This is a genomic window from Undibacterium sp. Ji42W, from assembly GCF_049340405.1.
In the GTDB taxonomy this organism is placed as follows: domain Bacteria; phylum Pseudomonadota; class Gammaproteobacteria; order Burkholderiales; family Burkholderiaceae_D; genus Undibacterium.
Genome location: NZ_JBMPOV010000004.1, coordinates 346,030 through 398,987, shown reverse-complemented (window position 1 = coordinate 398,987; position 52,958 = coordinate 346,030). Strand labels below are relative to the sequence as shown.

The window sequence follows — 52,958 nt, the reverse complement described above, 5'->3', positions numbered from 1 at the left end:
GAAAAATCAGGCACCCAAGGCGCAGCTGGGGCAAAACTGGCAGGATTCACGCCCGCCAGCTTCAAGCGGGCATACAAGCGGCCCACGACTGGTTCCCCGTTACGTTTCAAGTGATATACCCAGCCATTATTTACCAGCCACGTCACCTGGTCGTGCCGGCGCGGGCAGCCGGTGATACTTGCCAGCTCATCGCTGGTCAGTGTCTCAGTGTCCACTCTTGTTTCGAAAATTGAACTCATATTTCACTCAACGTGGCGCGAAGCCATTATCAGCAAGGGCGTCTGCAACCTTCAGCGCACCTTCCTGCATCAAATAGGCTTCATCGATATTGGCAGCAAGCTGTTTAAATTCAGAAAACTTGACTCGCTTAAGAAATTGGGCCAGCGCCAATGCTTGATCATCATTCATGTATGAAGTTATTTTCACGGTTTTCATGTGAATGGCCTTTACTTAAAATTTGTATAAATGATTTCTTTGAAAATTCCTGAGCGTCTAGCAAGCAGGACAAGTGCCGTTGCAGCGCAGAGCGCCACGACGCCGTTTCCAACGCACCTGAGGCGTGAGGCTCTGCTATCGTCCATGTGATAGGCCACCCCATTAACCAGGTCGCAAAAAGTGGATTCAAGTGCCGGCGCAAGTTCTGGTCTTTGTTCAAGAATTTCTCCCCATCTGGCGTCCGCTGGCCCTGGTGCGAATAATTCAAGGTAGCCCGGTACAGCGTCAGATGGCCTGCTTTCGCGCTGCCAGAGTTCTCGGAATCCTGCGCCGTTGGTGTCGGCCACGTGTGAGTAACGAAGTTGGGTAATTGCTGCCCACGGCGCGTCCCAGCATTCCTCTTGCTTTGGCTTTCCGGGCTGTTTGCTGTCCTGTGATCTCTTCCTGTAGGCGTCGGCCAAGATGACGCCACCTGAATCAATGCGGGGCTGTTTCTTGCTGCCTCTGCAGCGCACACACTGCGGTTCATTTCGCTCGCTTTGGGCGTCGGCCATTGACTCGTCTGCTGCCTGAGATTTGGCCCGAATTTCCCGTTGCTGTAGGATGAGCTGTTGCAATCCGGTGTTGCCCAATTTGCCGCCTGCGAGTTCAGGTCGATTGTGTAGCCCACATTCAACTTGCGCTGATAGTTCCCGCTTGTCACCAGGTCCGGATTCTTGCTGTCTCGCGCCTGTGGTGTTGACCAATTGTCGCCAGGCAAAACAGAACCATCTTGCCCGGCCATGGCTGGCGCCCACGTCTGACGCTGAAAGAGTGATCCATTCCGCATTCCACCCACGGTCGGCCAGTTCTCCCAGGACTCTGGCGGCCGCTCTTTCTTCAAGCTCTCCTTCTTCTTCGTCCATAACGGTGGCGGTGGCAGAAGCGATAGCTGCGACGTTCTCCAGAAAGAGGAACCACGCACCGCAAGCATCTGCAATTTTTGGGATTTTAAAAAATAGTCCGCTTCTGTCGCCGTCAAGACCTTCTCTTGCGCCAGCAATTGATAAGTCCTGGCACGGGAACCCGGCAAGGATGCCGTCCACTTTTCCAGTAAACTGGCTTGCATCGAAGGTGGTAATGTCGGACCAGACAGGTGCCTGGGCCAGTGATCCTTCTTGCATGCGCGCAACCAGGACGCTGGCCGCGTATGCTTCCCGCTCAACGTAGCAAACGGGGCGATGTTGCATGCCCATGTACGCAAGTCCTGCTCCGACTCCTTCGCCAAGCATTCCGACTCCTGCAAATAATTCAATGGTAGATAAAGCCATGTCATACGTTCCCCACGTTCTCGGCCACGATTGCGGCCACTGTTTCAGCATCAATACCCAGCTTTTCAGCCACTTCCCTGCAGCGGGCCGCGTTAGCCTTACCAGGCGCGTAAGTGACGGCATACGCCTGCAAAATACGATGTTTAGCGACGATCATTTGCCACCTCTACCGGGTTCACCGTGACGCCGCAGGCGCCAAAAAAATCATAGGCAGCGTCGAAAACTGCACCGGCCTCCTGGGCAATGGCGAAGTATTCAAACTTGCCCAGGTCCGTTTTTACTTTGACTTGAAAGCTCATTTGTTCAGTCCTTTCTTTGTTTATTTTTCACGCTGGAAAATCCAGCATCTAACGGTTGTTGCCGGGGTGGCGATTGGTGACTGTGTGTTTCGTACAAGACTGTAGATAGGCTTGTTAGCTTCAATAAACTTGCGGCGGGCGCTGGTCTTCAGTACCTTTTTAAGGTCGCGCAATGGCGGCACTTGCTGACGTTTCTCTGTTGCCACCTGCAGGAAGTGGTTCAGATTGACGGCTATCAGATTGGGGTCACGCGAATGATTTAAGATCGACATATCCCCGTTATCCAGATAATCAAACGCTTCCCAGAATTCCTGCACCAGCACATGGTCACTATTGATAACCTGTTGACGTTCCTCCGCCATGGTCACAATCTGCGCTTTTAAGGCGGCCTGCTGTGATTCAGACAGCTTCACAACCAGAGCTAGGGCATCAGCCAGCGCCAGCATTTGCGCGTGGGTTTCCACCAGGCGCGGCATCTTTATATTCTTGTTTTGGCGAAGTTCCTTGAGGTAGAGCGGTGTGTTTGTACCTACCAGCTCCATAACTGCTTTCTCGCGCTTAGTTGCGGCCAGAATGAAGCCCGACACATTTTCGACCGACATATACTTCAATTTGTCGGCCGCCTCACCAGATGCCGGTGATTGAGTAGAACGATCAAAATACAAGTGCACAATCCTCGAAAGGATGGCTTCAGAGGCATTCACCGGGAAATTTTGAGAAATAATGATTGCACCGCGAAACGGTGGCTCATAGGTTTCATTGCCGCCTGTCGCCATACCCCTGGCGCGTGTGCTACGGCCGTTGTAAGCCGTTTTCAGTTCATCCCAATCAAATGACTTCACATGGCTCTTGTCTTCACCCATGCGTTCTCGGTCGGATTCAATCAGCACCACCGGCATGCAAGATACTTGGCTGAAATTGCGCGCTCGGCCTGGCAGACTTGATTTAGCCGGGTCAAAACCTTCATAGCCATTCCGGCCAAACAGTTTCCACAAGAATTCAATCAGCGTCGATTTACCTGCGCCAGCCTCGCCTACAATCTCCAAAAATGGATATGACGATTGTTTAGCTCTGATTTGTTCAGCAAACAATGAGCCAAACCAATAAGTTAGCGCCACCAGCCCCTTGGCACCAAAAGCTGTCCAAATCAATTCCAGCCAGTCTGTGCGGTAGTCATTGCGGTCGCGGTTTATGGTCAGGTGTACAGACTTGTTCAAAGACTTGATCGACAGCTTGCCAATATCAAAAAAGTCTTCGCCGTTCACCTCATTCAATACGCCGTCTTTCATCGCCACATCACCCAGCACATAGCAGCCATGCTCAAGGCTGTAGCCTATGTAATCAATGGTGTCCACGCGCTTGATGTTGTAAAGCTGGTCCGCCAGAATGCGGTCAAGCTGCTGGCTGCTGCCGCTAAACATCGCGCCTGCAGCCATACCCAACAGACGCTTTTTAAACTCTGCTGAACTCGCTATCTGCGCGGCCGTGAACGTGTTCTTCACCGGCTTACCGTCATGCGGGAAAGACACCCGGAAGTAGTACCAGCTCTCGTTAGTGATCAGGTTTTCTTGAAAATACAGCGCCCTGGGCAAACAATTGGCAATTTGCCGCACCATGCTCGATGTCACCAGCGCCTGGTCGCGTAATGCATACTCAGACAGGCTTTTTGCCTCTTCGCTATTGTCCTGCTGCTCCCTGGCCTTGTTATACCGTTCCAGATCGAGGCGGAACCAAAATAGCCGGTTACCAAAATCAAAATAGAATTCTGTCTGGTCACCGTCATGCTTATAGATCAGCAAGGCTTTTTCTGTCGGCGTCCTGGCAAGCAGCAAATCACCGTGATAGCGGTATTCCTCAATATCATCGTCAGTCAGCAAGCCGCGCTGGTGCGCGTCGTTCCAGTCCAGCTTGCCTTTACCCTTTTGCGGGATCTGGGCGGCCTGGCACGTCCAGCCGGATGCCTGCGCCTTTTCAACATGCTTCTTGCTAAAGCTGCGCCCGGCGTTGTCACCATCCAAAGCCCACACCAGCTTGCAATCCTGATTGCCGCGAGATACTGCCAAATTGCGTAAGGCCTCGTCAGGGTAGTTATTGCAACTGCCCAGGGCAACGGCAGCAATGCCGTGATGCATCAGCGCCAAGGCATCAAAAACACCCTCTACGAGCCACAATTCATCTTTGCCTTCAGGCACCACATTGTCAGGCTTCCACCACAAGCCGTAATACTTAGAACCAAACTTAAAATGCGCCTTCTTTTTGCCAAAGCGGTGCGGTTGATCGATGATCCTTTCCCAATAGCCATTCGCAAACGGAAAACGTACCGTCGCGCTGCCTATCTTCAATTCCTGATCAAAGTAATACTCCTGCGTATACATCCCCTGAACCTTGGCCAACTCAAAGCCACGGCCGTGCTGCATATAGGCGTCGGCCGCAATATTCGGGTTTTGGTTCTGTGGCGTCGGCTTATAACGGTCAGACCAGTTATCAAACAGATCTGCATACAACTCTTTGACGTGGAAGGTTTCGCCGCAATTGTTCAGGCGGCCGCAACGCAATACCCAGGGATGCTCTGCATTCGTGTACAGCTCTTTTTTCTTGCATGCCGGGCATTCGCCGCCGCGTAGCATGCCGCTTGAACCTGGCTTGAATTTAAATTCAGCCAGACGCAGCGTAATTTCATGATGAAGTGATGAATCCATACGATCTATTCAAAGTCGCCGGCAGCGCGGCGTTTAAAGTCGGGCACGTTGGCCCTAAGTGGTTTAGAAGAGGGCACAGCAACAGGCTTGCCAAATAAATGCGCCGGGATCTGTCCGCACCAGCAGTGCGCAACCATTTCTAAGTAGTGACGAATAAATGGCGACATCTGCTCAAATGGCACCGAAACATGCAAAGCGGTGTGCACCTGGCGTAACTCGTCATCTGTAGGTTTGGGTATAGGCATGATTTTTTGTGACGCGTCACGAAAATTTGTGCTGTTCTTCAATCAGCAACTGGCGGCCTTCCTGCAGCAGCCGCACATTGCGGGAATATTCTTGCTCGGCTTCCACGTCTCCCAAACGCTCTGCGATGCCCTGCAGGCGTTCATTTTCTGTGATGCCCAGGCTGATAGCGCCCATCAGGACGACATACACTTGATTAGGCAATCTCATTACGCTGCCCCCTTAAAAAGTTGAATTTCTGTTCCCGCTGACGGTCGCGATATTCCTTGGCGCGCTGGGCGGCACTTTTGGCATTTGGCTTGCGTGGGCGGCCCCGGCCGGGATTGTTAAAGATGTCGCGGGTAAAATCATCACCAGGCTGTTGCATGCTCACCACTCCCCGGCAAGGCCGCCAAGATCGTGGATGACTTCCCCTATCAGGCTGCGGTTATACAAACGGCTCATGGTTGGGCCGCGACGGGATGACGCCAGCAGCTTGTGTATCTCTCGCGCCAATACAAAACGGGTTGCAAATGTCAAACGCATGGTGGCCTCCAAAATATTTAGGCAAAAAAAGTCCCTCACGCCTGATAACAGGCATGTTCATTCATCAAAAAAGGGTTAGGGCAGGGCGGCTAGATCAGCGTCACCCGACAGATAAATTCAGCGACAATTGATTCAAGGCAGACTGCCGGGCATGCCGTGAAATAGGTATCCTGACCTTATAGTCAGGCGTGGCAGACAGCGATAAAGTGCGTAACACCTCAAGGCCAGCCACAAACACATGGCCGCAATCCACGTTATTGCAGCGGTACGTGATTTCTTTAAACATGGGTGACATCGTGCGGCTTTTGATGGCTCGTACACCCTGGGCGCAATGAGGGCAAGGCAAACCAATTACTCTCATTCTGTCGTCCTTTCAAAATCTTCAAGTGAAACTAAATTCATTGCGCGGCCATTGCCAGTCATTCTCTGCATGCCCATGCGTAAAAAGCGTTTTGCCAAAAATTCAGCCGTTTCATCAAGGTCACGCAGCCCCCATTGAACACGCACTTTTTCAAGCATTTTTAATTCTGAGTCCGTGAAATCGGTATGGAGTGAAGGCATCTTCTTGTTTCGTCTACTTCAAAATGGCCTGATGGTGTCTGTCAAAGTAATTACTTTGCAGATAAGATTTCTGGTACTTGCTCACCCAGCAAAGCGATGGCTTCGCGCAAAACCAGATCACGCATAAATGCCGCAGGTTGATCGCCCTGATAAGCGGCCATGGCTTTGATTAACTCAAACTCATAGTCATCAAAGCGGATCATCATTTTATTGGTCTTGATGCGTCTTTTATCTGCGTACATGGCGGCCTCGCTTATTTGGATTCGGCAAGTTCACGCTCGTAGTCTGCCAGGCCGCGCAAATAGACCATGCGCGCAAAAGCAGAACGGGAACGTACTTCCTGGGCAGCGTATTTGTCTGTCTTCGCCATTTCTTCAGCAGACAGCCGCAAAGCAAGAGGGAGAGCCAAAGGAATTTTTGGCGCACGACTAGCAATAGAGGGCAGGCTCATAATGTATTATTAAGAGTAGTTACAGGGTGTAGCTAATATAGTGGGCAAATGACCACATGTCAAACAATTTATTGGGCATATGTCTAATTTTAATGAGAGATTGCGTGCAGAGCGCAAGAGACTTGGTCTAAACCAAGAAAAATTTGCATCGTTGGGCGGTGTCACGAAGGACACGCAGCTAAATTATGAAAACGGCTCAAGAAAGCCAGATTCTGAATATCTAGAATTACTCGCCAGGGCGGGAGTAGACGTCACTTATTTGCTAACGGATGTGAGGACCGAGAGCAATCTTACTGAAGATGAAAGTGAATTGATTGCGGGTTATCGTAATCTAGATATACGTGGCAAAGCAGGGGTGCTGGGCATGATCAGCGGCATGGCCACGCCTCAAACAATTGGCGGCACAACTAATCAAGGCAAAGTGGGGCAGCAAATCACTGGCGACATTACCGGAGCAAAGGCGGTCAATCTAATAGGAAAAAAAATAAAGAAGTAGAAACCGATAACAGCCAAACGATAGAAATAGAAGCGAGTATCGGCCAGGCCGTCTTAGGCCATATTAATGAAGCACCACGATTAACTACATACATGCATATAAACGTTGGCTCTGAAACTGAGCCAACAAAGTTACAAGTCCAAGCAGAAGGTGAGCGCACAGATGTCACAGTCACAGCACCGCTTGCAATTCACAATATTATCTGCAACAAGAAAGTAATAGCGGATTGCGAGCATTGCACGACGAAGGCACCAAGGCCGACGATATCAAAGCATGGCCGGATATATCTGTTTGCACTATGCACAATAATGCTTTTCGCTTTGATAGAAATTACTGTTATTCCCACATTAGCAGAGCCTAAAGAAGAAAATCATTTATTAGACAGTTGCTACATTGACGACAGCCAGCACTCAATCGGAAGTGTTGCCAAGATGAAAAATGGTCAGTACAAAGAATGTGTGCAAGTAATTGATGAGGCACCGCAGTGGCGAGCCATCAAACGTGAGCGATTGCGGTGAAATAGTAGTGTATAAGCGTTAGCTAAACTTAAAAACGCATGGTGATGGCTACATTCAATGCAGTCATCGCCATGTGATCTGTAAAAATGTAAAGATTAAATCTAAATCAAATGGGGAGTAATTGCCATTGCTCCCCGTGCTGAAAAAACTATTCCTACAGATACGTTTAGATTTTTCCGCAGGTTTGGTCCACCCTTAGAAGACATGCAAATAACAGGCGGCCATCCTTCTTTTTCAACAAAGCACTGCCTATAATGTACGTCAGTTATTTTCCCAACCACTCTAAGTGGTGCCATTGTGACTCTATCAGTCGGTTTAAAAAATGGGTTTTGCATTTCTATACTAGCAAATTCACGTGCGACACTCTCATTGAATACACGTGCAGCCTCACTAAACTGTTCATTTAAAAAAAGTAAACCGCCATAAGTTGATATAAATCTTGAATCACCTAATCCATAGGTAGTGCTAAGCGATAAAACTGCGATTGCTTCTTTCCAGTTCTTCGTCATATCCGTTCCAATGTCGAGTATTGCGAGTGCATATTCAAGAACAGAGCGATATTCGTCTGGATTGGCGAGCACATCGGCATGCAAAGTTTCCTTTGCTTTTTCTGGATGCCCTGCGATTCGGTATTGTTTGGCTAGTAGATAACGTGCAACTGTGCTTGTCGGTGATTCTTTCACTGCTCGTTCCAATGATTGCAAGCGTGCAGGCTGATCTCCCAGCCAGTTAGAGATTTCCGATGATACGATCCAAAGCCCATCTCGCACTCGAACGTTACGTAGTCCCTCGCTAATAACCTCTTCCGCTTTTTGAATGTATTTTGCCGCTTCCTCTTCATTTTCTGATTTTCTTGCCCAGGCCAAAAATAAATCTGCCAAGCCTTGGTAGGCATATTCATCTTTTGGACTGGATGATATTGACTTTCTATATGTTTGTTCTGCACGGGCTACATACTTTCTCCCAATCTCGTAGCCTTCTGCGTTGACAGCCATAGCCTTAAGTGTTTGTCCTTTAGTATGGTTTAATACCCTTGGGGTTGTTCCAGGCATTTGCATAGCTTGGTCAATTTGCGCAAGTGCGAGTTCAGGTCGATGTTCGCGTAAGAGCATCCTTGCATAGTGCTGTTTGACATAAGGGCTATGAGGATCCTTTTTACAGGCCATTTCAAAAAAATAAGTTTTTCCTTCTAAAGTTCTAATTGAATCAATCAGATGATCGTTTCTGATCATCTTTTCAAATGCCTTCGCATCTATCCCATAATTCAGATTTAACTTTGAAACAAGAGATTGCAATATTTCCTCTTTATCAGTTGGGCTTCCACACCTCTCCCAAACTATTCTTGCAATTGTCCTGTGTCTAGTTCTTGCTATATAAACGTTATTAACTTCATCCGCACATTCAAAAACTACGACACCATCTGTTGGATTCTTCGCTTCAAGATACATTTCCGCAACTGACGTGCCGAGAATAGCAGCAAGAATTACATCTCGAATTAGGGCATCATGTTGATATATACAAGCTACAATCAAATAAAGCCGTTTAGACATATCGCCTTCAATACCTCTATACTCATGCTCCAAAATCGCATCAAAGCCCAGTTCTTCGGTCGCTTCTCGCATGGCTACAAGAAGTTCCTTCCCATGGGTTTTTTTTACTGCAGCAAATTGCAAATCTCGGCTTAATGGTTCAAGTTTATTTAATGCATGATTTTTACTTAAAAAATCTAGAAGCTTATTTATCTCATCGTCACTTAAAGATTCGACGGGGAATTGTTGCCCTGAAATGCGACCTTTTGCTTGCGCCCATTCATTTCGCTGCTCACCCAATAAAAATAATGCAGGTTTCTTTTGTTCACGCAGAACAGCAATCGCTTTTGTCAGTCCATGCCGTCGATCTGCCGCATTGTCAATAAAGAAGAATGGGATGTTTGGGAACAATGAGGCCGCATATTCAATATCCCCTTCAAGAACAGGCTGCCCGATTTTATGAAAAAAAACTGGTCCGATATTTTCAGTAACAGACCTAACCGCTAAGCTCATCAATATAGTTGAAACACCGTAACCTGCTGGTCCGACCAAAATATGGGAGGCTGGACCTTTTGGTGTTGTTGTTGCATAGTCCAAAAGATAATCGAAAACTTCTTCTTCAATATCTCTCGAAAAATAATGTTTTCCTCCCATTGTCGCCCAGTTCGGAATATCACCTTGTAGAAATGCTTCAACGTTTGGCTGGTCGTCAAAAGGTGCTTGGTTTACATATTCCCAAGATTTCAATAAACGTATCATTGCAGCAGGATTGTTGTGGAAAGCCTCAACAAGGTTACTAGGAACTTGCTTAACAATCTGGCGCAATTGATCTTCTTGAACTGTCGCAGCATTCAATTCACTTCGGGCAAGCTCTGCAAACTCATTGAAGTAGCAATCAAGACATTCAATTCCACGCGACCTTAGGATTTCAATATCAATGGCATCAGTTTTTGGCGTAACTCTGTAGGATATAGGTAATTTTGAAGGTGCAAATTCAGTCGCAATTTCGTGTAATACAAGCTTCCAATTTGGATCGCGATGACTGTAGCCAATATATAAAAATGTAGAAGTTGCAAACTGCTGTTTCAATTGCTCGAACAACATCCGTCTGCGTTCCCTAAAAATCGTGTAGTCATCTTCAGTAATTACAATGTTTTGATGTTCCCCAAATAGCGCGCCATGAATATGATAGATAGGAACTTGAAATCTCAAGTCATATTCAACTAGATCTTGAGTAGAGGAAATAGAAATTGGCGCTTGTAGCGGCGACGAGTTGAGTTCGTATGCGCGTTCAATACCAAAATCATAGTTTGTTGTGTAGATTGCTCGCCATCTATTTGTAGTCAGCCAGCGGACATGTTCGTCCGGTACTATATTTGCTAATCGCTTCCTGAGAAAATCATCTAAATCTGATCGACCTCTTCTTAGTGCAACAACTTGTGATACTTTAGTAAGGTCTTCAGAATCGGTATCAATTTTAAAATGTATTGCTAATTCCTTTGCTAACGCGGCACCATCAGGAACCAAATTATTATCTGAACCAGTCATGTGGTAGCCAATCCCAGCACCAATGAATAAAACACAGTTGCCAGATTCAATTGCTGTTTTCAAACCTAATGGAATTGTTATAGTCACCGTTAATCCTTCATGCTTAATATGTTGAATGGACGTGCAGAAAAATTTTATTTACGGCGACTAGCTTTACACAAAAAAACTTTGAATTTAGTACAACTATTTAACGAGGAAAGTTAGGCACGACAAAGGATGTGTCAATTATCTCGCTAAGGCAGTTAAGACTAATTCTAATTTTATTTAATGCAATATTGGTAATGTTTGTTGAATAATTGTCTGAATAAAGACTCATGTTGTTTTCTGCGCATATGAATGATTCAACCTGGCAATCCTATGAGCCTCTTAGTCAAATTTCGATTTTATTTTTTCTTGTTTCCATTTCAAGACCAGTTGTAAATCCTTGCGTACTGAGATTGTGAGTAGTTTTGACAATAATCCAGTCAGTATCCCCGATAGGCGGTTTTAAGCTGGGGATGCGCACACCCATCATGGGGGTAATGTCAGGCCTGCCTAGGGCCAGGGTAAATTGCAGTGTTGCCTTGCCACGCTTTACCCGGTTCATCTCTGCTTGTGCTGCTTGCTCTGCTGCCTCTTGATTGGGGTAGGTGTGCCGCAGGCGTTTTGGGTTGTCGTCTTCGCCTATCAGTTCGCTTTTTTCCTTGGCGTCGTTGGGGTCGTGCCATTGGGCGCGCACGCCGCTGTAGGCGTCGCGGCTGGCGGTGTGGTAGCGGTGTTTGTCGCCGTCGCGGCGTTCCAGGGTGATGGTGGGCAGGCTTTCGCCTTTGCTGTTGGCTCCCTCATCGATTGGCAAGAAGAGCAGGGCGTCTTTTTTGACAGTGGCCACCGCATCAAAGCGTTTGCCCAGCCGGTTTAAAAAATTGATGTCTGACTCATTGGTCTGGTCTATGTGGTCTATGACTTTGCCTTGCAGGCTTTGGCTTACCTTGGGCGCTAAGCCGTTGTCTTTGGCAATCTGGCCGACGATATCGGCCACGGTTTTTTGATCAAAGCTGCGGTCTTTGCGGGTGCGTACGGGCTTTGCCATCTCGGCACTGCGGGCGCGCAGGACCAGCATATCTGGCGCACCTTCGTGTTCTACTTCATCCACCACAAAGCTGCCTTTGTCCACCATCCCTGTATTTTGCCAGCCTAGTTGCAAGGTGATCTTGACGCCTTTACGCGGTATCGCCACGCGGCCGTCGCTGTCGTCTATGGTGATGTTGAGTTCGTCCACGGCGTTTTCTCGGGCCTCGGTCAGTGTCAGGCTCACCAGGCGCGGGTAGATTTTGCTGGTAATGTCCTGGCCGTCCAGGGTGATGGCAAATGCTGGTTTGTTATGGCTCATTCTAAATCTACCTCTTCCCATTCAATGACATCTTCGCCCAGATCCGGGCCGCCTGTATGCGGGTCCACCTGGTCGCCTAAATCTACCCGTTTCAAGCTGATAGAAAAATCTATCCTTTGTGGCGTGCCGTCATCCATAAAGATGGTTTTGCCCTTGGTCAGATTGGTCAATAAAAATTGCCCATAGATACGCCCGGTGCCTTCCACTAGTACATAGGCGTCACCAGCGTCCCCCATTTCTTCCAGATCATCCAAAGACGCCGGGTCACCGGCAAAGGCCGGGGCCATCCAGCCGCTTAGGGTGATGGTGTTGTCACCTGGGCCAAGGTACTGGTGCGCGTCACGTTCGCCCACTCGGCTGGTTTTCGGGTGCTTCCATTCGATTTGTTGCTGGAATTCCTGATACGCGGCCGTGGACAGGCTGAATACAAACTGGCCTAAACTCATCATCATTTTGCTGTGTCCTTTCTATGATTCGTCATAGTCATGCATGGCAGACCGGCGCTGCTGGCTCTGCTGGCGCTCGCGCCTGTCCAGCTCGGCCGCCACGGCTTTGGCTATCGCTTGTGGGTCCATGCCTGCAGCCGGGTTAATCACGATCTGGATATTGCTGGCGGCTGGTGCCGGGCCATTGCCTGCACTGGCCGCGTTGCTGCCTTGGTTCTGCACCGGCGGGCGTCGGTCAAACTTGATAGGCTCGGCCAGGTGCGGCGGCTGTGGCTGTTGTTCTGCAAACTGCACCAGGGCTGTGGCTTGTGGGTTGAACAGGGGTGGCGGCACCTGCGCGAATGCCGGGTTAATTGCCGCGCTATAGGCCAGGCCGGTGCCAATGGCCGTCATTTGTTTTGTTACTCCTTGCAGCTTGTCCAATGGTAGCGCCTGGGCTTTCTCAATGCCTATCGACAAGCCTTGCATAGTGAATTGCCCCAACTCGGCAAACACCACGCTGGGCGAATGAATACCCAGCTTTTCTTTAAACCATGAGACAACGTTGTCAGCCATGTTGCTGATGGTGTCGCGCACGGTGCTGGCCGCGCTGGTGATGCCATTCACCAGGCCTTGCATCATGAAGCTACCAAACTCGGTGAACTTGGCCGGGATGTCGATACCAAAATAACCCAACACGCCCGCCATGGCGCGGTGGAACAAGCCTAACGGGCTCCAGTTTAACAGCAAGGCACCCACGCCCATAATACCGCCGTTAAAGGCTTGTTTAACCTCGCCCCATAGCCCTATAAAGAATGCGCTCACCCTGGCCAAATTGCGATAGATCAGATATGCCGCTACAGCAATAGCGGTGATTGCCAGGCCTATAGGGTTCATGAGCAAGAAGCGGCCAGCCACCAGAAAGGCCCGGCCCAGCCACATGACAGCATTGCCAGCCAAGCGCAATGCAGGTAGCAAGCCGCGCAGCCAGCCACCGACACGGGCAAGGAAGGGGCCGATACGCGCAAAGGCAGCACCCAGCCGGGCAAAGGTGCCAGCGAGTAAGCCGCCTTTGATACCCAGCATAACCATGCCAAAGCGTAGCATGGCAAACGGGCCAATAAGGGCGGCCAAACCCAATGTAGCTGTACCCATCACCAGCAATACTGCAGCCAAGCCAGCAAAAGTGATAGTCAGGGCTTTGGCTACGCCCTGGTGGCGGTCAAAGAAGCCCGTCAGGCTTTGTATGGTGCTGGTCAGCATTTCCAGCCCTTTATTGACCAGGGGCAGCAGGTGTTCACCTAATTGCTGTTCCAGCGTGTTGCGGCGAGCGACCAGGGCAAGGTATTGGCCGTTGACGCCTTGGCCTGATTCTTTGTTTAACTGGTCAATGCCATAGGCACCTTTTGCAGCGTCACGGTGTTTTTGGATGTTGGCCCGTTCCAAATACATGGATGACATCAGGTTTGCAGCATTGCGGCTTGAGAACAAGGTCGTGATTTTGCTGATGACCTGGTTATCTGTCATGCCAGGCTTTTGGATTTTGGGTAACACATCTTCCATCAAGTATTTGAAGGGGTCTGATTTGTATTTATCTGCATTCAGCAAGGCGTCTGGCCGCATTTTGGTGATGTGGCCCGTTTTGCCGTACTTGATTGCATCAGGGTCTATCAGGCCATCTTTGTGCAGTTCTTCTGCTGTTTGCTGGGTAGTGCGGCCCACAGCCCAATTCTGATAGGCGCTCATCAAGGCGGTGCCGGTGCGGTCGCCGCCCATCTCTTGTATGTTGTGCAACATGCCAAAGAAAAAGCTGTCATCTGATAATTGCTTGGCCGCTACGCCGCCCGTCTTGATCATGTTGAGCAGGTCTTCTGGCTTGACCAGGCCGCCCGAGGCCACATAAGCCTTGGTCGAGAAATCCAGTACACGTTTAAAAGTGTCCATGTCCTTTAACGCGCCGCGTAGCTCGGCTACCTTGATCAGATCCATGAACATGCGTTCTGCCGCTTCGCCGTGGCCCTCACCGCCACCACGCTGTTGCATGACGCCCTCAATACCAAACTTCATTTTTGCCAGCAGGGGCGTGACCTCTTGCGCATGGTGAAAATCGCGCAAGATAGATTGCGCCTCAGTTAGCAGCTTGAGGTTTTCTAAACTGCTGCTGCCCATAATGTCCATGCCTTTGGCAAATTTGACGCCTTCTTGCACCATGTGCTCACCGATACCCAGGGCGCGCAGGCGGGACGTCTGTTGCTGGAACTGGGCGGCCTGGTCCAGACTTTTGATAACTGGCACGCCCATGGCAGTACCAGCCATGGTCATGCCTGCGCCATTCATCGCCATGTTGCCCGCAGTAGCGCGGGTTTTTTCCATGCGCTGCTTGGCGGCTGATACTTGTTCATGTCGCCTTGCCAGCTCGCCCAGCTTAAGTTTTTGTGCATCGATCTGGCTGTTAGTGGCAGCGATGCTGCTGCGCAAGCTGCGGTCATGGCTGCCCAGGCTGGCGGTGCTGATGCCTGCGGCGTTTAACTTGTCGCGCAAAACCTGTAATTGCTGGCTTTCTTGCTGGTGCTGCTGTTTGATCAGCCGGGCGGCGGTGGTGGCGCGGTTGAGTTCTCGCGTCATGGTGCGGGTAGGGTTTTCAGTAGCGGCCATTTGCTCGGCCAGCTCTTTGACCTTGAGGCGAGCAGCATCGAGCCGCCCCCCGGTCTCGTGCAAGCCGGTATGCATTTGCCTGAAGCCTGAAATGTGTTTTTGTTGCGCGTCCAGGTCTTTTAACTTGTCGCGTAATGCTTTCAAGGCTTTGCCGCTGGCGGTGGATTCGCCAATGATGCGTTTAAGGGGAGCGGTCACGCGCTCTATCATGTTGAAGACTACCTGTAACTTTAAATCGCGCTCTGACATTGCTTAACCGCTCCCTTATTCACTCTGCTGTGTTTCTCACCCTGGCGCGTTCGCGCCAGTCCATCAATTCCAAAATACTTAAATCATCCATGGCAGATGGCGGCCAATGAAACACAATCGCCAGGTCTGCCATGGCTTCTTCTATGTGCGTTGGAATGCCATACGGTCCGCTTTCTTGACCAAAAAAGCGGCCACCTCTGCGCCTATTTCCAGTAAGTCTGCCGGGTCAAGATTGGCAACATCCTGCCCGGTCAGTATTGGTGTGGTAATACGTGGCAAGACCTGCTGCAGGGCTACTACGCTCATATTGCCCAGGTCCACCAGGGACACACCGCGCAGCTCGCCTGCCTTGGGCTTGCGCAGAGTGATTTCTGTAATCAGGGTGTCACCGCGTTTGATAGGTTCGTCCAGGGTGATGGTTTTGTTTGTGATGAAAACGACGTCGTTACTGTTTGCTGTTGTCATGATGTTACTTTCTTAAGTAGTGCTTAACTTCGATTAAGCGTTGTTTAATATGTTGCGTTTTTGATGGCTTGGCATTACATACCAATAGCGGCGCGCAGCTCGGCGCGGCGATCAATACCGCCGACTATTTCAACGCCGTTGATAAAGTCGATTTCGATGATGTCCTGGCCGTTGACAATCAGCTTGTAATAGCTACAGGTGGTTTTGTATTTCTGGTCGCTCTTGTCGGCCATCTTGGCGCTGCCCATTTCGATTTCTTTATGGCGGCCACGTACCACGATTTCCACTGCGGTGACTTCTGCGGTGTCATCGTTCTGGTAAGCACCGGCAAAACGCAGTTGCACGGCGTTGTGAGTGACGGCACCATATTGCATCAGTGCGTCCACCAGCAGGCCGCCTGCCGTCCAGTCGAGTTCAATTTTTTCGGTGTGGTAGTCAACCTCGATAGGGCCAGACATACCGCCCGCGATGTACTCTTCCATCTTGCGCGACAGCTTGGGCAAGGTCAGCTCAGGCACCAGGCCCAGATAATTCGCGCCGTCATTGAACAGGTTGAAGTCTTTTAATTTGCTTGGTAATCCCATGTTTTACTCCTAGTTGTTGGGGGGATTGCCCGTCATGCTAACGGGCGGTTTGTTTGTTTAGGTCGTGATTTGCTTGGCAAAGTCAGCCAGGTAGCGGTCGGTGATACGCTGCTGCAGTACCAGGTCTTCGACTGGTGGCACCGGCGTGTAATCGTAGTCAATGACCAATGAGCCGATTTTGAGACTGTCCTTGCTGTTTGCCGCAGGGTCAAACCAGGCTTTGCCGTCAATAATCAGCCCGGTTGTTTTGAGGGCGCGGAATTTGGCATTGATGGATTCAATCAGGTCACGCACTAAGGACGGGTGCATGGGCTTATCTACATAAGTGAAATGCACTTCTGCAATGGTGTCAGCCAGCACTTGCGCGGTGCGGGTGTAATTCTCAAAGAAAAAGAATTCTGCTTCCTCGGCCGTGCGGCTGCCCCAGAAGCGGTACCCGGTTTTGTTAATCAGGGTGGTGACGCCTGCAGCATTCAATACACCGGCGTCTGTGGCCGATGATTGCAGATCCCAGAACACGTCTCGCGCTATGCCGGTCGGGCCATTCACCACGACATTGGATAAAGACTTGTGCCAGCCTGTGTCATTGTCGATCTTGGCACGCAAGCCTAGCGCGTAAGCGACGGCCGGTATGGATGCGGTGGCATTGGTGGCAGTGTCGAAGTGCACAAAGTCCGGCCAAATAATCATGACCTCACGCTGGCCGAAGTGCTGGCGGTAGGCGATAGCAGCTTCCTTTGTCTGTGCGCCCCAGGCTGATGCATATACAAAGGCGCGCAGCTTTTGGGCAACGGCGGCCAGTTCGGTGGTTACGGCTTGCGTATCGAGGCCAGGTGCGCCCAGAATGCGCGGTTTGACACCAAGCTTAGTCTGGGCTGCCAGCAAGGCTTTAACGCCCGTATATTGGCCGCTAGCCGTAACAGTGCCGACTACGTTTGCCGTCTGGATGGCTTCGTCTTCATCAGCATCCACACGCACCACGATGGTGACAGGGTTGGTCTGCAGGCTAATGGCGTTCAAGGCTTTTGCCAGCGTGCCGGTGTGGCCTGCTTTGGCAATGGCAGCTTGTGCATTGGTGATTAACACCGGGACATTCAGGGGAAAGGCTGTAACGTCTGCATCGTCGGCCGTGGCAATCAGGCCAATGACGGCGGTGGAAACGGTACGTATCGGGCGCGTGCCTTCGTTAATTTCTATGACGCGTACGCCATGGTGGTAAGTCGTTGCGGGCATTGTGTTTGCTCCTTTTGGTGGTTGGGAGGGTTAAGCAAGGATGGCTGCAGCGCGGCCAGGTTGGATCAGCCCGGCGATTTCCAGCGCCTGCAGGCCGGGTGTGGCTTCTGCTGGTTTGATCCAGTCTGAATTTTCGAGGCGCATCACCCAGGCTTTTAAAGTGCCGTTGCTGTCAGCTGCAGTCAGAATGGCGGCGCGTTCATCCTTGGTAAAACGGTCAAGGAATTGGCCGCGTGTCAGACGGTTGGGGGCTGGTACTGCCACGTCCACCGACCAGGTGAAGGCCTGCACGGCCGTGACGTCGGTCAGGGCATTAACGGCCAGCTCGGCGGCGTTGCTTGATTGCCGTATGGCTTCCCGCTCGGCCAGCACGATATCGATATCCCCCAGATTGCCCCAGCCTGCAGCATCGCGTTCCTCTGCGCGTTGCTTCTTCCAGTCTGTGGCGGCAATCAGCCTGGCCGCTTCGTCTTTGATTTGGTTGCAGCGGGCAGCTTTGGCAGCCGTCAATGCTGCATCCAAGTTCAGGGTAATGGTGGTTTTGCCCTTGGAGACTTTAACGATGCAATGCGCCAGCAAGGCCGGGTTAAAGCCCTCCGGAGCTGGGACTAAGCGCACGCCGTCCCACGCCTGCAAGCTGTCGTCCTGGCTGTAGCCGGTGATTTGATTGGCGTTGTCAATGATAAGTATTGTCATATGGATGGTCCTTAAATTACGAGATAGCCCAGTGTCATGTAATAGCTGCCGGTGCTGGCGTCTGTGAAATAAAGCGGGCCGTTTTGGCTGCCTACGGTTTTGTGTGCGGTGGTCAGAGTGATATAGCTGGCCCCGGTGGCCGCTGCCAGTGCCTGGCTACTTGTGCCAGTCAGATAGAAGTAAGACGGGCCAGCGCCGCTATACGCGCCTGACATCGCCAGCATCAGTATCTTGCCGCCTATGGCCGCGCCACTTTGTGCCGTGCTGGCCGCATAGGTGCGCTGGAATACGGTCATTTTGTTGGTGAACAGCCATTGATACAGGGCGGTGGCCGTCGTGTTCAACGCTGTTGTGATGCCGGTATTGCCATGCAATGCAGTACGTATTCCTGCATCACCAAAGAAAGTGGTAGCCAGCGGCGTGCGGCCTGCGGTGATTTCGCTCGATACAAAATTCCATGCATCTATAGCGGCGGTGATATCTGCAAACAGGTAGACCATGATGGTGGTCAGCTTGGTGTACAGCGCATTCATGGCCGCACTTGATTTAGCCAATTCGCGCAATGCTGTAAGGCTGGCCCCTATGGCATCTTGTGCCGGTGTGTTGGCTGCAATCGCGTTTAACCAGTTGGTGCTTGCATAAATTAGCGTCATAGCCGCTTGAACAGATGCAAACTTATCCATCGTCGTGCGGCTGGATGCTGTCAGGGTCAAGCAACCAGGTATCGCGGCAATGTACGGCACCAGATAAGCCGCTTTAGTCTGTATCCATGTTTGCATGACAGATGATGCAATGATGTCTGTCCACGCCAAGGTGCTGCCAAGCAGCTTGGGGCGTAGTACATCGTCTTGCAGTGCCACTTGTATGGTTTTGGCTTCATCACTGCACAGGCGCTGCCATACGCTGCGGTGGCTTGCGTCTGCCAGCCAGACATCGATATCAGCGCTGGTCATGGCATCAAATAGCGCCAGGGTGTCGCGGCCTATTAACGGGGCGTTAATGACTTTGTCCAGGCCACCAAAAACAGCGCCCGTCAGTATCAGAGTTTTGCTGTCTGCATTGGCAAGGTCAGTGCCCTGCAGCAGAGTCTTGGCGCGGGCAATGTACTGGTCGCGGAAATCGGCTAAGTTGGTCGAACTCATATCAGATCAATCCTGCGTAAATGAAAATAGAAAGGTCGTCAATCTGCGCTTGCAAATTGGCGGTCGTGGTTTTGTCGGCCTTGGTCAATTGCAACTGATTGGCCGCACCGTTCAGGGCGTCAACATCGGCATCTATGGCCGTGATGGTGCCGCGCAGGCGTTCCACTTCTACCGCGCCGGGGTTTTGGATGTGGGGCAGGGGATAAGCCCGGTTAGCTGTTTTTTGATCTTGCATGGTTACCCTCAGATGACGATGACACGCAAATTACGGTGACGCGGCCGGGCTGCTGTGTTGCCGGACAGTTCAAGCTTTGACCGCAAGCGGTCGGCGGTGACGCCGTTCAGCTCGTAAGTAAGTTCATGCCAGTCAGCAGCGATATCCCGGCTCGATACAAACGGCGCTACTGTGTAAACCGGTGCGCCTGCAGCTTCTGGCGCAACACTCACGGCCAGGGCAGCGCCTGCAGGCAAATAACAATCCACGACGATACGGGCGCGGACGTTCTGGCCTGCTGGAACCAAGGGGCTGATGTAGTTGCCCTGGTTGGATACTGTGCCAGCCAGCAGCGTGATGCCTGGGTGGAGCACTGGCGACAAGTTGGCCGTGCCGGTCAGCTTGGCCGTGACGCTGAATTGCCCTGTCATGGGTGCAGCCAGGCGCACCGGCTGGCCGTCGTCCACGTTCATGACGCTGCCACCGGGTAAGGTGATTTGATATTCAACGCGGGTCTGTGCGCTGGGCGTTTCTACCAGGCTTAACAGCATCAAGTCTGTGACGTTGGCAAGATTGGCATTGCCCAGGGCTATGGTGCGCGTGGTGGCCGTGAATTCAGCGGCCAGTAGGCGAAACGCCAGGTCACGGTCTTGGTGTGGTGTCCAGGTAGTGGCGTTGCTGGATGATAGCAGCACACCCACGGTGTATGGCTGGCTGGCTACCCATTGGCCCTTGTGGTCGTCGTACTTGCCCAGCTCGGCAATGCTGGCCGCCGTGGTGGCATCGTCACACAAAATAACCAGGGCATAGTCCACGCTGCCGGTCAGGCTTACAGGATAATCAAAGCTGATACGGGTAGCCTGGCCATCCACGTTAATGGCTGCGGCCGATATGCGCGCCTGGGCGATGACTTTCTGGTTAGGTATGCCGGTGCTGGTTTCGCGTATCTGCACCGCAAGTAATGAATTACCCTTGGCCGTGAACCACAGATCCAGCCCAGCTATCTGGCGATCAGCAGCCAGCGTGAATGTTTGCGCCAGTGGGTCAGCTTTGAGGAAAGTCACCCAGCCGGATGCATGCACTGTCACCAGTTGTTTCACATCCTGAATTTCCACACCGGTACCGCTATAGATAGCCACGCCAAAGCTGCCATGGTTGCCGACAAATTCCACGCGCTTGCTGCCTGCAGGCACCTTGGCCGGGACGGTAAACGTGCCGGTGATGGTGCCGGGTGTAGGCGTTGCCAGATTGTCGGGCACAACAGCAATGCCATCAAAACGCAGGCTTTGTATGGTTTCGCCTGCTTCAAAACCCTTCACGGTAAAGGCAACATTGATTTGACGGATGTATTCCGCCGCCTTGCTGGTGTGGCTGATGTCGCGGGTGATTTGGTTAGTCGTGTCGTAAGCTTCGCCGTTTTCGACTATCCACAGGCCCACGCGGCGGGTAATGTTTTCTGTGATGGTTTCAGTGGTTGGGCTGTTCCATTGGGTATCTACATCTGTCCAGCGGTCGATTGCTGGCGTGAGTGTGACATCAGATGGCAGGGGGTCGAAAGCATCGTAAGGATTGATTTTCATGCTACCGGTGCGCCATGGCTGTTCCAGCAGTGTGACCGGATTGAATGGCAGCGTTTGCGGCGCGGCCAGGCTGATAGAGAGCAAGTTAGGTTGCACTGATACCGGCAAGGTGAGTTCACCGCCAAAGATGGCGGCGGTTTGGGGCAAGCCCTGGTCGCGTACGCTGTCAGAGATAAACGGATCTACCAGCAAGCCGCGCTTTGCCGTTGCATCTCGCAATTGGGTACTGGATTCAAGGCGCTGCTGCGCTACCAGCTCGGTCAACATATCAAGGCGTTTGCTGTAGACGGCCAGTGTTTCCATGGGTACCGTGCGCACGCTGTCTATCATGACCGTGCGCGATCCTGCACGCCAGTTTTGCAGCACAGATGCCAGCGGCAAGAGATTGGCAGGCACGCTGGGCGGCCTTGGGTTGCGGTCTGCGGCCACACCTGGCAGCCAGACCAGCGCACCGGCGCTATCCATGCACAGGCGGTCTATACGGGGCAGCATGCGGTTATAGCTGATCAGGATGGCCGTACCTGCTACCGCATTGGTGACCGTGCAGCCGTCGGCATCTATGGCCGTTGCTGGCACAGTGGCAAGGTATTGATACGTAACCTTGTAAGTGCTGCCTGGCTGTGGCTCTGCACCTGGCAATGACCAGTCTATCTGCTGCGCGGTGAATTTCCAGTCCACGTCCTTGGTGTATGTCGTTGCGCCTTGTTTGACAGACAGCACGACGAGTACAGAACCATCTTCCAACGGGTCCAGCGCGCCGGTAAAGCCGCCGTGTGCTACGTCTATGGTCTTTTGCGCTGTGATGGTCACATGCGTAACGTTTGCGGCCGGTGCTCGGTCAAAGTTCACGCGCTGGGCGGCTGGCCCGGTGGATTGATGCGGCTCGTTTTCTATGAAGCGCAAATCGGGAGTGGCAGCACGCACCAGGCGACGGCTAGTAGGCAATTCAACTGCAAAGCCAGTCACGCGGGCGCGGCCTTCGCTGACTGTATAGACTTGTTCACCGCTCGGCATGTCGTTTGCAGCGGTGACGTTCAAACCGTTCACCACATAGCTGCCGCCGGATGAGTCACGGTCATAGCGGGCTAATGCCTGGGTCACGCCGTCGAGCTGGGGCGGTGGTTCTTTGCTGCGGACTGTGCCATCTTCTACCGTATAGACAGGGTAAAAATCACCAGTCTGGCCGTCACCGGCAAAGCCCCAGGCAAGCAGCTTTTGCAGGCGACCTGCACCGGCTTTGTCAAAGCCACGGGTATTTTGTGCGCGGTTGCGTAGTGTGGGGTCTTCCAGCTCGGTGATGATGTGCGGTTGCAGATATACGCCCACGATGACGATACCGACCACGGCAATGGCAAGCATTGCAGGCGGTATGCCGCGCACTGCGCCATCCACATACAGCGCGCCGGATTCGCAGGTCGTCGCGCCGGTGATGGCATTGACGACGATGCGGGCATCACGGATTACTGCGCCGTCTGCCAGCAGCACATCAGCCACGCCTTTGACGCGGGCTTGTAGCAGGCTTTGTGTTTCGTTGAGTTCGTCAGACTGGATGACATGGTCAGCGCGGTACAGCACCGTATCAAACTGCTTCGCTGCGTCGTGCCGGTTCAAATAGCCGGTTAAGTTGATATTTTTATCCATGGTTATCTTTTTCAGAAAGGCAAAACGTAGCGATAAACTTGTTCCGTAGCGCCAGAACGAATCAGGCGCGGGATGCGGTCAAGCATGTAGAGGCGGCCCGGCTTGATGATTTGTTCCGGTGTGAAGTAACGTTGCCCGGCTGGCAGGGCTGCGGCCACTTCGGTGCCGACGAACAAACCCAGCTCGCGGATGTCATGACCTGCGCCGTCGCCATAATCAAAAACGAATTCGACCAATACCCAGCGTGATGGGGTATTGACGATGCGGTACAGGTCACCGCCTGGTACCCTGATGGTGTTCGGTGCATTTGGGTCTAACTCAGGAACAACGAATTGCTTTTGTGATGCCACGCGGCGGCCTATTTCATCCATCAGGCCAATGGCGGTGATGGGTTCGGATACGGGCGCTGCATCCCATGCGGCCAGGCCGTGGCCCCATGCCAGGTGCAGCGGGCGGTTCTTAAATTGTTCGGCCAGCTCGATGCGGCCTTGGTCTTGCAGGACTGCCATGTCAGTGCCTTTCTATGGATTTGAAATTAAGGGGTAGCAGACCGCCCAGCCGCTGGCCCACTGGTCGGCCCAGCCATACACTGGTAAGGCCGGGCTGCAAACTTTGCTTGCTGTACCTGGTGAAATTGCTGTGATAGGTGCAGGCATGGCGCGCGCCATCGGCACAGCACAATATGTAGCGTGGTGATTGCCCAATACAGGCAGCAAAGCCGGTTGATTGACCACGCCGCTGGATAGGTCGCTGATACTGACGACACTGTTTAAACGAATTTCGCTATCGAGTACCCAGCTATCAAGCTGCATCATTGAATCGTCAACAATGGTGTTTAACTGGCGCGGGCGGTGCGCTGCAATGGGTGCCAGTGCTGGCAGCGCATTGACTATGCCTATGTGCGTTTCACCGAAAGACAGCTTGACGCCATCAGTTGCAGGGTCACCAGACCAGATACCAGAATCATCATCAAACAAGCATTGATCAAAGCTGGTGGCATCTAAGCGGCCAGCACGCAGGTCCAGACCGTGATATAGGCGATAAAAGCGGCTGTGTACGGGCAAGGATGCATTCACCACCTGGCGGATACGTGCCAAGTCCAGCGCGGCCGCTGTGGTGCCTGGGTCTATGTGTACAAGGAATTCATCTTCTTCTATCGTGACCTGGTCATAGTCCAGCCAGGACAAGGCGCGCACCACACTGGCGGCGCTGCCGCGTTCCAGCAGCCAGGGCAGGCCAGCGGTGATCAGCTCGGCATTGCTGGCGAAGTGCAGCGAGAATTGCGCCAGGTTCCATTCAGCGGCAAGCCAGGGCTGGAAAGCTGCGGGCATGGTGCTGGCGATGTTTGCCGGTGCGTCTGCAGCAGCGTCCAGATCCGCACGCGGGGCAATGCGTACCAAGTTGCGTTCCAGCTCGCTGGCGTTGGGTGGCAACAGTAATGCTAAGTCAGTCATGCCACACCGCCATCTGTCAGAGTGATGATGCCAGCGATGGCGTATTCATCAGCGGCCAACACTGTATTGCCAGCGGGATGGCCTGCGACCGGAAATTCTACCCGGCTAATACCAGGCTGCTGCAGTTGGGCCGTTACCCATGACTGCGGCACACTGCGGCCCAGGCTGGAATAAGTGGCAAGAGAAGCCATGAATGAGGCGGTTATTTTTGTGACGATATCAGCCGGTGCGCTGGCTTCGCGCCACAATGTTGCAGTGACGTTTAAGGCCACCGGGCGCGCCACGGCCATGCTTACAGGCACACCCAGCGGGCGGGCGTTGGGTGCGTTCATGGCGGCCAGTACGGCGGCGCTGGTGGCCTGCGCCTGGCTGGCGTCAATTAGCCACAACACCACGGCAATGCTGCCGGGTGTTGAGCTGGTGACGTTTGCATCACGCACGTTGGCGCTTGCAGACAGGGCAAGCAAGCGGTATTGCTCTGCCGTGCCATTGCCAGCCAGGGCAGCAATGCGCAACTGTATGCGGCTGCGGTAGCGCTCGTCTGCTTCACCTGGCATGCGTGCCAGATTGTAGAAAGCGCCTTTATGGTCCAGGTCTGTGCCGCTGGCAAAGGCCAGCAGGTTTGCGCGGGAAGCATCATTGATACGGCCACGTAGCAACATCTCCCGATAAGAAAATGCTTCTATTTGTTTGACCAGGGGTTCAGATGGCAAGGCCAGCACATTGGCGGCGCTTGGCTGGCGTTGCAGCAAGTCTTGCTTGTGAACGGTGACCAGGGCTTCAAAGTCCAGCTCTTCGATGACTGCAGGCGGTGGCAGCTTGGTTAAATCAATCATGCTTTTACCGTGACAGGTAAAGACAGGCTAAACGCCTTTGAGGCTCGCACCAGTTGGCCTTTCAAATCAATGATGACTTTACCGGGCGTGTCTGTGCGGTACAGCTTGACTTGCGTGAGCTTGATGCGGGGTTCCCATTTGAGCAAAGCTTCAGCCGTGGCGGCATACAGGCGCACTTGTGTGGTGCCATTGTCTGGCTGGTCTATCAGTTCAAACAACAGGCTGCCATAGTCGCGTCGCATCACGCGGGTGCCTATGGGTGTGGTCAGGATATCGGCAATGCTCTGGCGCAAATGTGCCAGGCCTGCAATACGTTCACCTGTTGAAAGATTCATGCCTGCCATTGTTTTGCCTCAATCCGGTATCAAAAACCAGCTACGGCCGGTGCTGGGGTGGGTGCAACTGGCGTGATGCCCGGCGCGGCATGCGGGTATGCCATTCAATGTCATCCAGGAGGAGCCCTGTACCATGGTTGGGTTGGCATGCGGGACCGGGCCATGCGGGACGATGCGGTCACCCAGCACCACGACAGGTACGCCTTCGACAGCAAAGAAGTCTTGCCCACCAGCGCGGTGCGGGCCGCCTGCGCGGTCCAGGGCTTTAACGGCGATGCCATAGCTCATGATTTGACGCCCTCAAACTTGGGCGTGCGCAAGGTCACGCCATCGTTGCGCAGCTCCAGCGTGGTATTGCCGACGACAAAACTAAACTTGCCCTCTGCAGGCAGTGTGATGATGTAGTGATGCTCTGCGTGGTTGTAGTCCGCCGTCGCGCCGTCTGGGTATTCAGTGCGGGTGTTGTCTGGGTTGGTGTCTGGTGCTGGGTTGTGGTTGCTGGCAATGCCTGGCATGACCACGCCGCCCGCAAATTCACCGGAGGGGGAAAGTAAAATGCATTGTTCGCCAACAGTGGGCGGGTTCCATGTCTTTGTTTTGCCAGCGCGTGCCGTTGCCATGGGCAAAAAGCCGGTTTTGATGTCGCCAATTTGCAGGCGTACTTGCGGTACGCGACCGTGTTTCACTTCGGCAATGGTGCCAAAGCGAATCAGGTTTTCTAGACGGCGGGCGATGTCGGCAAGGTTGTAGTTCATGCCGCCTATGGTGACGGCTTACCGGGTTTAGGTCACGCGCTGGAGAGTTGCTAATTCACATAACAACTTATACATCGCTATTTGATTAATTATCGCTTATTTGGCGTAATGCATTTGCGACAGTTCTATTTTTACATTCACTCGGTTCCGTGCTAGTCACGAAGGTACCATCAAGAGTTAAAATTAGCGAAGCCACTTCCAGTCCTAAGGACTGGTCGACTACAGAAGTAATCATCTCTTTACATGTGTTCATTGCAGCGAAACGGTTCATGTAACGTGCTGCTCGAATTGCAAGGTCTAATGCTAAAGTTTTTTGAACGACAGGAACATCGTCTCCCATAAAAATGGTTTTCATGTGGTTTGCTATGTCTTCGGCATAGCTCCAACTGTAACTTTGATCCTCTACCATTTTCTCATACACTGACAAAAATATTGGGAGGCTATTAATCACAGATTTTTGCTTAATTACACCAAAAAATTTGTCGTGGATTTCAAAACAAATTCGAATTTGATCTGTCTCTTCTATAATTGCAAGTTGCTCTACAAATGTGATTATTTCCTTTGAAAGAAATTTACTTTCTTGTTCGCTCCTATCGCGAATAGCCATAAGCAATTGCTTTACAGTATCAACTCCTTCGGACCTCCCAAGTAGTACGTCATAAGCCGCAACTATTGATTGTTTGAGTTCGGAAAGAGATTGGTAGCGTTGTGTTTTGATGTTTCTGCAACAGCGTTCAATTATATGAAAAATTGGCGCAGGAATTCCTTCTTCGAAAAGGTGCTGCGGATCATTTTTTGTTAATAGTACATAAAATGTTTTACCCAGCATAAATACATCACCTGCAGCATCTGCGTGTTTGAATCCGCCACTTATGAATTCAGGAGGGATGTATCCTTGGGTGCCCCAGCTATTTGAGCTACTGGTGAATGCTGTATGTGATCCGGTTTCCGTGGATAAACCGAAATCTGATACGACTATTTGATTTCCGTTAACTAGGAAGTTTTGTGGCTTAATATCTCGATGAAATTTATTTCTTGAATGAAGTTCTTGAACGCAATCTATCATTTGAAGAAACACTTTTTCCTGATCAACTAACGAATACCTAAGATTGATCGCATGATGTAAAAGATCTCCATTGGGATAATATTTCATTATGAAATATGGCGGATCGTATTCAAGATTGGAGTCCACGACTTGGGCTATTTTCGAGTTATTTTTAAATTCTGAAAGCAACCGGACTTCTCTCTTAAACCGTTTGAGATGTTCATCTGAATTGCCTTTGCAATACTTTAAAACGATGTCGTATTCATAGAATACCTTGACGTGCTTTACATGAAGAATTTCTCCCATTCCGCCAGATTTGCTGCACAATCCTTCGACAACATATTTATTGTCTATGAGGTCATTTTTTTTAAACATATCATCTTAAATTTTATTAAGGAAATAAATAGCAAATTGCATTGCAAATAGTGTAATGCTGATTGCCGCATACTACCTTTGCAGCATGCAATTTTGTTGTTTTTTTGTCCTTGATTTGGCGGCAATATTTATTTCTAAACATCTTAAATTTTTATCTTCTGTTTAATTTGCGATATGTCTCACAATGACCTCGCGTAATTGCTCTAGATTCGCCGTGCTGAAACCAAGCAGTTGTCGCCGGGTATACCTGACTTCTGGACCATCCTTACTTACCTTGTCCTCAAGCCCGTATTGGTGAACCCTCGCAATTCGGGCAACGCGGTCAAAGAAGCCTACAGCAATTTCGTTACCGTCGGCTTTCACTTTCAGGTGTGTGTTTGTGCGCAGTTTGGCAAACATCGCGGCCTTCTGCTTTTTTATTCGTTCCTTCTTATTGCGTAAGTCCTTGCGCGGCTTCCTGGGTGTGTATTGGAGGCCTTCCGGCGTCATTTGCGCTTTGATGCGCTGTTGCTGGGACCGTCTCAAATCCTGCGCCACTTTCAAACTGACTTTGCGCCGGTTGGCCGGATCGAGCTGGGCAAGCAGGACGCTTGCCCATTGTTCTAGCGCCTTGAGATCGTCAGCCATTGTCTTGCGCAGGGTTGAGTAACTGCCACTCTGCAAGCAGGTTGTTGCCGTTGTAGAGCTGCCAGAATGGCGCGGTATAGTCCGGCGCGACGGCTATCTCGCCTGCGTGGGAAATATCAAGCTTGTTGCCGGTCTGCTTGACTATGACGCGCTCGGTAATGTCCAGCTCTAGACTGATATCAACGCTCTCATGATTATTGAAGTCAACAATAAAGCGTATGCCTTTATTACTCTTGTCTTCGTTGCGCAGCAAGTCTGCCTGGTGCACTGCCACCCAATCCAGCAATGGCACCATGAGCGCATCTTCTTCGCCACCGTAGTCGGTCACAATGACATTCAAGACATAGGCATATTCAAAAGATCGTGAAGCCGTGCGCGTGGTGCGCAAGCTGCCTTTGTCTGCAAACACAAGCAGCTTGTCTGGGTTGCGCTTTAAATCGGGCAAGGCGGCTGTTAGGTGGGCGCGCAGGCTATTTGGTTTGTACATGATTGGTAATGGCCCTGATTGCCTGGTAGCTGTCTATACAGGCGTTTAATTGCCTGATGGCGTCGTCACCGTCTGCGGCGATGGCTGCAAGAGCTGCTCCAGCCTCTGGCGTAAGTTGGGCTCGCGCTTGGTCGCTATTGCTGAATCCAGCGGCGGTATTTGTGCCGGTACGGGCGCTGCAAGCTTTGACGGGGATTGACAGGCGCACAGCACCAGTACGCACGTCATCAATAAACTTGTCGCGTTTGTCTTTTTCATCTTGCATTTCCTTTTGGTGGGTGGTGGCAATGGCGGCCAGGCTGCGGGACATGAGCTTTTCATTTTCTCGTGCGGTGGCGGTGGCTTCTGCTTTGTCCTTTTCAATCTGGGCGGTGAGTTTGTCTACCTGGTGTATGGCGTCTTTGTATTTGACGACACAGAACAGGACGGCGGCTGCTACTGCCAGGGCTATCCATGGACGTGGGTCCAGTGCTTTGATGATGTTGAGCATTCATTCACCTATGCGGGTTTGAGGCAGAGTTCACGCTCTGCGGCGCGGCGCTTGGTCAGACCTCGCAATACAATATGATTTGCTGTATTCCAGTAAGGTAATTGGTTGCATGCGCCGGTGTAGTCGCCTTTGTTGAGCAAAGTAATCATGGTGGATGGCTTGCCGTTTTCCAGCACGCAGAAACCGTCTTTGACGCCTTTGCGGCCCGGCCCCACGTTGAACACAAAGCTTGTGAATGCGGCGCGCTGGTTGTCGTTGAGTGGGACTTTCAGGCAGCTTTCCATTGATACCTTGGCTTTGAGTAGGTCTTGTACTGTCATGTCGTCGCATTGCTCTATGGTGGCAGTCTGGCCCAGCTTGACGCCACCAGTGTGGCCCCGGCAAATCGTGGGGATGCTGACTGGATCAAGGTAGGCGGTTTGCCTGGTGCCTTCAAACAGGACAATCAAGGGCAAGGCTGCAGCAATGCCGGCAGCTATCAGTTTTTGTTTGATATCTGTACACATTGTTGATTTTTTCCTTTCTGTGCATTGGCACGACGGTTCAGCCAGGGCTTTAACATCTTGTCGCGTATAAAAAACGTGATCTGCAGCACGGTATAAATAATCGTCAGAATGAATACCCATTCATTGAGGGGAATGCCTAGCAAGGTGATTGCACTGATGGCGATTGGTGGCATAGATTTCACTGTTTCCATGGGGTAATCGATCATGGTTAGTCCCACAAGTTAATCATTTGCAGCGTTGGCGCTGCAGGTGCGCGGTCTGGCAATGTGATAGCTTTGCCCATGGGCAGGAATGCGCCCAAGCTGGTAATGCCGGGGTTTAAGGCCAGCACTGCTGCGATGCCTGCTGTGCTGCCCAAGTGACGCCAGATCAGCAGGTCGAGGGTGTCGTTTTGTTGGGCGCGGACGATCATGTCTAAATCAGCTCTACCGTGACTTGGTGGCGGCCCATGAGCTTAGATATCGCCCAGGCTGCATTCCTGCGTTCTTCGTCAGGGCCATTTGCCAGAAAGCCGACCAGCTTCTTGTCATCCAGTGACGTGGCGGTGGTGTCGTAATCCTTGTAACGTTCAATCAGATCCGCTTTTGCCGTGCAATAGACAGCGCGCAGGTAGTGGGATATCAGGACGCTTTGCCGGTTGACCTGTGCCGCTGGGATAGCCGCCATGCAGCTGTGTCCTGCGCTTTGCGCTGATGCCTTCAGCTCTTTCACCTGGTCATTGACAAAGATGATGGCGTCCACGGTGGCCGCGATCAGTCTGGCATCAGTGACAGTGCCGTCCAGCCTGATGGCGTCGCGCATGGCGATGACATCCAGATCCGGGAAGAATCCATCATTGGTGATGATGTTGTCTGGCTGGCTTGCGCTGGTCGGGCCGCCTGGTGCGTTGGCAATAAATGAGGGCATGGGTCTGGATCTTCATTGAGTCAATCAAGTGGGCGGTGGGTGGGCTGTCACAGGGTAAATGGCTAGAAATACCTGATCGGCCCACGCCGCCCGGCGCCGGAGGGTGCCTGGTTACGTAGGCGGGGTGCCGCTATCGCCTACGATGTTCTTGAGACGGCGTTCCAGCCGTTCTATGTCTTTCTTGACGCCTATGTTTTGGAACAGATCAAGGGCGCGGCGCAGGTTGTCCAGTGCCTTGCTGGCGGCTTCTTCTGGCAACTGGTCAAAGTCAATGTCACCATTGCCCATCTTGTCGATCTGGGCATAGCCAAGCGCCTTGTACAGCTTGGCGCTGGCCTGGTCTGGGACATCTGCATTGACGGTCAGCAGTTGCACGGCCCTGAGTGTTTCCACGGCTGCAGCCGTGCTTTCAAAGCGGCCTTCGAGATATGCGCCGGGGATTTCGTCCAACAGCATGGTGGACACATCACGGGCGTACTGGTCTGGCAGGCTCAGGTTATGAACCAGGCAGTATTGCGCGATGTCCAGGGCGCGGGCATAGGTGCCAGCATCGATATGCCAGACTAGGACGGTGGTTAATACCTGGTCTTGCGCGCCGTTGCCGCTCTCCAGTGCGCCGTCTATCCAGTCATCGTATTCAGGCAGAATTTCGCGCTTGAGTTCGATTTTTCGCTGGATAGACTTGATGGCCTTGAGCCTTTGCTTGTCGTTGATGAGCTTGGCAAGCATCAGCTCGTAGGCGTTGCCGGTGAGTTCGCCGCCTTGGTTACTTTGTGCATTGGCCCGCTCGGCGGTGATACGGGCAAAGTGGCGCATGGCCAGGCTGGTGTGTGACATGATCAGGCCACCAGCTCAATATGTTCGATGGCTGCAGCAATGCCGTAATCTTCCACGACATAGGCATCATTCGAGGATTCATAGTTTTCTATACGGTCACGCTTAGGGTTTTCCATCACTTGACGGCGTCGCGCACCTTCTTGGAAGTAGATAGACAGATTGTCATAGCGCGTAATCAGGATGCTGTTTGCCGGGAAGTAAGGCACTGTTGCCGCCTGCAGGCCACCGATGCGTTTTTGGCTGATGATGATGTCAGATGCCAGGGTTTCGGTTGGTGCCTGATTCTTGTTCACCAGGGGGAAATATTTGTCATGCATGAGCTGGCGGCCGACGATGCATACCAGGCCCGCATCTTCGCGGAACCATGGGTCCAGAAGATTGATGGCGTCATACACGGCGGCGTCCAGATTGGCGAAGTCGCCACCGGCACCGATTTTGATCTTGTTGAGCGTACCGCCGGAAGACAAGACGCGTTCGGGGGCGTTTTCTCGCATTTGCTGCAGCCAGCCTTTATTTACGTCCTGCAGCAGCGGGTAAGTAGCGATATTGGTATTGGGGGCCACGGCAGTGCCGTTAAAGCCGATGACCATGCGGTCCAGCGCCTGGCGTTTGACGATGACGTCGCGGATACGGGTTTGGAAATCGGCAAACTTGGCCCAGGCATCAAGCTTTGCATACGGGATATGCGTATCAAAATCAGTCTTGGCACAGCGGTAGCGGTCATTGGACAGGCTGGTCAAATCGCGGGTCTGTCTTTCTGTTTGGGTAGTATCTGTGCGGCTGGCGACCGGGCTGGTAATGCCGAGGTGCAGCTTTTCGCCTTCCATCTCGGTCACGCCGATGATGTTAATTTTGCTCAAGAACTCGCTGGATTCTTGTATTTTGGTTTCCAGCTTTTGTTGCACTGTGGGGGCGATGCTAAAGGTCTTGGTGGCGTCATCAACGCCGTTGAGTTCGCTCAGGCGGGCCAGCAAGGAATTGAAGGCCAGGCGGGTATTGTTTCTCATGCGTGCTTACTCCGTTGTTTTGTGTGTGTGTGTTGGTGTTGTGCTGTTTGCGATGGTTTGCAGGGTTTAGCAGTCGGTTTGTTCTGCGCCGTTGCCGCCTGTGGCAGTGGGCCTGCTGGTCTGGCCGCCGGGTTCTTTGTCGAGTTGGTTTTTCAGGCTGCTGAAATTGTCGGTGACGGTTTTGAGGTTTTTTTCCAGCTCGGAAATACGTTTGTTTGATTCGCTAAAACGCTGTTCTTGGTCTGCGGTGTGTTCCACTACGGTTTCAATTGCCTGACCGAGATCATCAAAGCGGGCATCGTCACCGCCTTTTTTGCTGTTGAATACTTTCAGCAGGTCTTTGACTTTTGCAGCCAGGCTGGTGGTTTCAGTGTTGACTTCTTCAAATTCAAGATTCACTTCGACGGCAGCAGAGAACAGGTGCGCAGGGTTGGTTTTACGGCCTGCAAAGGGGTTGGCGTTGGGATTACTGGCCGCAAAGCTCAATACTTCAGTACCGAGACTGGCGGGGCTGTCGGTAATACCCAGGCCGACAAGATAAGCTTCGCCAGTGTCGGCGAATTTGTCGTTAATCTCTACGCTGGTGTAAATCTTCTGTTTGGCTTTGGACAGTGCCACCAAATCAGGCGTCGGTTCGATTTGGGCATACAGGGCCAGCTTTTTACTGCCGTCTATGGTGACTTCTTCGGCCTTGACCGCTGTTACATCGCCGTAGGCTTTGAAGGGGCTATCTGGCACAGTGCCGCGGATGTGTTCTAACCAGATGCGTGCGCCATAGGTCTTGGGATCGAAATTCTTTGCCATTTGCTCGATCCAACTCCGATCAATTTTGCGGCCGTCAGTGGTTGCGCCTTCAACTGCAACGCGGAAAAATTTTGATGTGAATTTTTTGGTGGACATGATGAAATAGGGGGCTTGGCGGTTGATGAGTGCCCATAGTCTTACTTGCGTTGACTCTGTTCAACGGCCAGGGAGTTGTTAAGATTTATATCAACTTGGCCGCGCTGCCTGCGCGCCCGCGATGCCCGTAATCTGGCGGCATGATTGATCTTGCCGACGACGACACGTCTGAAATTTCCCACGATAACGAATTGGATGCGCCTGCTGATGGCGCAACGGTTGCTCCTACCTACGACCTGAAGAAACACGCTCAGGCCTTGTACTGGCAGGGCTGGCGGATTTCTTCCATTGCCCGGCATCTGGAGATTGCACGCACTACGGTGCAGAGCTGGTGCGACCGTGAGAAGTGGGACGAGACCCCGTTCATAGAAAAAATTGAAGCCAGCCTTGAAACGCGCCTCGTGCAGTTGATTGCCAAGGAAGTGAAGACCGGTGGCGACTTTAAGGAAATAGATTTGCTGATGCGCCAGGCTGTGCAGACGGCGCGTGTACGCCGTTATGAGGCACCTGGCGGCAATGAAGTGGATTTGAATCCCAAACTGGCAAACCGCAATGCAGGACCAAAGAAGAAACCCACGCGCAACGATTACAGCGACGAGCAGCGCGACCAATTGTTAGAGGCCTTCAGGAACTCACTTTTTGACTATCAAAAGGTATGGCTGCGTAATGGGCATGAGCGTACGCGGGTGATACTCAAATCACGCCAGATTGGTGCTACCTGGTACTTTGCGCGGGAGGCCTTGGCTGATGCCATGGAGACCGGGCGCAATCAGATTTTTTTATCTGCGTCTAAAGCGCAGGCGCACGTATTCAAACAATACATTATCCAGTTTGCCAAAGAGGCTGCGGGCATCGAGCTGGCGGGGGACCCTATTGTGTTGCCGAATGGCGCGCATCTTTACTTCTTGGGTACTAATGCCAGGACAGCCCAGGGTTATCACGGCAATTTTTACTTTGATGAATTTTTCTGGACTCATAAATTTCAGGAATTGAACAAGGTGGCGTCAGGTATGGCGCTACATAAGCAATGGCGTAAAACCTATTTTTCCACGCCATCAAGCATCACGCACGAGGCTTACCCATTCTGGACCGGTGAGCTGTTCAACAAGCGGCGGCCTAAAAAAGACCAGGTCAATATTGATATCAGTCACAAGCGGCTTGCCTCTGGCTTTACGGGTGAAGACAAGATGTGGCGGCAAATCGTCACCATTATGGACGCTCAGGCGGGTGGCTGTGATCTGTTCGATATTGACGAGCTGCGCCTGTATGAGTACAGCCCAGATCAGTTTGAAAACCTGCTGATGTGTCAGTTTATTGATGATACGGCGTCTGTTTTCCCGCTGCAGGAGCTTCAAAAGTGCATGGTGGATGCCTGGGTGGATTGGACAGACTTCAAGCCATTCACCACGCGGCCTTATGGGGATAACCCGGTCTGGATAGGGTATGACCCGGCATTCACTGGCGATAGTGCAGGACTGGTGATCCTTGCGCCACCGCGCACGCCTGGGGGGAAATTCCGGGTGTTGGAGCGCATGCAGTTCAGGGGCATGGACTTTGCAGCCCAGGCAGAACAGATACGGCAATCCACCATTCGCTATCACGTTGCTTTTATTGGCATTGACGCCACCGGCATGGGTGAAGGTGTGCACCAGCTGGTGAAGAACTTCTATCCCAATGTGACCAAGATTAACTACGACCCGGCTGTGAAGAGCCGCATGGTCATCAAAGCCCGCGACGTGATCAGCAAGGGGCGTCTGGAATTTGACGCAGGGGCCACGGATCTGGCGCAGGCATTCATGACGATTAAAAAGACGCTGACGGCCAGCGGCCAGCATGTGACCTATGTGGCAGACCGTAGCGAAGAAACTGGGCATGCAGACCTTGCCTGGGCGTGTATGCATGCGCTGGACCATGAGCCATTGGACGGCGGTATCAGCAGCAATCAATCATTTATGGAGGTGTATTCATGAGCAAGAGAAAGCGGCTCGGCAGTTTCAATGCTGGGGCAAGTAGTCAGGCTGAAGCGGTGCCAGCCTTGCCAGTGTCGCCGGGTGCTGAGGTGTTCAGTTTTGGCGACCCTACGCCGGTATTAGACCGGTCTGAAATTCTGGACTATATCGAGTGCTGGACGAATGGGCGGTATTACGAGCCGCCTATCAGTTGGGACGGTCTGGCTAAGTCTTTCAGGGCTAGCGTGCACCATTCAACAGCAATCTACGTAAAGCGCAACTTGCTGGCGGCCACCTTTGTGCCGCATGCCTTGCTGTCACGCGAGGCATTTAGCCGGTTTGCGCTGGATTTTCTTGTCTTTGGCAATGCCTATCTGGAAAACCGTAAAAGCCGCACCGGCAAGCCTTTGCAGCTTGAGCCTGCGCTTGCCAAGTATATGCGCCGGTGCAGTGATGATCTGAATCAATACGCTTTTGTGCGTGGCTGGCAGGAAGATCATGTGTTTGAGGCGGGGGCGATTTTCCACTTGATGGAACCGGACATTAACCAGGAGGTGTACGGCCTGCCTGAGTATTTAAGTGCTCTGCATTCTGCCTGGCTTAATGAGGCGGCGACGCTGTTCAGGCGCAAGTATTACAAGAACGGCTCACACGCTGGTTTCATCTTGTACATGACCGACCCAGCTCAGAATCAAAGTGACGTCGACAACATGCGCCAGGCGCTGCGCGATAGTAAAGGGCCAGGCAATTTCCGCAATGTGTTCATGTATGCGCCGAACGGAAAGAAAGACGGCATCCAGATATTGCCGGTGTCTGAGGTGGCGGCCAAGGATGAATTCTTCAGCATCAAGAACGTAACACGCGATGACATGCTGGCCGCGCACCGGGTACCGCCCCAGCTGCTGGGCCTGGTGCCAAACAATACCGGTGGTTTCGGGGATGTAGAGAAAGCGGCCAAGGTGTTTTCTATGCATGAGCTAGAGCCGCTGCAGGCGCGTTTCAGAGAGTGCAACGAGTGGATAGGCGAGGAAGTAATCCGATTTACCCCATATTCTTTAGGTGACGCAGGAGGCACCACAAAATGAGTGATATCGCTGACAGCGCAGATGCGCGCATTAGTCTTGACCTTGAGTTTGCCTTGAATAACATGCACCGTTATGCGGTGGTTGAGCCCGACTTACATTGCTTGTTTTGTGACCAGGCTATTGAGCCTGGTGCGCTTTTCTGTAATTTAGACTGCCGTGACGATCATGAGCGTTTGCAGGCGTCAAAAAGGCGATCAGGGTTTATATGACTTGAGTCACTCGTCCTTGTTTTCTTTAGGTGCTTGCATTGTGATTACCATCTGGGCTTGATTATCTTGGATCGGTGGTTCATATGTGCTGGCGCTTGTGGAAATCCGTAAGGCGTAATTGAATTCCTCTTCGTTTATGTCGTATTCAATTGGTAGATTAGGAATAGATTTAAGTTCATCGACGATTGTGCCGACAGTTATATTTGCGTGGTTGTGGATCAGTTGCATCAAGCCCATAAATTCGTCCGGATCAATATCTTTTGGTGATATGTCTTCGAATTTCGCAACCCATTCACCTTTTTTATTGAATTTGAATTTGGGTTTATGCTTGCCCGCGTCAGAATGTGCAAGGCTGGTGTCTCTATATGTCTGGAGTTTTTCATGCAATAGCTTTTGATCTTCTGTAGCGTCATCTTCTGGAAAAATATAGTTATCACTTTTCACTTTAAAGCCATCTGCACGGTTACCAGAAAAGGGACGAATATAGGCTACTACTGCAGAATGAAGCAATGCTTCAGGGATTGCTTTTTTGTCCTGCTCAAACATGCCATCTGTGTTTTTATCTGCGATCCAGGTTCTGTACGCGCTAAGTTTTTCCATTGCCCAGTCCATGTCTTGCATGGTGCGTATTGCACGATATAGTTGGATTTGTTTTAGCTCTAGCGGATCAGGGACAGGGAGAGCATTTTTCTTTGTTGCTTGTGGTGGTGGCGTGCCTTGATTGTTTTGATTTTTGTTCGACATAATATTTATCAGTGGTGTCAAAAAATGGTTGCACTAGTGTCAGAATATGGTACTATTCTACACATGAAAAGCGCACACACAAAAACCCTGAAAATCATTTTTACTAACCCTGTTTCCATGACACTGGAATGGGCGCAAATTGAGTCTCTGTTTGTGTCGCTAGGCGCGAAAACTATCGAAGGGCGCGGCTCGCGGGTTCGTTTCTTGTTAAATGATGTGGTGGGCACTTTCCACCGGCCACATCCGCAAAAAGAAGCCAAAGCTTACCAAGTACGCGATGCGCGTGAATTTCTTCAATCAGCAGGCATCAAGCCGGAATAGGAGTAAATATGGGAATGATGACTTATAAGGGCTATGCGGCCCGCATTGAATACAGCGAAGATGATAATTGCTTCGTCGGTCACGTCGCTGGTATCCGTGATGTGGTTGGCTTCCATGGCGATTCAGTCAGTGAATTGAAAACAGCTTTTGAAGAGGCTGTCGATGATTATCTGGAGGTTGCAGAGAAGACCGGCAGGCCAGCGCAAAAACCATATTCAGGTAATATGCGCTTGAGAATTTCACCAGAGACGCATGCTAGGGCCGCCATGTACGCAGAGGCATCCGGCAAGAGTTTAAACACCTGGGTTTCTGATCTGTTGGAAACACATACACATTAGTCGCTTCGCTCCCCAGAAGCTCAATAAAGCCGCCTTGTGCGGCTTTTGTTGTCTATTAACAATAAATTATTAGTTAAAAAGAACCAAACTCTAGAGGTTGAATTCCCGTAGCAAGTATTGATGCCATTTGGCTGTAATAGCTAAAAATTTCAGCATAATTTGCTCGCACTGAAGCGCCTCCTTCTGAGACGTCAATTTCGATTGCAGGCGGCCAACGTCTATCATCAACTGTCGGCATAGATTCTTTGGCTAGTGCTAAAAGGTTATTGTAATTGCTAGCAAATGTGCTGTAAGGCCTTTGTTCGCGCTCTTTGACTGTCATCTTTTCTAAAGATTTGGCTGCTGCTTGAGTTTGCGAATGCAGTTCTTCTGCTGAAGTGGTCATATTAATTTCTCCATTGATGTGTTTTTAGTACTTATTAAGATCAAGATAAATGCTTGCTGCCTAAAAAGCAATTTGCCAATTGTTAAATTTTGCCAAATTTGCAATATCGCGCAAGTTAAATTAGTTGCATATTTAATAATTGCTAGGTCGTATGGCGGTAATAAAATGGGTTGGGTATATCTCTGCTTTATCTGAGCAACTTCATTCGAGTGTTGTATCCAACACGATCAATTAGCATATAGTTAAGGCAAAATTGTCTGACAAAGATGCACGCCACATGATTACCACCTGGCATGGCCGCCTACCCTTTGGTCTGGCAAATCCCTCAGAAAAATTTTAATACAGCAATTTTATTCCCATTTCAAGCTCTGGCGCGCAGACATCCCCCCACCACGCCTGCCCGCTAAATGAGTCTCTTTTTACTCAAATATGCGTCACCATTTAGAGTCAAGCCCAGCTTACGTTTGCGGCCACCCGGATAGCATCAAATGATGACGCATTTTGACGCAAATTTTCATGGCATGCGCGTATTGAAAGTCGCGGTTTTGAATTCGCGTTGAAGGTGGGATTTTAAGCGGGGCTAGGGAAAAGAGTAATTTAAGTAAGTCGAGAAAAAAAGATGGCCTAAGTATTTGATTTGTATAGGGATATTATCTTACATTTTTATGTAATATTCTGTAATTCAAAAGGTAAGAAAAATCTAAGTGCTTGATATTAAAGGATATTTAAAAAGTGAAAAAACACTCTTTATATAGGTAATTAGCTTACTTCTTCATTACATAATTCTTACAGTTTGCTATTCTCTTAAAAGCCTTATGTATCAATGGTTTTCAGGCAATCAAAAATTAATCTTACTTAAATTACTCTTTTCCCGAGGGGTACTTTATTTTAGAACGATCGTTTGTTCTGGCTTGAATCTGCCCCAATGTGTTCAATACTGGCTAGCATATCTATACCTGGCTAATGCTGGTTAAATCATTTCCGCAAAGGGGTATTTTCGGCCAACTGCGTCATAGGGAAAACGGGTTTTATGGCGAAGGGGGCAGACGGAAACGATTTTTTGTTACGCGCTTGATTTGATTGATTTATGGGGAGAACTTGAAAACTGGCGAGGTGTTATAGCCTTCGTGAGTTCGAATCTCACAGCTTCCGCCATTTACCTATATAAATCAAAGACTTATAAAACTTAGGTGTAATACTTAACTTACTGCCTAAAGGTTTATAACGTCAAATATCTCAAGATCATTTAGGCTTAAATTAGGCTTAAAAAAATCTCTCCCAAATTGTACCATCGCAAGTTCTTTTGCCACGTCGATATAGGCAAGGCATTCTTGCTTGGGCGACCTCCAGAACTTTTCAATAAATTTATTGTAAAGTCCTCGCCCTCTATGAAACCATACTTTGCAATACGTCCTTTTATCTGGCTATAGAGCTTACTTTCTGCCTCAAGAGGTTTTCCATAAATTTATGGTAAAGCCCTTGTTTTGACTGGATTTATAGCCACAAAATTTGATGCTCCTCCTTGCTGTTGACTATCTAATATTAAATCCGAATTTGGATTTAATTCAAAAGCTGGTCGTCCTGTACCATCGCTAGACGAGTCCCCATATTTGGGGAGCAGGTCAGGCTAACAAAATGGCCTAGCTGCAAGGACTCTATGAGCGTCAAATGAGCAAATTCCATTTGTTGCTCCTGGTTGTTGGGGGGATTGCCCGTCATGCTGACGGGCGGTTTGTTTTCTTAGGTGGTGATTTGCTTGGCAAAGTCAGCCAGGTAACGGTCTGTGATGCGCTGTTGCAGTACCAGGTCTTCGACTGGTGGCACCGGTGTGTAATCGTAGTCAATGACTAATGAGCCGATTTTGAGACTGTCCTTACTATTGGCTGCAGGGTCAAACCAGGCTTTGCCGTCAATAATCAATCCGGCCGTTTTTAGGGCGCGGAATTTGGCGTTAATGGATTCAATCAGGTCACGCACTAAAGACGGGTGCATGGGCTTATCTACATAGGTGAAATGCACTTCTGCAATGGTGTCAGCCAGAACTTGCGCGGTGCGTGTGTAGTTCTCAAAGAAAAAGAATTCTGCTTCCTCGGCCGTGCGGCTACCCCAGAAGCGGTAGCCGGTTTTGTTAATCAGGGTGGTGACGCCTGCAGCGTTCAACACACCAGCATCTGTGGCCGATGATTGCAGATCCCAGAACACGTCCCGCGCTATGCCCGTCGGGCCATTTACCACGACATTGGATAAAGACTTGTGCCAGCCTGTGTCATTGTCAATCTTGGCACGCAGGCCAAGGGCGTAGGCGACGGCCGGTATCGATGCGCTGGCATTGCTGGCCGTGTCGAAGTGCACAAAGTCAGGCCAGATAATCATGACCTCGCGCTGGCCGAAGTGCTGACGGTACCCAGCTATCAAGTTGCATCATTGAATCGTCAACGATGGTGTTTAACTGGCGCGGGCGGTGCGCCGCAATGGGTGCCAGGGCTGGCGGTGCATTGACTATGCCTATGTGCGTTTCACCGAAAGACAGCTTTACACCATCAGTTGCAGGGTCACCGGACCAGATGCCAGAATCATCATCAAACAAACACTGATCAAAGCTAGTAGCGTCAAAGCGGCCAGCACGCAGGTCCAGACCGTGATAAAGCCGATAAAAACGGCTGTGTGCGGGCAAGGATGCATTCACCACCTGGCGTATACGTGCCAGATCCAGCGCGGCCGCCGTGGTGCCTGGGTCGATGTGTACTAAAAATTCATCCTCTTCCAGCGTCACATTGTCGTAAGCCAACCAGGACAAGGCGCGCACCGCACTGGCGGCGCTGCCGCGTTCTAGCAGCCAGGGCAAGCCAGCGGCGATCAGCTCGGCATTGCTGGGGAAGTGCAGCGAGAATTGCGCCAGGTTCCATTCAGCGGCAAGCCAGGGCTGGAAAGCTGCGGGCATGGTACTGGCAATGTTTGCCGGTGCGTCTGCAGCCGTGTCCAGATCCGCACGCGGCGCGATGCGTACCAGGTTGCGTTCCAGCTCGCTGGCGTTGGGTGGCAGCAGTAAAGCCAAGTCCGTCATGCCACACCGCCATCAGTCAGGGAGATGGCGCCAGCGATGGCGTATTCATCTGCGGCCAGCACGGTATTGCTGGCGGGTTGGCCTGCAATGGGGAATTCCACCCGGCTGATACCTGGTTGCTGTAGTTGCGCGGTTACCCAGGACAGCTGCACAGTGCGGCCCAGGCTGGCATAAGTAGATAGCGCGGCGGTCAAAGAAGAGGCAATTTTTGTGACGATATCGGCCGGGGCGCTGGCTTCGCGCCATAGGGTTGCAGTGACGTTCAAGACCACAGGGCGCGCCACGGCCACGCTGACAGGCACACCCAGCGGGCGGGCGTTGGGCGCGTTCATGGCGGCCAGCACGGCGTCGCTGGTGGCTTGCGCCTGGCTTGCGTCGATCAGCCACAGCACCACGGCAATGCTGCCGGGTGTTGAGCGCGCACGTTGGCGCTGGCAGACAGGGCAAGCAAGCGGTATTGTTCTGCCGTGCCATTGCCAGCCAGGGCGGCAATGCGCAACTGTATGCGGTTGCGGTAGCGGTCGTCTGCTTCACCTGCTTGGCGTGCAAGGCCATAGAATGCGCCTTTGTGGCCCAGGTCTGTGCCAGTGGCAAAGGCCAGCAGATTGGCGCGGGCTGCATCGTTGACGCGGCCGCGCAAGAGCATTTCACGATAAGCAAAGGCTTCTACCTGCTTGACCAGCGGTTCAGACGGCAAGGCCAGCACATTGGCGGCGCTTGGCTGGCGTTGCAGCAAGTCTTGTTTGTGGGCCGTGACCAGAGCTTCAAAATCCAGCTCTTCGATGACTGCAGGCGATGGCAGCTTGGTTAACTCAATCATGCTTTCACCGTGACTGGTATAGACGGGCTAAACGCCTTGGAGGCGCGCACCAGTTGGCCTTTTAAATCAATGATGACTTTACCGGGCGTGCCAGTGCGGTACAGCTTGATTTGCGTTAACTTGATGCGTGGTTCCCATTTGAGCAGGGCTTCAGCCGAGGCGGCATACAGGCGCACTTGCGTGGTGCCGTTGTCTGGTTGGTCTATCAGTTCAAACAGCAAGCTGCCATAGTCACGGCGCATCACGCGGGTGCCTATGGGTGTGGTCAAGATATCGGCAATGCTCTGGCGTAAATGCGCCAGGCCTGCGAGTCTTTCACCAGTGATTAAATTCATGCCTGCCATTTCAGCGTCTCAGTCTGGTATCAAAAACCAGCTACGGCCGGTGCTGGGGTGGGTGCAACTGGCGTGATGCCCGGCGCGGCATGCGGGTATGCCGTTCAAGGTCATCCATGAGGAACCCTCTACCATCACCGGGTTGGCATGCGGTACCGGGCCATGTGGGACGATGCGGTCACCCAGCACCACGACAGGCACGCCATCGACAGCAAAGAAGTCTTGTCCACCAGCGCGGTGCGGGCCACCTGCGCGGTCCAGGGCTTTTACGGCGATACCATGGCTCATGATTTGACGCCCTCAAATTTAGGCGTGCGCAATGTCACGCCATCGTTACGCAGTTCCAGCGTGGTATTACCCACGACAAAACTAAACTTACCTTCTGTTGGCAAAGTGATGGTGTAGTGGTGATCGGCGTGGTTGTAATCAGCCGTCGCGCCGTCTGGGTATTCGGTGCGGGTGTTGTCTGGGTTGGTGTCTGGTGCTGGGTTATGGTTGCTGGCAATGCCTGGCAGGACCACACCGCCCGCAAATTCACCGGAGGGTGAAAGCAAAACGCATTGTTCGCCAACAGTGGGCGGGTTCCATGTCTTTGTTTTGCCTGCGCGTGCCGTTGCCATCGGCAAGAAGCCGGTTTTGATATCGCCAATACGCAGACGCACTTGCGGCACGCTGCCGTGCTTCACTTCGGCAATGGTGCCAAAACGGACGAGATTTTCTAAGCGGCGGGAGAGGTCGGCAAGGGTGAATTCCATGCCGACTATGATGACGTGACCGGGCTAGCCAGTCACGCGGGGAGGGGTTGCTAAGCGGCTTAGTAACTCAGCGGCGTTTACGCGTGCGCGAGAAATTTATCAATTTTGTATGATGGGTATCGATATTCAAGGCAAGGGCGAGCGAAACTACTCATTTCTCTGCAACGTGTAAATTTCAATTTTGATCTTCGTTCCCGTTTATATAATCTTCCACAACTTTGAATGTCTTCGGGCATTGTTGTTTTAGATAGCCGTATCCAAATCCATCGGACTCTACCTCTAATATTTCAGATCCATAGGTTATTTGGAACTTAGGTACGTCGTAATTACTTGGTATTGCTACTACTTTTCCCCAGCAAGTAAATTCAACATCAACTCTGACATCTTGAGTGGTTAGCGCATTCACCAATGACATTTTACTTGGAGCAGGATACATTACAGGTTCACTTTCCCCATGACCATTTATGGTGCGAACACCATAAAGCCTAACTTTGTTCGCCATTTTATATACCCTAATTGAAATGCACATAGCAAATTGCAAGAAGCTTATTTGAGGCTAGACTATCTAATTAATGAAAGGTGAGGCAAGTCATCAATGGTTATTCAGTATTATGTCTATGTCCTCAGAAGTTGCCGTAGTATTTTTGAACAGAAGTTGTGCTAGCCGTTCCACGGAATCCCAATGCTTTTCAAGCTCTAACCGAGCATTTGCATGATGGAAGTCGTACTTTTGGCTATGCTCGGTATTTTTTATTTTTTCTACGGCCTTCATATATTCAGACCCAGATGCATTCTTGCTTGGTTTGATATTGGCATCACTTTCGGATCCAATGTGTTCCGCAACAGTTCCAGCACTGAGAATGATCGCGAGGTCTTTACTCACATCAGGGTCATTTTTTGACTCTTCGTGTGGCGGCATCCCATTCTCGATGCACTTGGACCTACTCAATGAAATAAACGTTTCTCCAGATCCAAAATTTAACAGAGTAATGTCACCAATTACGCGATGGTATTTAGAGTGATGTGCAACCACTGCTATGCCCGCTTGATAGTATGCAGCAGCCAGTTCTTGTTTCATAAGTTTCCTAAAATTTAATGTATTTTTCAGCCAGTAGACAGCCACATAATACCGAGGCAGTGAATGCAATTTCGCGAAATATTCTTACTAGACCTTGTACGTTACCCCCTCCCTGTTAAGCATAAATACTTAGTCGGGAAGAGGGCATGCATCGATTTGTTTCCAACTGTGTGCACCACTCACTTTTTAGTTGTTGACTTAAAAACTGAAGGTTTAGTGACTGTAACTACAGGTGCTCTCGCAGCCGGTTTTGCAGCGGCTTTTTTCGCAGCTGGCTTTGCAGCAGCTTTTGCGGCCGGTTTTGCAGCGGCTTTTTTCGCAGCTGGCTTTGCAGCAGCTTTTGCGGCCGGTTTTGCAGCGGCTTTTTTCGCGGCTGGCTTTGCAGCAGCTTTTGCGGCCGGTTTTGCAGCGGCTTTTTTCGCGGCTGGCTTTGGAGCTTTCTCAGCTGGCTTCCTACTGCGCCGAATCCAATCTGTAGTTATCTGATGACCTGCTGGCTTTACGTCAGTTTCAATTAATTCTTCGAATTCCTCAACCAGTTCCGCTATCTCAGGGTCGTCACTACTTCCACCTTGAAGTATGGCTAGATTGATTTTATACATTAAGGCATCCGCACGCTTTTGGTCTGCAACGTGCTTGGCGCTCAATTTTTTCTCGTTGTTCCAACTGAGATATTTTCCATATAGCGTCATACAGAGTTTTAATGCAGTTTGAGCCGCCGCTTTGGTGAATAAAAGTGTTCCAGGTTCAAGCATACAATTTCCTTTGATATAAGAATATTTAAATTTTTTAATTTCAAATTAGTTCAGATTTCACCGGGTATTACGGTCCACTTGATATTTTCGATATCAATTATTTAAAACATGATTAATTAGTATAGAAAAATTAGCATGTATTGCATCATCGCTTTTGTCAACCAAAATCAAATGAAATGCCCACTATAAGGACGTCTGCGTTGTGTTTAAGTGAAAAATTACGCCTCAATCGTCCCATTCCCCAGGGCTTTGAAGATGTAACACTTCATTGACTTGCCAGCGATGGCGCTGTTGACGACGGTGTTTATTAGGTAGGAGTTGTATTTGCTTAGGTGGATGTTGCGGCGGATCTCCTGGCGGTTGGGGAGGGGGATTTTGTTCTCCTGGGCGAGTCTTACCACTTCGTTGATGTTGATGGCGATGATGCTGGTGTCGCGGGCGTGGTTGGTTTTGATGCCCAGGTTGTTGAGTTCTTCGATGGCATCCCAGAATTCTGTCATGACAGCGGGTTCGTCTGGCTCTGTGCTGCCGAGGACGGCCAGGGCAGGGGCGGCGTAGCCTAGCAGAGTCGAGATTTCTGTCAGTTCTTCATAGAGCGCCTGGCGCTTGAAGGCGTGGGTAGTGTCCACGAGCTTATTGATTACCTCATGGCGGGCGCGGTGCACGCGCAGGCGGTCTGCCACAGTCATGGTGCCGGGGCGGGTGGCTGTGCCTTGGGTCCAGTAGTTCCAGAGGGCGTCGTCGCACTCTTCCTGATAGCGGATGACTTTCTCGCGCAGTTCTGGTTTGACTTTGCTCGGATTGATGGAATACAGCCAGGCGGGAAGTTTGCGCAATGGCAGGCAAATCATGTTGTAAGTTTTGCCATCCCCGCCAGTTGATGGGATTATCGCACTAACTGAACCGAATTTTTCGCTGAGCTTGATTTGCTGGGCTCCCCAATCCAAACCCATGTTTTCGACGATTGGTTTCATCGCCACCATCGGCTCATTGTCTTTGCCAATCATCAACAACGTGTCTTCATAAAACGGGACAGGAATAATCTGTGTCTGCATGTTGTTTGCTCTGGATTTTTTGGTGTTTGGTAATGCCTATCTGGAAAACCGTAAGAGTCGCACCGGCAAGCCTTTGCAGCTTGAGCCTGCGCTTGCCAAGTATATGCGCCGGTGCAGTGATGATCTGAATCAATATGCTTTTGTGCGTGGCTGGCAGGAAGATCATGTCTTTGAGTCTGGGGCGATTTTCCATTTGATGGAACCGGACATCAATCAAGAGGTGTACGGGCTGCCTGAATATTTGAGCGCCTTGCATTCTGCCTGGTTGAATGAGGCGGCGACGCTGTTCAGGCGCAAGTATTACAAGAATGGTTCTCATGCCGGTTTCATCTTGTACATGACAGACCCGGCCCAGAATCAAAGTGATGTTGACAACATGCGCCAGGCACTGCGCGACAGTAAAGGGCCGGGCAATTTTCGCAATGTGTTCATGTACGCGCCAAACGGCAAGAAAGACGGCATCCAGATATTGCCGGTGTCTGAGGTGGCGGCCAAGGATGAATTTTTCAGCATCAAGAACGTGACACGCGATGACATGCTGGCTGCGCACCGGGTGCCGCCCCAGTTGCTGGGCCTGGTGCCGAACAATACAGGCGGTTTTGGCGCTGTTGAGCCTGCAGCCAAGGTGTTTGCGATGAATGAGCTGGAGCCGCTGCAGGCGCGGTTTAGGGAGTGCAACGAGTGGTTGGGCGAGGAGGTGATCCGGTTCAAGCCATATTCATTGGGTAATGACGGAGGTAATACGAAATGAGTGATGTTGCGGATATGTCAGATATAAATGTCGAGACGTTTATTGCTTCGGCGCTTGCGCATGCGCGTGGTTAGCAGGGGATGAAAGCAAACGGCCAATGCCGGTTTTGTGATGAAGTCGTCAAGCCCGATCTGCTGTTTTGTGATCGGGATTGTCGGGATGATTTTGAGCGGGAGAGGGCAGCACGGGTGAGGGCGGGGAGGGGAAATGATTTATGAGAGTAAATGTTTAGCTTTTGGGTGCTGCACCTGTGGCTACGTACGGGGTATCTTCTCCATTGAACATTAACTCAAACACGTCTGATTTATTGCGAGTACGCAAATTTTCAGGAATGGGTTTTAGTGGCGCGGCCGCTTCGACAAATTCAATGAAGGCCGCGTCAAGTTCTTTGTCCCCAGAACTTTGAATTATTTTAATTCCGCCCTTGTCTTTATAAATTGTTCCATCTGTGGATATGGGGATACTGGCAAGCAATGAACCGAAATTTTTCTTACCTTTTTGAATAGGTAGATCCTTAATTCCTAAATGTTCTAGCTTATTAAACACAATAAAAAGATATAAAGCGTGATCAAAATTCTTAGATCTGGTTGAGATTTGGGATATTTTGACTGTTGGTTGTGGAGCTGCATTCTTTTCTGCAGTGGCGATATTGATCGTGAAAAGTAACGCCGATGCGAGAATGAATTTGATCGAAAGCATAAGAAATCGAAAATTTGAAAAGGTAATCATTATTGATGATTGTAGGATAACTTTTGACTGCAGCGTCTGTGGCGATCTTCGAGCCAGACGTTTGGATCTGTGACCATAAATCGAAAATTGCACTTGGGGCAGCGCGTCCATCCTTCATCATCTACATCCAGCGGTAGTGGCTGAGAGAGGGCGGCTTCTTCTGTTTCACTGTGTTTTTTAACATAAAAAGATCCTTTGCCCTGGCAGGCATCGCAAGGTTTTACGCACCACTCGCCGTCTTCTTTGAAATAATCCTTGTCATCACCATAGCAGGATTGGCAATGTACAAGTTTCAATGGATTATAGTTATTTGACTTGGATGGGTGCTTGTTCGGCATGTAATCAAGGTGCCCAGAAATGCAGCCATTCATGCATTTGAAAATCGCACCTTGAATTCGTGCTGGTACGTTGCATTTTTTGCAGATTTCGAGCGTATTCCCATACCGATCTTTGACGACTATCGTAGGGGAGGCGTTTTTCAATTCGTCTTCATAGCTAGGGGCGGTCATTTTTTTAAGCAGGCTTCGTAATATTTGGCGCATTTAAAGCCCTCTGAATGTGTTGTCGCACTTTCCGCATGGGCATGAAATAGCCCTGGCAGATGGCCTGCTATATGTGCCGAGAGCTTTTACCGTCAGGGGGCGATTGCATTCCGGGCACGACTGGGTGACCGGGTCGCCACTTTGGAATTGGCCTAGTGCGATTAATACTGGCCTTATCCTTGGATCACGGTTTTTCAAATCCATCCCAGAGAGATATTTTTCTTCCTCGGTCATTGCGATACTAATCATCGTCTGTATAGAGCAGGCAACCCATGTGCTTATCATCGATCGCGCAGAAAAAAAGTTCCGTGGTATGACCAAACATAGTGTTCCAGTTGAATGACCTATAGTTGCCCTTAAAATGGAAATTAACAAAAGTACGTGGTTTATGAAACTCCTTTAGGAAATCCGTCGCAATTTTTTCTAGATGTTCATCTGAATATTTCTGAGACGAATACATAGACATTTCATTTTGCAGCAAAAAAATCAGGTTGGGTATTCGTTCAGGCTCATCAATTTCATGCAAAATTTGAGGGTGAATTGCAATACGTGTTTCCCCGAGACCGTTGAGTTGTTGAATCGCTTGCTTGTTACCAAATATAGATGCGATTGATGAGGCGGTTTTTGCTCCAGTATTGTTGGCAAAATATTCGATTGCCAAATACCCATCGAACCATAACGCTTTGTATTCATCAAGAGTTGCCTTAAATGAGGCTGGTATTTTCAAGTAATTACTCCTAATTTAATCTCTGCTGCGTTTTGGCGGTTATCGAAGCATGCTTACTTAATAGAGCGCATTGCACCTCTGTGCCGAGCGGCAACAAAGAAAATAAAGGCAAGAAACAGTGAGGAAAAAACACCCACGACATTCATAGACTTGCCATCGACAAAGGTTTCGTAAGTGCAGAATGCTGCAAATGCTAACGACGCAAAGCCACCGACTCGAAAAGCGAAGGGAGATAGAACGCCACCACCCTGACGAACTCCTCTTCCGAAAAAAATTCGATATGCGATTGTTAGCCCGAAGATACCAACAAGAAGTGATATTGTCATAGTAGCAATAATTACTAAAGTCGTTTCAGCTCTAACGATGCAGAGCCACACGCCCACAGCACCGAGCGAAGCGAACGGTAGCGAAACAACCGCAAGCGCAACACCTGCCAATTGCTGCGACAGCCTAGAAGTTGATTGACCTTCCCACATATATGTATGCCTAACGTCTGAATTGTGGGGCGGCGCAGCCGTCCCAAAAAAATGAAAATTATACTTTACCATCTGGCTTACCAAAGAAGTTCTGCCATTCATTTTTTCTCATTTCCAGGCCTGACGCGCAGACATCCCCCACCACGCCTGCCCGCTAAACGGGGCTCTTTCAACTCAAATATGCGTCACCCTTGAGAGGCAAGCCCGGCTTACGTTTGCGGCCGCTCCGTTGGTTCTGGCTGGTGACGCAATTTGACGGAAATTTCATGCAAAGTCGCACCTGTCAGCATGATGGTGATAACTGTATGCGGCAATACAAAGTGACTCGTCTGGCTTTCCTCAGATTTGGGGACGCATCGGGAAAAAGGTAATTAAGGTAACTGCATCAATTATTGCTATCTAAGTCTTTGATTTATATAAGGATGTCTGGCTGCTTTATTTGGTAACTTTAGGTAATGTAAAAGGTAATTAATTCTTAAGCCATTGATTTATAAGGGTATTTACTAAAGAAGAAAATACCATTTATATAGGTAACTAGAATACCTTTACATTACCTAATTATTACCTTTTGCTATTCGCTTGAAAGCCTTATGTATCAAGGGTTTCCACGGTTTTGATAAAATAAATTACCTAAGTTACCTTTTTCCCGAGGGGTACTTCATTTTCATTCAGCTCGAAAACTTCGCAAAATTCCTTGTATGTTGATTCTGTATTTAGCCGCTTTACCGATTCTCTTGACATATTTAGTTCCCAAGTTGAAGCGTCAGGAAACCAGATCATCAGTAACGCCGATGGCTCATTTTTTATCCAAGAGAAATGCCCTTCACTTTGTAGCTCGGCGAGAGCATCAACGGCAGTTTCAAAAATGCGCTCTACATTCTTCTCCCAATATGTTGCAATTTCATCATCTAGGGAATTTACAGTTTCAAATTCAAGGTTTTCATATTGCTCGTTGATTGCATCAAATTCCGTATGCAATGTGGCAATGTATTTGTTGGCTTTGTCAAATGGAGAGTTTTTCTCCCAACAAACCCACTCATCAGGACAATATTGATCGTATTTCTCATGTGCGCCGACAGTATGTTTCTTTAGCTGCTCTACTGTATTCAATACCGGATAAATTGATGGAAAGCCATTGTACGTGAGCAAGGAAAAGCCATAAAAATCTTGATTGGGATGGTTTTGACGTAAATCACTAAGGTATTGCGACACGTCATGCTTGATAGTTTCCTTGAGTTCGGAATAGTTCTTTTCTACCCAGGGTGCCCAGAGTAAAGTTAATTTTTTGTTGTAGTTGTTCATTTTCAGCCATTGAGAAATAAATTTGAAACGATGCTAATCATCTTGTCCGTAGCAATTTGGATAGTAGCGGATCGTTTCCTCAAGTAGGTAGTTCATATCTGTGATGCCATAGTAGAGACGAAATTTCGACAGAGAAGAGCAGACGGGTACGATTTTTTGATACGTTAGGAAGCCGAGCAATCCTGTAAAACGCGGGTAGAGTGAGCGGGCGCGGTGTCAGTCTTACATTCATACCCTTCCAACCCGGCGGGCGATTACGCGCTGCCAATCACCCCTACGCGAGCTGGTTTTAAGCGGGTGGGTCGGTGCAGACTGGGCATGCTCCCAACCGAAAATACACGTTATGAATTTCACAGTATTTTTCCTCTTTTGACGGATAAATACCGGTGGCCGCCACTACAACACTTCCCGGCTCTATGAATTCAGGGATGCAGCTCAACATTGCTGGTATTCTTGACCAATTACAATCTGAATGAATCTGAACCAAATTACCGTCTTTTACGACATCTCCAAACAATTGATGAGCTGCAAGCTGGGAAATGTTAATTCTATTACTAATCCATTTTCTAAAATCACCCACCTTCCCAGGGATCACTCGTCCCCACACAGAAAAATCTACTGGATCAACAAATTCCATTATTCATACTCCAAAAGCGGCGCAGGGAGTCAGGTTTAATTTTCATATATTTTCGATCATGTGGACGATTACGCGGCGCTAATCGCCGCTACGCGTGCTTGAGCAGCTCACGGGAGAACGCATTCAAATCAGCTTCGGTCTTGATGTCTTTCGCCAGCTCTTTGGCCAGCGCCTGCAGCTTGCTTCTTTCCATGGCGTTTGTCGTCATTTTGGCAATTCCTCATTATAGGAGGTTCATTGACCAGAATTACTTACACACTTTTATTTACAGGCTCGTCAGACGCTCCGCGACTTGCGGGACAGCGGCGTTTCCGGCAGCATGAGTTTCCACAAAGTTGGCCTCATCCAGTCCCCGGCAAATCCCATGATCTTCAACCTCTCTGAGCCGCTCAACCATCTTATGCCTGTGTTCTCTGGCAAAGATGAGGCCCGAACCACTGACATTGATTTGTCCTGCTGCGCTGCCGGATAGAAGGGTAGGGTAAGCTTCACATGTAGTAGTTACGATCCACCATACGTTTTTTTTGCGTCTTCACAAGATAAAATTTCCTCAGCAAGATTTTGAAAAACTGCAGGCCATTTAGTACAAAAGTCAAAAATCATTCTTGAATAAAAGGGTGGATCTAAATCTGGGGATAATTCCAGTTCAACACACAGTATTGGTATTTCACCTAATTTTCCTTGTATTTGAGCGATTTCTCTTTCGTTAGACTCATCCCATATTTCAGGCTCAAAATCGGGGAAAAATTCTACAGTGATGTAACCACCTTCCTGCGAATAGGCATTGAAACTGTACTTGCCACCTCTTGTCGGATTTACTTCTTGAGCATTATGTTCAAGTGAGAAGGCACGCATTTCCCCATAGGAAATAGAGTGTTTTAGATATAGTCTTGCAGTCCTACTCACGATAAACTTTCTTCAAAAAATGCGGTCAGGTCTAACATTCATACATTTTCAACCCGACGGGCGATTACGCGCTGCTAATCACCCCTACGCCGGCCATTCGCTCTTTTTTCATTCTTCGCCAATTAATTGCCTATATTGACGGCGGCTATAGTCAACCATAGCTAAGAACCACTCATCAAAGCTAATAAATTCATCAATTACTTGCCCGGCAAACCAAAATACTTTCCCAGGATTTGCAGAGTTTGGTGTCGAAATGACGAATGCATCTATATCCTCCATTGCAACTGCAATTGGTACTAATTCTTCTCGTCGAAATCCACATAGTTCGTGTAGACTTTCTAAACTTTGCAACAAAGTATTTGCTCTGTCAAAATGCTCTCCTTGCACCAGTCCTCTGCAGAAAACACGTCAATTGTTTGAAAAAAACTGTGCCAACCATTGGCGAGCAGTAAGAATTGTCGTAGTTCTGAATCTAGTGAAAAACCAAGAACTTTCTCAACTGATTCAATTTGCTCTATTGATGCGGCGACTTCTGGGAATGGGTATTCCCACATTCAAGATTGATCCG

Annotated in this window: 72 protein-coding genes and 2 pseudogenes (1 of these 74 running past the window's edge); 8 read left to right on the top strand and 66 right to left on the bottom strand. The window is 50.3% G+C overall.

Annotated elements, in window-relative coordinates:
• From ACO0LG_RS11280 to ACO0LG_RS11215, 14 genes are all read right to left on the bottom strand, one after another.
• On the bottom strand, positions 1-239 hold the 5' portion of the coding sequence (locus ACO0LG_RS11280) for a DUF4224 domain-containing protein (protein ID WP_423026305.1). 13 nt of this gene lie to the left of the window's left edge; the window shows 239 of its 252 coding nt (coding positions 1-239); the start codon lies at positions 237-239; the stop codon falls past the left edge of the window.
• Positions 240-246: 7 nt separating this feature from the next.
• A complete protein-coding gene (locus ACO0LG_RS11275; protein ID WP_423026303.1) occupies positions 247-435 on the bottom strand; it encodes a DUF7706 family protein in 189 nt (62 codons plus the stop codon).
• Between the two features lie 11 nt (positions 436-446).
• Positions 447-1,745 (bottom strand): DNA cytosine methyltransferase, encoded by a 1,299-nt coding sequence (locus ACO0LG_RS11270; RefSeq protein WP_423026301.1) that lies wholly within the window; start codon positions 1,743-1,745, stop codon positions 447-449.
• A gap of 1 nt (position 1,746) precedes the next feature.
• On the bottom strand, positions 1,747-1,902 hold the full coding sequence (locus ACO0LG_RS11265; protein ID WP_423026299.1) for a hypothetical protein: 156 nt from the start codon (positions 1,900-1,902) through the stop codon (positions 1,747-1,749).
• Positions 1,889-2,044 carry a hypothetical protein gene (locus ACO0LG_RS11260; protein WP_423026297.1) on the bottom strand — a complete coding sequence of 52 codons (156 nt, stop codon included), beginning with the start codon at positions 2,042-2,044 and terminating at the stop codon, positions 1,889-1,891. The genes ACO0LG_RS11265 and ACO0LG_RS11260 overlap by 14 nt, the downstream gene beginning before the upstream one ends.
• Positions 2,045-2,064: 20 nt before the next feature.
• On the bottom strand, positions 2,065-4,743 hold the full coding sequence (locus ACO0LG_RS11255; RefSeq protein ID WP_423026295.1) for a toprim domain-containing protein: 2,679 nt from the start codon (positions 4,741-4,743) through the stop codon (positions 2,065-2,067).
• A 5-nt stretch (positions 4,744-4,748) separates the two neighbouring features.
• The gene (locus ACO0LG_RS11250) at positions 4,749-4,988 is read right to left on the bottom strand and encodes a hypothetical protein (RefSeq protein ID WP_423026293.1); all 240 of its coding nucleotides are present in this window, start codon (positions 4,986-4,988) and stop codon (positions 4,749-4,751) included.
• A 16-nt stretch (positions 4,989-5,004) separates the two neighbouring features.
• Positions 5,005-5,196: a hypothetical protein gene (locus ACO0LG_RS11245; RefSeq protein ID WP_423026291.1), complete on the bottom strand. Its 192-nt coding sequence runs from the start codon at positions 5,194-5,196 to the stop codon at positions 5,005-5,007.
• Positions 5,183-5,353, bottom strand: a complete 171-nt coding sequence (locus ACO0LG_RS11240) for a hypothetical protein (RefSeq protein ID WP_423026289.1) — start codon at positions 5,351-5,353, stop codon at positions 5,183-5,185. Before ACO0LG_RS11240 ends, ACO0LG_RS11245 begins: the two co-directional genes overlap by 14 nt.
• 2 nt (positions 5,354-5,355) lie before the next feature.
• The gene (locus ACO0LG_RS11235; RefSeq protein ID WP_422951376.1) at positions 5,356-5,511 is read right to left on the bottom strand and encodes a hypothetical protein; all 156 of its coding nucleotides are present in this window, start codon (positions 5,509-5,511) and stop codon (positions 5,356-5,358) included.
• Positions 5,512-5,611: 100 nt separating this feature from the next.
• Positions 5,612-5,872, bottom strand: coding sequence for an ogr/Delta-like zinc finger family protein (locus ACO0LG_RS11230; protein WP_422951377.1), 261 nt, complete (start codon positions 5,870-5,872; stop codon positions 5,612-5,614).
• The gene (locus tag ACO0LG_RS11225) at positions 5,869-6,072 is read right to left on the bottom strand and encodes a hypothetical protein (RefSeq protein WP_423026287.1); all 204 of its coding nucleotides are present in this window, start codon (positions 6,070-6,072) and stop codon (positions 5,869-5,871) included. Before ACO0LG_RS11225 ends, ACO0LG_RS11230 begins: the two co-directional genes overlap by 4 nt.
• Positions 6,073-6,122: 50 nt before the next feature.
• On the bottom strand, positions 6,123-6,314 hold the full coding sequence (locus ACO0LG_RS11220; protein ID WP_422638511.1) for a hypothetical protein: 192 nt from the start codon (positions 6,312-6,314) through the stop codon (positions 6,123-6,125).
• A gap of 11 nt (positions 6,315-6,325) precedes the next feature.
• Positions 6,326-6,523: a hypothetical protein gene (locus tag ACO0LG_RS11215; RefSeq protein WP_423026285.1), complete on the bottom strand. Its 198-nt coding sequence runs from the start codon at positions 6,521-6,523 to the stop codon at positions 6,326-6,328.
• A gap of 79 nt (positions 6,524-6,602) precedes the next feature.
• On the opposite strand from ACO0LG_RS11215, the gene ACO0LG_RS11210 reads away from it, so the two are divergent.
• Together ACO0LG_RS11210 and ACO0LG_RS11205 are read left to right on the top strand one after the other, a co-directional pair.
• A complete protein-coding gene (locus ACO0LG_RS11210) occupies positions 6,603-7,019 on the top strand; it encodes a helix-turn-helix domain-containing protein (RefSeq protein WP_423026283.1) in 417 nt (138 codons plus the stop codon).
• Between the two features lie 92 nt (positions 7,020-7,111).
• Complete coding sequence (locus ACO0LG_RS11205) at positions 7,112-7,537, top strand: hypothetical protein (protein ID WP_423026281.1); 426 nt, start codon at positions 7,112-7,114, stop codon at positions 7,535-7,537.
• Positions 7,538-7,638: 101 nt separating this feature from the next.
• Here ACO0LG_RS11205 and ACO0LG_RS11200 read toward each other — a convergent pair whose 3' ends face one another.
• The 29 genes from ACO0LG_RS11200 to ACO0LG_RS11060 form a co-directional block, all read right to left on the bottom strand.
• Positions 7,639-10,701: an SIR2 family protein gene (locus tag ACO0LG_RS11200; protein ID WP_423026279.1), complete on the bottom strand. Its 3,063-nt coding sequence runs from the start codon at positions 10,699-10,701 to the stop codon at positions 7,639-7,641.
• A 283-nt stretch (positions 10,702-10,984) separates the two neighbouring features.
• Complete coding sequence (locus ACO0LG_RS11195; RefSeq protein ID WP_423026277.1) at positions 10,985-11,983, bottom strand: contractile injection system protein, VgrG/Pvc8 family; 999 nt, start codon at positions 11,981-11,983, stop codon at positions 10,985-10,987.
• The gene (locus ACO0LG_RS11190; protein WP_423026275.1) at positions 11,980-12,435 is read right to left on the bottom strand and encodes a phage tail protein; all 456 of its coding nucleotides are present in this window, start codon (positions 12,433-12,435) and stop codon (positions 11,980-11,982) included. The genes ACO0LG_RS11195 and ACO0LG_RS11190 overlap by 4 nt, the downstream gene beginning before the upstream one ends.
• Positions 12,436-12,450: 15 nt before the next feature.
• Positions 12,451-15,312 carry a phage tail protein gene (locus tag ACO0LG_RS11185; protein WP_423026273.1) on the bottom strand — a complete coding sequence of 954 codons (2,862 nt, stop codon included), beginning with the start codon at positions 15,310-15,312 and terminating at the stop codon, positions 12,451-12,453.
• Between the two features lie 19 nt (positions 15,313-15,331).
• Positions 15,332-15,445 (bottom strand): GpE family phage tail protein, encoded by a 114-nt coding sequence (locus tag ACO0LG_RS11180; protein ID WP_423026271.1) that lies wholly within the window; start codon positions 15,443-15,445, stop codon positions 15,332-15,334.
• Positions 15,446-15,453: 8 nt separating this feature from the next.
• Entirely contained in the window at positions 15,454-15,777 is a 324-nt protein-coding gene (locus ACO0LG_RS11175; protein ID WP_423026269.1) for a phage tail assembly protein, read from the bottom strand.
• Positions 15,778-15,851: 74 nt separating this feature from the next.
• A complete protein-coding gene (locus ACO0LG_RS11170; protein ID WP_423026267.1) occupies positions 15,852-16,361 on the bottom strand; it encodes a phage major tail tube protein in 510 nt (169 codons plus the stop codon).
• Positions 16,362-16,418: 57 nt separating this feature from the next.
• Positions 16,419-17,594 carry a phage tail sheath protein gene (locus ACO0LG_RS11165; RefSeq protein ID WP_423026265.1) on the bottom strand — a complete coding sequence of 392 codons (1,176 nt, stop codon included), beginning with the start codon at positions 17,592-17,594 and terminating at the stop codon, positions 16,419-16,421.
• Between the two features lie 30 nt (positions 17,595-17,624).
• Positions 17,625-18,290, bottom strand: coding sequence for a hypothetical protein (locus tag ACO0LG_RS11160; RefSeq protein WP_423026263.1), 666 nt, complete (start codon positions 18,288-18,290; stop codon positions 17,625-17,627).
• 11 nt (positions 18,291-18,301) lie between these two features.
• A complete protein-coding gene (locus ACO0LG_RS11155; RefSeq protein ID WP_423026261.1) occupies positions 18,302-19,432 on the bottom strand; it encodes a hypothetical protein in 1,131 nt (376 codons plus the stop codon).
• 1 nt (position 19,433) lies between these two features.
• Complete coding sequence (locus ACO0LG_RS11150) at positions 19,434-19,667, bottom strand: hypothetical protein (protein WP_423026260.1); 234 nt, start codon at positions 19,665-19,667, stop codon at positions 19,434-19,436.
• 8 nt (positions 19,668-19,675) lie between these two features.
• A complete protein-coding gene (locus ACO0LG_RS11145; protein WP_423026258.1) occupies positions 19,676-22,867 on the bottom strand; it encodes a DUF4815 domain-containing protein in 3,192 nt (1,063 codons plus the stop codon).
• Positions 22,868-22,878: 11 nt separating this feature from the next.
• Positions 22,879-23,376: a hypothetical protein gene (locus tag ACO0LG_RS11140; protein ID WP_423026256.1), complete on the bottom strand. Its 498-nt coding sequence runs from the start codon at positions 23,374-23,376 to the stop codon at positions 22,879-22,881.
• 12 nt (positions 23,377-23,388) lie between these two features.
• Entirely contained in the window at positions 23,389-24,321 is a 933-nt protein-coding gene (locus ACO0LG_RS11135) for a phage tail protein (RefSeq protein WP_423026254.1), read from the bottom strand.
• Entirely contained in the window at positions 24,318-25,157 is an 840-nt protein-coding gene (locus ACO0LG_RS11130; RefSeq protein ID WP_423026252.1) for a baseplate assembly protein, read from the bottom strand. The genes ACO0LG_RS11135 and ACO0LG_RS11130 overlap by 4 nt, the downstream gene beginning before the upstream one ends.
• Complete coding sequence (locus ACO0LG_RS11125) at positions 25,154-25,492, bottom strand: GPW/gp25 family protein (protein WP_422951405.1); 339 nt, start codon at positions 25,490-25,492, stop codon at positions 25,154-25,156. Before ACO0LG_RS11125 ends, ACO0LG_RS11130 begins: the two co-directional genes overlap by 4 nt.
• Before the next feature lie 18 nt (positions 25,493-25,510).
• A complete protein-coding gene (locus ACO0LG_RS11120; protein WP_422951406.1) occupies positions 25,511-25,780 on the bottom strand; it encodes a PAAR domain-containing protein in 270 nt (89 codons plus the stop codon).
• Positions 25,777-26,247: a phage baseplate assembly protein V gene (locus ACO0LG_RS11115; RefSeq protein WP_423026249.1), complete on the bottom strand. Its 471-nt coding sequence runs from the start codon at positions 26,245-26,247 to the stop codon at positions 25,777-25,779. The genes ACO0LG_RS11120 and ACO0LG_RS11115 overlap by 4 nt, the downstream gene beginning before the upstream one ends.
• A gap of 85 nt (positions 26,248-26,332) precedes the next feature.
• The gene (locus tag ACO0LG_RS11110; protein WP_422951408.1) at positions 26,333-27,667 is read right to left on the bottom strand and encodes a protein kinase domain-containing protein; all 1,335 of its coding nucleotides are present in this window, start codon (positions 27,665-27,667) and stop codon (positions 26,333-26,335) included.
• A gap of 162 nt (positions 27,668-27,829) precedes the next feature.
• Positions 27,830-28,294: a phage virion morphogenesis protein gene (locus ACO0LG_RS11105; RefSeq protein WP_422951409.1), complete on the bottom strand. Its 465-nt coding sequence runs from the start codon at positions 28,292-28,294 to the stop codon at positions 27,830-27,832.
• Positions 28,287-28,781: a phage tail protein gene (locus ACO0LG_RS11100; RefSeq protein WP_423026246.1), complete on the bottom strand. Its 495-nt coding sequence runs from the start codon at positions 28,779-28,781 to the stop codon at positions 28,287-28,289. Before ACO0LG_RS11100 ends, ACO0LG_RS11105 begins: the two co-directional genes overlap by 8 nt.
• A complete protein-coding gene (locus ACO0LG_RS11095) occupies positions 28,765-29,271 on the bottom strand; it encodes a lysis system i-spanin subunit Rz (RefSeq protein ID WP_423026244.1) in 507 nt (168 codons plus the stop codon). The genes ACO0LG_RS11100 and ACO0LG_RS11095 overlap by 17 nt, the downstream gene beginning before the upstream one ends.
• Before the next feature lie 8 nt (positions 29,272-29,279).
• Positions 29,280-29,777 carry a lysozyme gene (locus ACO0LG_RS11090; protein WP_423026242.1) on the bottom strand — a complete coding sequence of 166 codons (498 nt, stop codon included), beginning with the start codon at positions 29,775-29,777 and terminating at the stop codon, positions 29,280-29,282.
• Positions 29,750-29,983, bottom strand: a complete 234-nt coding sequence (locus tag ACO0LG_RS11085; RefSeq protein WP_423026240.1) for a hypothetical protein — start codon at positions 29,981-29,983, stop codon at positions 29,750-29,752. The genes ACO0LG_RS11090 and ACO0LG_RS11085 overlap by 28 nt, the downstream gene beginning before the upstream one ends.
• A 2-nt stretch (positions 29,984-29,985) precedes the next feature.
• Positions 29,986-30,189, bottom strand: coding sequence for a tail protein X (locus ACO0LG_RS11080; protein WP_423026238.1), 204 nt, complete (start codon positions 30,187-30,189; stop codon positions 29,986-29,988).
• Between the two features lie 2 nt (positions 30,190-30,191).
• Entirely contained in the window at positions 30,192-30,683 is a 492-nt protein-coding gene (locus ACO0LG_RS11075) for a head completion/stabilization protein (RefSeq protein ID WP_423026236.1), read from the bottom strand.
• A gap of 111 nt (positions 30,684-30,794) precedes the next feature.
• Positions 30,795-31,520 (bottom strand): phage terminase small subunit, encoded by a 726-nt coding sequence (gene gpM / locus ACO0LG_RS11070; protein WP_423026234.1) that lies wholly within the window; start codon positions 31,518-31,520, stop codon positions 30,795-30,797.
• Between the two features lie 2 nt (positions 31,521-31,522).
• Positions 31,523-32,527, bottom strand: coding sequence for a phage major capsid protein, P2 family (locus tag ACO0LG_RS11065; protein ID WP_423026232.1), 1,005 nt, complete (start codon positions 32,525-32,527; stop codon positions 31,523-31,525).
• Between the two features lie 66 nt (positions 32,528-32,593).
• Positions 32,594-33,427, bottom strand: a complete 834-nt coding sequence (locus ACO0LG_RS11060; protein ID WP_423026230.1) for a GPO family capsid scaffolding protein — start codon at positions 33,425-33,427, stop codon at positions 32,594-32,596.
• Positions 33,428-33,567: 140 nt separating this feature from the next.
• Between ACO0LG_RS11060 and ACO0LG_RS11055 the strand changes: the two genes are divergently transcribed.
• Genes ACO0LG_RS11055 through ACO0LG_RS11045 form a run of 3 tightly spaced genes read left to right on the top strand, consistent with a single transcriptional unit; the run spans position 33,568 to position 36,670 of the window.
• Positions 33,568-35,397, top strand: coding sequence for a terminase ATPase subunit family protein (locus ACO0LG_RS11055; RefSeq protein WP_423026228.1), 1,830 nt, complete (start codon positions 33,568-33,570; stop codon positions 35,395-35,397).
• Positions 35,394-36,461: a phage portal protein gene (locus ACO0LG_RS11050; protein ID WP_423026226.1), complete on the top strand. Its 1,068-nt coding sequence runs from the start codon at positions 35,394-35,396 to the stop codon at positions 36,459-36,461. The genes ACO0LG_RS11055 and ACO0LG_RS11050 overlap by 4 nt, the downstream gene beginning before the upstream one ends.
• The gene (locus tag ACO0LG_RS11045) at positions 36,458-36,670 is read left to right on the top strand and encodes a hypothetical protein (RefSeq protein ID WP_422951421.1); all 213 of its coding nucleotides are present in this window, start codon (positions 36,458-36,460) and stop codon (positions 36,668-36,670) included. The genes ACO0LG_RS11050 and ACO0LG_RS11045 overlap by 4 nt, the downstream gene beginning before the upstream one ends.
• 6 nt (positions 36,671-36,676) lie before the next feature.
• Here the strand turns inward: ACO0LG_RS11045 and ACO0LG_RS11040 are convergent, their stop codons facing one another.
• Entirely contained in the window at positions 36,677-37,414 is a 738-nt protein-coding gene (locus tag ACO0LG_RS11040; protein ID WP_422951422.1) for a hypothetical protein, read from the bottom strand.
• A 63-nt stretch (positions 37,415-37,477) separates the two neighbouring features.
• Between ACO0LG_RS11040 and ACO0LG_RS11035 the strand changes: the two genes are divergently transcribed.
• A complete protein-coding gene (locus ACO0LG_RS11035; protein WP_422951423.1) occupies positions 37,478-37,735 on the top strand; it encodes a type II toxin-antitoxin system HicA family toxin in 258 nt (85 codons plus the stop codon).
• 14 nt (positions 37,736-37,749) lie between these two features.
• On the top strand, positions 37,750-38,073 hold the full coding sequence (locus tag ACO0LG_RS11030) for a type II toxin-antitoxin system HicB family antitoxin (RefSeq protein ID WP_422951424.1): 324 nt from the start codon (positions 37,750-37,752) through the stop codon (positions 38,071-38,073).
• 73 nt (positions 38,074-38,146) lie between these two features.
• On the opposite strand, the gene ACO0LG_RS11025 is transcribed toward ACO0LG_RS11030, so the two are convergent.
• The 13 genes and pseudogenes from ACO0LG_RS11025 to ACO0LG_RS10965 all read right to left on the bottom strand — a co-directional run bounded on the left by ACO0LG_RS11025 (position 38,147) and on the right by ACO0LG_RS10965 (position 46,320).
• Entirely contained in the window at positions 38,147-38,458 is a 312-nt protein-coding gene (locus tag ACO0LG_RS11025) for a hypothetical protein (protein WP_422951425.1), read from the bottom strand.
• A 1,560-nt stretch (positions 38,459-40,018) separates the two neighbouring features.
• A complete protein-coding gene (locus tag ACO0LG_RS11020; protein WP_423026223.1) occupies positions 40,019-40,141 on the bottom strand; it encodes a hypothetical protein in 123 nt (40 codons plus the stop codon).
• 57 nt (positions 40,142-40,198) lie between these two features.
• A pseudogene (locus tag ACO0LG_RS11015) lies at positions 40,199-40,861 on the bottom strand (phage tail sheath C-terminal domain-containing protein); the annotation flags it as partial.
• Entirely contained in the window at positions 40,815-41,522 is a 708-nt protein-coding gene (locus ACO0LG_RS11010) for a phage tail protein (RefSeq protein WP_423026221.1), read from the bottom strand. The gene ACO0LG_RS11010 and the pseudogene ACO0LG_RS11015, both read right to left, overlap by 47 nt.
• Complete coding sequence (locus ACO0LG_RS11005; protein WP_423026219.1) at positions 41,519-41,914, bottom strand: baseplate J/gp47 family protein; 396 nt, start codon at positions 41,912-41,914, stop codon at positions 41,519-41,521. The genes ACO0LG_RS11010 and ACO0LG_RS11005 overlap by 4 nt, the downstream gene beginning before the upstream one ends.
• Positions 41,902-42,342 carry a hypothetical protein gene (locus ACO0LG_RS11000; protein ID WP_423026217.1) on the bottom strand — a complete coding sequence of 147 codons (441 nt, stop codon included), beginning with the start codon at positions 42,340-42,342 and terminating at the stop codon, positions 41,902-41,904. Before ACO0LG_RS11000 ends, ACO0LG_RS11005 begins: the two co-directional genes overlap by 13 nt.
• A complete protein-coding gene (locus ACO0LG_RS10995) occupies positions 42,339-42,677 on the bottom strand; it encodes a GPW/gp25 family protein (protein WP_423026215.1) in 339 nt (112 codons plus the stop codon). The genes ACO0LG_RS11000 and ACO0LG_RS10995 overlap by 4 nt, the downstream gene beginning before the upstream one ends.
• An 18-nt stretch (positions 42,678-42,695) precedes the next feature.
• Positions 42,696-42,965: a PAAR domain-containing protein gene (locus ACO0LG_RS10990; RefSeq protein WP_423026213.1), complete on the bottom strand. Its 270-nt coding sequence runs from the start codon at positions 42,963-42,965 to the stop codon at positions 42,696-42,698.
• Positions 42,962-43,432, bottom strand: coding sequence for a phage baseplate assembly protein V (locus tag ACO0LG_RS10985; protein ID WP_423026211.1), 471 nt, complete (start codon positions 43,430-43,432; stop codon positions 42,962-42,964). Before ACO0LG_RS10985 ends, ACO0LG_RS10990 begins: the two co-directional genes overlap by 4 nt.
• Positions 43,433-43,607: 175 nt before the next feature.
• The gene (locus tag ACO0LG_RS10980; RefSeq protein ID WP_423026209.1) at positions 43,608-43,934 is read right to left on the bottom strand and encodes a hypothetical protein; all 327 of its coding nucleotides are present in this window, start codon (positions 43,932-43,934) and stop codon (positions 43,608-43,610) included.
• 90 nt (positions 43,935-44,024) lie between these two features.
• Complete coding sequence (locus ACO0LG_RS10975) at positions 44,025-44,510, bottom strand: hypothetical protein (protein ID WP_423026207.1); 486 nt, start codon at positions 44,508-44,510, stop codon at positions 44,025-44,027.
• A gap of 179 nt (positions 44,511-44,689) precedes the next feature.
• Positions 44,690-45,265, bottom strand: coding sequence for a hypothetical protein (locus ACO0LG_RS10970; protein ID WP_423026205.1), 576 nt, complete (start codon positions 45,263-45,265; stop codon positions 44,690-44,692).
• A 218-nt stretch (positions 45,266-45,483) separates the two neighbouring features.
• A complete protein-coding gene (locus ACO0LG_RS10965; protein WP_423026203.1) occupies positions 45,484-46,320 on the bottom strand; it encodes a phage antirepressor N-terminal domain-containing protein in 837 nt (278 codons plus the stop codon).
• Positions 46,321-46,324: 4 nt separating this feature from the next.
• On the opposite strand from ACO0LG_RS10965, the pseudogene ACO0LG_RS10960 reads away from it, so the two are divergent.
• A pseudogene (locus tag ACO0LG_RS10960) lies at positions 46,325-47,071 on the top strand (phage portal protein); the annotation flags it as partial.
• A 228-nt stretch (positions 47,072-47,299) separates the two neighbouring features.
• Here the strand turns inward: ACO0LG_RS10960 and ACO0LG_RS10955 are convergent.
• The 9 genes from ACO0LG_RS10955 to ACO0LG_RS10915 form a co-directional block, all read right to left on the bottom strand.
• Positions 47,300-47,770: an energy transducer TonB family protein gene (locus ACO0LG_RS10955; protein ID WP_423026201.1), complete on the bottom strand. Its 471-nt coding sequence runs from the start codon at positions 47,768-47,770 to the stop codon at positions 47,300-47,302.
• Between the two features lie 29 nt (positions 47,771-47,799).
• Positions 47,800-48,342 carry a hypothetical protein gene (locus ACO0LG_RS10950; protein ID WP_423026199.1) on the bottom strand — a complete coding sequence of 181 codons (543 nt, stop codon included), beginning with the start codon at positions 48,340-48,342 and terminating at the stop codon, positions 47,800-47,802.
• A gap of 241 nt (positions 48,343-48,583) precedes the next feature.
• Positions 48,584-49,069, bottom strand: coding sequence for a hypothetical protein (locus tag ACO0LG_RS10945; protein ID WP_423026197.1), 486 nt, complete (start codon positions 49,067-49,069; stop codon positions 48,584-48,586).
• A gap of 53 nt (positions 49,070-49,122) precedes the next feature.
• The gene (locus ACO0LG_RS10940) at positions 49,123-49,647 is read right to left on the bottom strand and encodes a hypothetical protein (RefSeq protein WP_423026195.1); all 525 of its coding nucleotides are present in this window, start codon (positions 49,645-49,647) and stop codon (positions 49,123-49,125) included.
• A gap of 528 nt (positions 49,648-50,175) precedes the next feature.
• Positions 50,176-50,847, bottom strand: a complete 672-nt coding sequence (locus tag ACO0LG_RS10935; RefSeq protein WP_423026193.1) for a DUF4303 domain-containing protein — start codon at positions 50,845-50,847, stop codon at positions 50,176-50,178.
• A 289-nt stretch (positions 50,848-51,136) separates the two neighbouring features.
• Entirely contained in the window at positions 51,137-51,484 is a 348-nt protein-coding gene (locus ACO0LG_RS10930; protein ID WP_423026191.1) for a hypothetical protein, read from the bottom strand.
• Positions 51,485-51,985: 501 nt separating this feature from the next.
• Positions 51,986-52,390 carry a hypothetical protein gene (locus tag ACO0LG_RS10925; RefSeq protein WP_423026189.1) on the bottom strand — a complete coding sequence of 135 codons (405 nt, stop codon included), beginning with the start codon at positions 52,388-52,390 and terminating at the stop codon, positions 51,986-51,988.
• Between the two features lie 108 nt (positions 52,391-52,498).
• Complete coding sequence (locus ACO0LG_RS10920; RefSeq protein WP_423026592.1) at positions 52,499-52,777, bottom strand: hypothetical protein; 279 nt, start codon at positions 52,775-52,777, stop codon at positions 52,499-52,501.
• Complete coding sequence (locus tag ACO0LG_RS10915) at positions 52,729-52,944, bottom strand: SMI1/KNR4 family protein (RefSeq protein WP_423026187.1); 216 nt, start codon at positions 52,942-52,944, stop codon at positions 52,729-52,731. The genes ACO0LG_RS10920 and ACO0LG_RS10915 overlap by 49 nt, the downstream gene beginning before the upstream one ends.
• Positions 52,945-52,958 lie beyond the last annotated feature (14 nt).

Bases quoted from the DNA above. Each gene is read 5' to 3' on its own strand.
- ACO0LG_RS11275 (WP_423026303.1), bottom strand. From the start codon at position 435: ATGAAAACCGTGAAAATAACTTCATACATGAATGATGATCAAGCATTG.
- ACO0LG_RS11270 (WP_423026301.1), bottom strand. From the start codon at position 1,745: ATGGCTTTATCTACCATTGAATTATTTGCAGGAGTCGGAATGCTTGGC.
- ACO0LG_RS11265 (WP_423026299.1), bottom strand. From the start codon at position 1,902: ATGATCGTCGCTAAACATCGTATTTTGCAGGCGTATGCCGTCACTTAC.
- ACO0LG_RS11260 (WP_423026297.1), bottom strand. From the start codon at position 2,044: ATGAGCTTTCAAGTCAAAGTAAAAACGGACCTGGGCAAGTTTGAATAC.
- ACO0LG_RS11255 (WP_423026295.1), bottom strand. From the start codon at position 4,743: ATGGATTCATCACTTCATCATGAAATTACGCTGCGTCTGGCTGAATTT.
- ACO0LG_RS11250 (WP_423026293.1), bottom strand. From the start codon at position 4,988: ATGCCTATACCCAAACCTACAGATGACGAGTTACGCCAGGTGCACACC.
- ACO0LG_RS11245 (WP_423026291.1), bottom strand. From the start codon at position 5,196: ATGAGATTGCCTAATCAAGTGTATGTCGTCCTGATGGGCGCTATCAGC.
- ACO0LG_RS11240 (WP_423026289.1), bottom strand. From the start codon at position 5,353: ATGCAACAGCCTGGTGATGATTTTACCCGCGACATCTTTAACAATCCC.
- ACO0LG_RS11235 (WP_422951376.1), bottom strand. From the start codon at position 5,511: ATGCGTTTGACATTTGCAACCCGTTTTGTATTGGCGCGAGAGATACAC.
- ACO0LG_RS11230 (WP_422951377.1), bottom strand. From the start codon at position 5,872: ATGAGAGTAATTGGTTTGCCTTGCCCTCATTGCGCCCAGGGTGTACGA.
- ACO0LG_RS11225 (WP_423026287.1), bottom strand. From the start codon at position 6,072: ATGCCTTCACTCCATACCGATTTCACGGACTCAGAATTAAAAATGCTT.
- ACO0LG_RS11220 (WP_422638511.1), bottom strand. From the start codon at position 6,314: ATGTACGCAGATAAAAGACGCATCAAGACCAATAAAATGATGATCCGC.
- ACO0LG_RS11215 (WP_423026285.1), bottom strand. From the start codon at position 6,523: ATGAGCCTGCCCTCTATTGCTAGTCGTGCGCCAAAAATTCCTTTGGCT.
- ACO0LG_RS11210 (WP_423026283.1), top strand. From the start codon at position 6,603: ATGTCTAATTTTAATGAGAGATTGCGTGCAGAGCGCAAGAGACTTGGT.
- ACO0LG_RS11205 (WP_423026281.1), top strand. From the start codon at position 7,112: ATGCATATAAACGTTGGCTCTGAAACTGAGCCAACAAAGTTACAAGTC.
- ACO0LG_RS11195 (WP_423026277.1), bottom strand. From the start codon at position 11,983: ATGAGCCATAACAAACCAGCATTTGCCATCACCCTGGACGGCCAGGAC.
- ACO0LG_RS11190 (WP_423026275.1), bottom strand. From the start codon at position 12,435: ATGATGATGAGTTTAGGCCAGTTTGTATTCAGCCTGTCCACGGCCGCG.
- ACO0LG_RS11185 (WP_423026273.1), bottom strand. From the start codon at position 15,312: ATGTCAGAGCGCGATTTAAAGTTACAGGTAGTCTTCAACATGATAGAG.
- ACO0LG_RS11180 (WP_423026271.1), bottom strand. From the start codon at position 15,445: ATGGCAGACCTGGCGATTGTGTTTCATTGGCCGCCATCTGCCATGGAT.
- ACO0LG_RS11175 (WP_423026269.1), bottom strand. From the start codon at position 15,777: ATGACAACAGCAAACAGTAACGACGTCGTTTTCATCACAAACAAAACC.
- ACO0LG_RS11170 (WP_423026267.1), bottom strand. From the start codon at position 16,361: ATGGGATTACCAAGCAAATTAAAAGACTTCAACCTGTTCAATGACGGC.
- ACO0LG_RS11165 (WP_423026265.1), bottom strand. From the start codon at position 17,594: ATGCCCGCAACGACTTACCACCATGGCGTACGCGTCATAGAAATTAAC.
- ACO0LG_RS11160 (WP_423026263.1), bottom strand. From the start codon at position 18,290: ATGACAATACTTATCATTGACAACGCCAATCAAATCACCGGCTACAGC.
- ACO0LG_RS11155 (WP_423026261.1), bottom strand. From the start codon at position 19,432: ATGAGTTCGACCAACTTAGCCGATTTCCGCGACCAGTACATTGCCCGC.
- ACO0LG_RS11150 (WP_423026260.1), bottom strand. From the start codon at position 19,667: ATGCAAGATCAAAAAACAGCTAACCGGGCTTATCCCCTGCCCCACATC.
- ACO0LG_RS11145 (WP_423026258.1), bottom strand. From the start codon at position 22,867: ATGGATAAAAATATCAACTTAACCGGCTATTTGAACCGGCACGACGCA.
- ACO0LG_RS11140 (WP_423026256.1), bottom strand. From the start codon at position 23,376: ATGGCAGTCCTGCAAGACCAAGGCCGCATCGAGCTGGCCGAACAATTT.
- ACO0LG_RS11135 (WP_423026254.1), bottom strand. From the start codon at position 24,321: ATGACTGACTTAGCATTACTGTTGCCACCCAACGCCAGCGAGCTGGAA.
- ACO0LG_RS11130 (WP_423026252.1), bottom strand. From the start codon at position 25,157: ATGATTGATTTAACCAAGCTGCCACCGCCTGCAGTCATCGAAGAGCTG.
- ACO0LG_RS11125 (WP_422951405.1), bottom strand. From the start codon at position 25,492: ATGAATCTTTCAACAGGTGAACGTATTGCAGGCCTGGCACATTTGCGC.
- ACO0LG_RS11120 (WP_422951406.1), bottom strand. From the start codon at position 25,780: ATGAGCTATGGCATCGCCGTTAAAGCCCTGGACCGCGCAGGCGGCCCG.
- ACO0LG_RS11115 (WP_423026249.1), bottom strand. From the start codon at position 26,247: ATGAACTACAACCTTGCCGACATCGCCCGCCGTCTAGAAAACCTGATT.
- ACO0LG_RS11110 (WP_422951408.1), bottom strand. From the start codon at position 27,667: ATGTTTAAAAAAAATGACCTCATAGACAATAAATATGTTGTCGAAGGA.
- ACO0LG_RS11105 (WP_422951409.1), bottom strand. From the start codon at position 28,294: ATGGCTGACGATCTCAAGGCGCTAGAACAATGGGCAAGCGTCCTGCTT.
- ACO0LG_RS11100 (WP_423026246.1), bottom strand. From the start codon at position 28,781: ATGTACAAACCAAATAGCCTGCGCGCCCACCTAACAGCCGCCTTGCCC.
- ACO0LG_RS11095 (WP_423026244.1), bottom strand. From the start codon at position 29,271: ATGCTCAACATCATCAAAGCACTGGACCCACGTCCATGGATAGCCCTG.
- ACO0LG_RS11090 (WP_423026242.1), bottom strand. From the start codon at position 29,777: ATGTGTACAGATATCAAACAAAAACTGATAGCTGCCGGCATTGCTGCA.
- ACO0LG_RS11085 (WP_423026240.1), bottom strand. From the start codon at position 29,983: ATGATCGATTACCCCATGGAAACAGTGAAATCTATGCCACCAATCGCC.
- ACO0LG_RS11080 (WP_423026238.1), bottom strand. From the start codon at position 30,189: ATGATCGTCCGCGCCCAACAAAACGACACCCTCGACCTGCTGATCTGG.
- ACO0LG_RS11075 (WP_423026236.1), bottom strand. From the start codon at position 30,683: ATGCCCTCATTTATTGCCAACGCACCAGGCGGCCCGACCAGCGCAAGC.
- gpM (WP_423026234.1), bottom strand. From the start codon at position 31,520: ATGTCACACACCAGCCTGGCCATGCGCCACTTTGCCCGTATCACCGCC.
- ACO0LG_RS11065 (WP_423026232.1), bottom strand. From the start codon at position 32,527: ATGAGAAACAATACCCGCCTGGCCTTCAATTCCTTGCTGGCCCGCCTG.
- ACO0LG_RS11060 (WP_423026230.1), bottom strand. From the start codon at position 33,427: ATGTCCACCAAAAAATTCACATCAAAATTTTTCCGCGTTGCAGTTGAA.
- ACO0LG_RS11055 (WP_423026228.1), top strand. From the start codon at position 33,568: ATGATTGATCTTGCCGACGACGACACGTCTGAAATTTCCCACGATAAC.
- ACO0LG_RS11050 (WP_423026226.1), top strand. From the start codon at position 35,394: ATGAGCAAGAGAAAGCGGCTCGGCAGTTTCAATGCTGGGGCAAGTAGT.
- ACO0LG_RS11045 (WP_422951421.1), top strand. From the start codon at position 36,458: ATGAGTGATATCGCTGACAGCGCAGATGCGCGCATTAGTCTTGACCTT.
- ACO0LG_RS11040 (WP_422951422.1), bottom strand. From the start codon at position 37,414: ATGTCGAACAAAAATCAAAACAATCAAGGCACGCCACCACCACAAGCA.
- ACO0LG_RS11035 (WP_422951423.1), top strand. From the start codon at position 37,478: ATGAAAAGCGCACACACAAAAACCCTGAAAATCATTTTTACTAACCCT.
- ACO0LG_RS11030 (WP_422951424.1), top strand. From the start codon at position 37,750: ATGATGACTTATAAGGGCTATGCGGCCCGCATTGAATACAGCGAAGAT.
- ACO0LG_RS11025 (WP_422951425.1), bottom strand. From the start codon at position 38,458: ATGACCACTTCAGCAGAAGAACTGCATTCGCAAACTCAAGCAGCAGCC.
- ACO0LG_RS11020 (WP_423026223.1), bottom strand. From the start codon at position 40,141: ATGGAATTTGCTCATTTGACGCTCATAGAGTCCTTGCAGCTAGGCCAT.
- ACO0LG_RS11010 (WP_423026221.1), bottom strand. From the start codon at position 41,522: ATGACGGACTTGGCTTTACTGCTGCCACCCAACGCCAGCGAGCTGGAA.
- ACO0LG_RS11000 (WP_423026217.1), bottom strand. From the start codon at position 42,342: ATGATTGAGTTAACCAAGCTGCCATCGCCTGCAGTCATCGAAGAGCTG.
- ACO0LG_RS10995 (WP_423026215.1), bottom strand. From the start codon at position 42,677: ATGAATTTAATCACTGGTGAAAGACTCGCAGGCCTGGCGCATTTACGC.
- ACO0LG_RS10990 (WP_423026213.1), bottom strand. From the start codon at position 42,965: ATGAGCCATGGTATCGCCGTAAAAGCCCTGGACCGCGCAGGTGGCCCG.
- ACO0LG_RS10985 (WP_423026211.1), bottom strand. From the start codon at position 43,432: ATGGAATTCACCCTTGCCGACCTCTCCCGCCGCTTAGAAAATCTCGTC.
- ACO0LG_RS10980 (WP_423026209.1), bottom strand. From the start codon at position 43,934: ATGGCGAACAAAGTTAGGCTTTATGGTGTTCGCACCATAAATGGTCAT.
- ACO0LG_RS10975 (WP_423026207.1), bottom strand. From the start codon at position 44,510: ATGAAACAAGAACTGGCTGCTGCATACTATCAAGCGGGCATAGCAGTG.
- ACO0LG_RS10970 (WP_423026205.1), bottom strand. From the start codon at position 45,265: ATGCTTGAACCTGGAACACTTTTATTCACCAAAGCGGCGGCTCAAACT.
- ACO0LG_RS10965 (WP_423026203.1), bottom strand. From the start codon at position 46,320: ATGCAGACACAGATTATTCCTGTCCCGTTTTATGAAGACACGTTGTTG.
- ACO0LG_RS10955 (WP_423026201.1), bottom strand. From the start codon at position 47,770: ATGCTTTCGATCAAATTCATTCTCGCATCGGCGTTACTTTTCACGATC.
- ACO0LG_RS10950 (WP_423026199.1), bottom strand. From the start codon at position 48,342: ATGCGCCAAATATTACGAAGCCTGCTTAAAAAAATGACCGCCCCTAGC.
- ACO0LG_RS10940 (WP_423026195.1), bottom strand. From the start codon at position 49,647: ATGAATGGCAGAACTTCTTTGGTAAGCCAGATGGTAAAGTATAATTTT.
- ACO0LG_RS10935 (WP_423026193.1), bottom strand. From the start codon at position 50,847: ATGAACAACTACAACAAAAAATTAACTTTACTCTGGGCACCCTGGGTA.
- ACO0LG_RS10930 (WP_423026191.1), bottom strand. From the start codon at position 51,484: ATGGAATTTGTTGATCCAGTAGATTTTTCTGTGTGGGGACGAGTGATC.
- ACO0LG_RS10915 (WP_423026187.1), bottom strand. From the start codon at position 52,944: ATGTGGGAATACCCATTCCCAGAAGTCGCCGCATCAATAGAGCAAATT.